We start from the raw sequence: 57,671 nt of genomic DNA, 5'->3' as shown, positions 1-57,671 counted from the left end.
GACCGAAATCTGCTGCGGCTCGGTCTCTTCCTCGGCCGTGCGCTCCTCCTCTTCGAGTACGATGTTGTCCTCGATCTCCCGCTTGATGCGCTGTTCGAGCTGCACGGTGGGCAGCTCCAGCAGCTTGATCATCTGGATCTGCTGCGGAGAGAGTTTCTGCTGAAGCGAAAGCACCTGCTTCTGGTTGATAGCCATACGTCTTTCGAAATTAAGAATTAAGAACGAAAACTTACCGGTTTCTTCGTGTACCGCAGCCCGAGAAAGCGGAATCCGTCGCGGGGAACACCCCTCCCGAACCCTGGCTCCCGGCCGGAGAGACGCCGAACCCTGATTTTCGATTCTTAACCTTTAATTTTAAAAGTCGGCGTGCTGCGGCGTACGCGGGAAAGGCTGCACATCGCGGATGTTGGTCAGGCCCGTGACGAAGATCAACAGCCGGTCGAAGCCCAGACCGAATCCGGAGTGCGGAGCCGAACCCCAACGGCGCGTATCCAGATACCACCAGAGTTCCCGCTCGTTCATTCCGAGTTCCTTTACCCTTGCACAGAGTTTGCCATAATCGGCCTCGCGCTCCGAACCGCCGATAATCTCGCCTATTCCGGGGAACAAGACGTCCATTCCGCGCACGGTCTTGCCGTCGTCGTTCTGCTTCATGTAGAAAGCCTTGATCTCCTTGGGATAGTCGATCAAGATCACGGGACGCTTGAAATGCTCCTCCACCAGGTAGCGTTCGTGCTCCGACTGCAAGTCGCAGCCCCAGTCGCACGGGAACTCGAACTTGCGGCCCGAAGCCTTGAGGATGTCGACAGCCTCGGTGTAGGTCAGCCGCTTGAAGTCGTTGGCGACCACGAACTCCAGGCGCTCCAGCAACTTGGGGTCCCACATCTTGTTCATGAATTCGAGGTCTTCGCGGCAGTTATCCAACGCATAGCGGATCAGATACTTGAGGAAATCCTCGGCCAGCTCCATGTTGTCCTCCAGCTCGAAGAACGCCGCTTCGGGTTCGATCATCCAGAACTCCGAAGCATGGCGCGGCGTATTGGAATTCTCGGCGCGGAACGTGGGGCCGAACGTGTAGATGCGGCCCAGCGCCAGAGCGCCCAGTTCCCCCTCCAGCTGCCCGGAAACCGTGAGGTTGCAAGGCTTGCCGAAGAAATCCTGCGCATAGTCGATCTTGCCCTCCTCCGTGCGGGGCGGATTGGCCATGTCGAGCGTCGTGACCTGGAACATGGCGCCGGCACCCTCGCAGTCCGAGGCGGTGATGATGGGAGTATGGAAGTAGTAGAAACCGTTCTTGTTGAAATACTCGTGGATGGCGTAGGCCATGGCGTGACGGATGCGCAGCACGGCGCCGAACGTGTTGGTACGCGGACGCAGGTAGGCGATATCGCGCAGGAACTCCAGCGAATGGCCCTTCTTCTGCAAGGGGTAGGTCTCGGGATCGGCCGTGCCGTAGACTTCGATGCGCTCGGCCTGCACCTCGATGCCCTGGCCCGAACCGGGCGAGGCGACCAGACGACCGTCGACCCGCAGGCAGGCGCCCGTAGTAACGGGCTTAAGCTCCTCCTCGGCGATCTTCGCAAGATCGACCACCACCTGGATGTTGGCCGCGCAAGACCCGTCGTTCAAGGCGATGAACGCCACGTTCTTGTTGCCGCGCTTGGTGCGCACCCAACCCTTGACGACAATATCGGCGTCGACGACGCCCGACTTCAGAATCTCAGCTATTCTCTGCGTTTTCATGACGATGTGTTATGCTTTTCCGAATTCACAAAGATAGTCGTTATTTGCGATTTGTCAAAAAAAAAGTACCTTTGTCCGACCTATTATAGAAAGTGTACGATGAAACGGACGACACTCTTTTTGCTGGCGCTGACGGGAGTCTGGAATCTTGCGGGACAACCCTCCGCACGCATCCATCGCACTGAAATACTCCCTTACGCCACGCGCCACGACGCCGAAGCCCGCAACCGCGCCGCTTCGGGCCATGCGATCGACTTCCGGCCCGAGGCCGGACGCGGGACCGAAAGCCCAGCCTTACTGAAACAACGGATCGAAATCCCCTATGTCTGGACGGACGGCTGCGTCTATCTCCATATCGAAAACGCCCCGGCAGCCTATACGCTGCGGATCAACGGCCGGCAGGCGGCCGCGATCGACGATGCGCTGACGCCCGCCGAATTCGACATCACGCCCTACATCCGTCAGGGCATCAACGACTTCGAAGTGGCGCTCCGCCCCGACGACGCCAAGCTGGACGCACCCCGTGCGGTGCGTCGTCCCGCGTTCGAGGGCAGCTGCCTCTACTACCAGAACAAGCGGTCGATCTGCGATTTCGAAATCGCGCTCGTGCCCGACACCCTGGGCCGCGACTTCGCCATGCTCGATCTGAAAATCGCCGTACGCAACGGCTTCAACTACGACGAAACGGTCGAGGTGGGCTACGACATCTACTCGCCGCAAGGCAAACTGCTGGATTTCGACATCCGGCCCATTGCCGTCGCCGGCCGGTCGACCGACACGATCCGCTTCACGCCTTTCATCTACCATGCGTTCGACAACAAGTGGGAACCCTCGGGCAAGAACCCGCCGCTCTACAAAGTCATGCTTTTTACGCGCCGCAACGGCACCTACAAGGAGTACATGCCCCTGAAGATCGGCTTCGGCAAAACCGAGTTGGTCGACGGACAGATCATGCGTCTGGGCAGACCCGTCAAGCTCAATGCTTTCCGCTACAATGCCGACGTTGACGCCAAGACGACCTCCGCCCGCCTGCTGGCGATCCGCAAGCAGGGTTACAACACCGTGGCCCCCGACTATCCGCAGCCCGACTGGTTCTACGGTCTCTGCGACGAGCTGGGACTCTACGTCATCGACCGGGCGAACATCCATGCTCCGGAAAAACGCGACGACCGCCGCGTGGGCGGCACGCCGTCGAACGCCCCTGCACTGACCGAGGAATACCTGGAACGCGTCAAGGCCATGTATTACCGCTCGCGCAACCACACCTGCGTGGCGGCCTATGCGCTGGGCGGCGAAGCGGGCAACGGCTACAACATGTACAAGGCCTACCAATGGCTCAAGTCGGCGGAGCCGTCGCGCCCGATAATCTGCGTCGATGCCGACGGCGAGTGGAACACGGACTTATAAAAATGACTTTAGAGCTGATCGTCATAGGCAAAACCGACTCGAAAGAGGTGGCCGCGCTGGTGGAAACATACGCCAAGCGCGTAAACCGCTATTGCAAGTTTTCCATCACGGTGCTGCCCGACGTCAGGGAGACCAGAAAGCTGACGGCCCGCCAACAAGCCACGGCCGAAGGCGCGGCGATCCTGCGCCAGCTCGACGAGAACGACTACGTGGCCCTGCTCGACGAACGGGGCGAGGAGATGCGCTCGGTGGAGTTCGCATGCTGGGTGCAGAAACGCATGAACAGCGGCGTGAAGCGATTGGCGATGGTAATCGGCGGCCCCTACGGCTTCTCGGACGAGGTATACGCCCGGGCCGACGCCCGGCTGTCGCTCTCGCGCATGACCTTCTCCCACCAGATCGTGCGGGCGATCTTCGCCGAACAGATCTACCGGGCGTTCACGATCCTCAACAACGAACCCTATCATCACGAATAAGATGCGCCGAACGGCTTGCATAACCGCTCTGCTGCTGGCATGGCAGTTCCAGACCCGTGCGGTCGCAGGGAACGCCGATGCCGACACGCTGATCGTGGTCGACAAGGTGCAGGTTACGGCCATCAAGCAGGGGCCGGTGCTGCGCTCGCAGCCCGTAGCGGCGACCACCCTCGGCAGCCGCGCACTGGAACAGGAACACGTCGACGCCGCGAAGCGCCTGTCGCAGCGCGTGCCCAACCTCCACATGCCCGACTACGGGTCGCGCATGACCTCCTCGATCTACGTCCGCGGGCTGGGCGCCCGGATCGACCAGCCGGTCATGGGGATGAACGTGGACAACGTGCCGATAATGAACAAGGATTGCTACGACGGCGAACTGGCCGACGTGGAGCGCATCGAAGTGCTGCGCGGCCCCCAGTCGACGCTCTACGGCCGCAACACGATGGGCGGCGTGATGAACATCTACACGCTCTCGCCCTTGAGCTACCAAGGCACGCGCATACTGGCCGAATACGGCAGCGGCAACACCTGCCGGATGCGCGCATCGACCTATCATCGCTTCGGCGACGGACTGGGCCTCGCCCTCTCGGGCTTCTACACCCGGTCGGACGGGTTCTTCCGCAACCTCGCCTCCGGGCGCAAGTGCGACAACGAAAAACTGGGAGGCGGACGGCTCAAACTCCAATGGCGCGGCGCGGGCGGCCTGCGGATCGACAACACGCTGGCCTTTTCGGCCCTCGACCAAGGGGGCTACCCCTATGCCTATGCAGGCGAGGAGATCGTGCGCAACGGACAGACGCTCATCCGGCCCGGCGAAATCCGCTACAACGACCCGGCAGGCTACCGCCGCACGGCCTTGAGCGACGGGCTGACGATGCACTACGACGCAGCCGGCTGCTCGATAGCCTCGATTACCTCCTATCAATATTCGGACGATGCGATGACGCTCGACCAGGACTTCCTGCCCCTCTCCTACTTCACGCTCCGCCAGGCCCGCACCGAGCACACGGCGACCCAGGAGCTGGTCGTCCGCTCGCGCGGCACGGGACGCTACCGCTGGATCGCAGGAGCGTTCGGCTTCTACCGCCACGCGACGATGGAAGCGCCGGTAAACTTCAAACGCACGGGCATCGAAGAACTGATCCTCAAGAACGCCAATTCCGGCCCGATCTTCCGCTACGACACCGACGCCCAAGAGCTGCTGCTGGCCTCGGATTTCCGCAATCCGGCCTGGGGCGCAGCGCTCTACCACGAATCGAGCGTGAAGCTGGGACGCTGGACGCTGACGGCCGGCATCCGAGCCGACTACGAACGCACACGCCTGGCGTATCGCAGCCGTGCGTCGCTCGACTACTCGCTCAGTATCGAGGGCGGCCCCGCAGGAGAGCACACCGCGACGATCGACGACCGCGACGCCCTGGCGCGCTCCTACCTGGAGCTTCTGCCCAAGGCAGCGGTCATGTATAGCTTCGACGAGGTGCACAACCTCTATTTCTCGGTGGCGAAAGGCTACAAGGCCGGCGGATTCAATACCCAGATGTTCTCCGATATCCTCCAGGAGAAGCTCAAGGGCCGGATGGTCTCGGGCATCGACGACTCCGACCCTGCAACGATGTCGTACGAACCCGAACACAGCTGGAATTTCGAACTGGGCGGCCGCTTCCGCTGTGCGGAGGGGATCGTGCGGGGCGACTTCGCGCTCTTCTGGATCGAATGCCGCGATCAGCAGCTTACCGTATTCCCGCAGGGCGCCTCGACAGGCCGCATGATGACCAACGCGGGGCGCTCGCGCTCGCGGGGCGGAGAAGCATCGCTCCAAATCATCCCTCGCAACGACCTGGTTTTCGACATCGCCTACGGCTACACGGACGCACGCTTCGTCCGTCACGACGACGGCAGGGAGGATTTCAGCGGCCGCCGCATCCCCTACGCCCCGGCCCACACGCTTTGGCTGGGAGCCGAATGGGCGATCCCCACGGGCGTGAGCTGGCTGGGCGACGTGGTGCTGCGGGCCGGCGCACGCGGCGCGGGGCGCATCGAATGGAACGAAGCCAACACGCTGCGGCAACCTTTCTACCTGCTGGCCAGTGCCTCGGTCGCCTTGCGCCACGAACGCTACACGCTCGACTTCTGGGGCCGCAACCTGGGCGGAACCGAGTACGACGTCTTCTATTTCAAGTCCATGGGCAACGAATTCATACAACGGGGACGCCCCCGAACCATAGGGATCACACTATCGATAAACATAGATTAAGATGAAAAAACTGCTTCTGCTCGCCTGCGCGGCCTTTGCTTTCGCCGCGTGCAACGACAACGACGACGAAACCCGATTTGCAACCGAGAACACCAAGATCGTGGACGGTTCCATGACGGGCAGCAACATGCACTTTCTGGGCACCTCGACGGTCGTCGCGGCCGACGGCGGCGTCTACGTCGACCGGCAGGCCGAATTCGAATTCGCCGGGCTGCACGACCTCACGCTCTACATGCACCGCACGCGCTTCGCTGCGACGATGCCCCCTCAGGAGATGCGGCTACATAAAGTAAGCTACACCCCCGGCACGGGCGCTGCGCTCTCGTTCGAAGCGGAGAGCCTCGTTCCCGAAATGCTGCTGCCGAACGAAGCCGGAGGAGGACATGCCTGGAAACCCATGGCGGCCTACACGCTGACCCAGGTCGAAGGTTCTATCGACGGCGTGACGTGCCGCGTGAGCTTTTCGTGCAACGTACCCCGTCTGGGCATCTACCAAGTGACATACGAAGGCCTGCTGAAAGAATAACGCATCGGTCAATCATTCCTACCGCAAAGAGATTTTTTATATTATGAAATCCGAATACAAACCTTTTGTCGAAGAGTTGATCGAACTCTGCATCAAGGAAGACATCGGCGACGGCGACCACACTTCGCTCTGCTGCATCCCTGCCGACGAACAGGGCCGCATGCGCCTGCTGTGCAAGCAGCAGGGAACGATCGCGGGCATCGAAATCGCCGAACTGGTGCTGCGGCGCCTCGATCCCGCTGTGAAATTCGAACAGCTGCTCCGCGACGGCGACCGTGTGAAGCCGGGCGACGTGGCGTTCTACGTCTCGGGGCGCCTGCGCTCGCTGCTGCAAGCCGAGCGCATCCTCCTGAACATCATGCAGCGCATGAGCGGCGTAGCCACGCAGACGGCCGTCTACGTGGCCCGTCTGGAGGGCCTGCACACCCGCGTGCTCGACACCCGCAAGACCACACCGGGCATGCGCGTGCTCGACAAGATGGCCGTGAAGATCGGCGGCGGCGAGAACCACCGCATGGGGCTGTTCGACATGGTGCTGCTCAAGGACAACCACATCGACTTCGCCGGCGGCATCGGCAAGGCGATCCGCGGCGCACGCGAATACCTGGCGGCCAAGGGCAAAACGATCCCCATCGAATGCGAAGTACGCACGCTGGAGGATATCGACGAGGTTTTCGCGGCGGGCGGCGCCGACCGCATCATGTTCGACAACTTTACCCCGGCGATGACGCGCGAAGCGGTGCGCAAGGTCGCCGGACGCTGCGAAACCGAATCGAGCGGCGGCATCACGCTCGACAACCTGCGCGACTACGCCGAATGCGGCGTGGACTTCATCTCCGTCGGGGCGTTGACCCATCAGATCAAGTCGCTCGACATGTCGCTCAAGGCCTGCGAATAAACCGCCCGTCATGCGAAGAATGCTCCATACCCCGCCGGTGCTGCTGCTGCGCCGCATAGCCATGGTCTACCTGGTGCTGTGGATCTGCCGGGCGATCTTCCACCTCTGCAACGGCGCCCAGATCGGTGCCATAGGCCTGCACGAAGCGGGAGCGTTGCTGCGCGGGGCGCTGCTGTTCGACACGGTGTCGGTAATCTATGCCAACGGCATCTTCATCCTGCTGTCGCTGGTGCCGTTCGAATTCCGATGCAGCGCAATCTACCGGAAGATTCTTTTCGGCTACTATGTTGCGGCGAATTTTCTACTCGTCGTCGCCGCGAACCTGGCCGATGCGGTCTACTTCCGCTACACGCTGAAACGCTTCACGGCCGACGAAATCTTCTTTGCCGACAACGACAACTCGCTGCTGCTGGTCGGCAAGTTCATGGTGGAAAACTGGCCCCTGCTGCTGGCGGCGCTGGCCCTGCTGGCCCTGCTCATATGGGGCTACGGACGCAAGACGCCCTGCCGGTCGATCCTGCGCCCGGGCTGGAGCTTCTACACGGCAAATACGGCGATCTTCGCACTGGCGGCCGGGCTGTGCATAGCCGGCATGCGGGGCGGCTTTACCCGCGCCACACGCCCCGTGACGCTCTCCAACGCCACGCTCTACACGGCCGATCCGGCCAAGGCGAACCTCATCTTGAGCAACCCGTTCTGCATCCTGCGCACGGTCGGGCATGCGGGAAAAGTCCGCTACCGCAAGGATTTTTCGGACGACGAACTGCCTCGGCTCTTTACGCCCGAGCACCGGCCTGCCGCCCCGGAAACCACCGGGAACGAACTGCAAACCGACCGAAGCTCCGCCCAGCCGGCCAACACTGCAAACGGCATGTTGCACGGCCGCAACGTGATGATCTTCATCATGGAGAGCATGTCGGCCGAACACTCGGCCCACCTGCGGCCCGACCTCTACGCCGACCGGCCGGAAAAAGGCTTCACGCCCTTCCTCGACTCGCTCATGCGCGAGGGTCTCACGTTCCGCCGCATGTATGCCAACGGCACGCGTTCGATCCAAGCCATGCCCTCGATCCTGGGGAGCATCCCCTCGTTCAAAACGCCGTTCGTGCTGATGCCCCAATCGCTGGGACGAAGCCGCCAGCTGCCGGCCATTCTCGCATCGCAGGGCTACTCGACGCTCTTTTTCTGCGGTTCGGAGCGCGGCTCGATGGGCTTCGGAGCCTATGCCCGGTCGGCGGGCATCGAACGTCTGGTAAGCCGCGAGGAGTACGAGGCGGCCCACGGCACGGAAGATTTCGACGGCTACTGGGGCATCTGGGACGAGGAGTTCCTGCAATTCGCAGGCGAAGAACTGAGCCGAGTGCCCGAACCCTTTTTGGGCGTGCTCTTTACCCTCTCGGCACACCACCCGTTCGTCGTGCCCGAACGCTATGCCGCCACGCTGCCCGCAGGCTACACGCGCATCCACAAGGGCGCGGCCTACGACGACCTGGCGTTCCGCCGTTTCTTCGAACGTTTCGCAGACACGGAGTGGTTCCGCCGCACGCTTTTTGTATTCGTGGCGGATCATGTATCGTCGGAAAAATGGGCGGCCGACACGCACGAATATCCCGGCAGCCATCACATCATCGGCTTTTTCTACACACCCGACGGGACACTGCGCGGACAAGTGGACGACATCGTCCAGCAAATCGACGTGATGCCCACGGTGCTGGGCCTGCTGGGCAACCGCGAACCCTACTTCGCATTCGGGCGCGACGTGCTGAACGAACCCGACCGGCCGCAGTGGGCCGTGAGCTACGACGCAGGATTCCGGGCACTGACCAGCGAGGGCGTGGCGGCGTTCGACGACGCATTGCCGCCGGCTCCCGACACCGACCCGACAGAACTGCGCTTCCGGGCGCTGGTGCAACAATACTACGCCCATATCGAACGCAAAAGCTACGTGATCGATGATTGAATTCAAACCCTTGCGGCTCGAAGACCGGGCGACGATCGAACGCTACACCCTGCCGTCGGACATCCGCAACTGCGACCTGGCGTTCGCCAACATGTATTGCTGGCAGGGGGTTTACCACAGCGCCTGGGCCGAGGTGGAAGGCTTTCTGGTCATCCGTTTCCACATCGACGGCGGCCCCCGAATCGGCTACATGCAGCCGGTCGGGCCGGGCGACTTCGCGAAGATCGTCCCGGCGCTGCACGAAGATGCCCATACCCACGGGCAGCGTCTGCGGCTCATCGGACTGACGGACGAGGGGTGCCGAATGATCCGCGACATGCACCGGGGAGAGTTCGCATTCGCGTCGGATCGTGCGCTGGAGGACTACATATACAATGCGGAGGAGCTGCGTACCCTGCCGGGCCGCCGCTACCAACCCAAACGCAACCACATCAACCGCTTCCGGACGGAATATCCCGACTACCGCTACGAGGAGCTGACGCCCGAGCGCCATGCGGAGTGCATGGCCCTCGAACGCGAATGGCGCCGCACCCACGAGGGACACACCTCGGAGCTGTGCGCCGAACAACGGGCCATGCAACGGGCGTTCGAACACTTCGACGCCCTGGGGCTGCACGGCGGCTGTCTCTATGCAAGCCAACGTCTGGCGGCCTTTACCTACGGCTCGGCCGTGAACGAGACAACCTTCGTGACGCATGTCGAGAAAGCGGACACGGCATTCGAAGGAGCCTTTACGGTCATCAACAAACTTTTTGCGGAACATCTGCCGGCCCGCTTTACCAAGATCAACCGCGAAGAAGACCTGGGAATCGAGGGCCTGCGCCATGCCAAGCTCTCCTACCACCCGGCGGAACTGCTCCGCAAATATACAGCGATCCATCTGCACGACGACGAAGCCGCCTGCAAGGAACTGTGGCGCGAAACGTTCGGCGACGACGAAGCGTTCATCGATGCGTTTCTGATCCGCCACTACGACCGCCGGCGCATGCTCTCGGTCGAACGCGAAGGCCGTCTGGCCGCGATGCTGCACCTGCTGCCGTTCGACAGCGAGGCGGGCCCCGTGGACTACATCTATGGCGTAGCGACCGCGGCGGAATACCGCAACCGGGGACTGGCATCGCAGCTGCTGCGCGAAGCCCTGCGGCAGACCGATGCACGCGGTGCGACGGCGCTGCTCATCCCGACACCGGGCGAACCTTGGCTGCGCGGCTTCTACGGCCGCTTCGGATTCGAGGGCGCTGTACCGGTAACGTTCCGCACGCCGGACGGCTTCGACTTCGGCACAGGCGACCCGGCAACCGACGTGGCAATGGTACGGCTACACAATCCTGCCGCACCCCTGCCGGAAAAATTGGAATGCCGAAAACAAGAAAAATAGAAGATAGGGAAATTCCAAACAAAACTTACGGGCAGGACGGAGTTGTCTATAACATTTCGACCATGATCTTGCGAATTCCTGCCCGACCGAAACATTTCGGGCACACCCTCCCATCCGCAACATTTCGGGTACAGCCTTTCGTCTATAACATTTCCGCCCCTCCATTCGAAACACGTTGGGCATAATCTTTCTGTAACGTTTTAGCCCGGCTTTTGCCGGGCTAAAACGTTTTAAAAAACGATTTAATATCTTTGCGCCGCACCTACGGCAGAATCCGTTTCCCTATTTCCGCTTGCGCAGGAAACACTCGATCGTGTTCTCCATCAGGCAGCAGATCGTCATCGGCCCGACACCGCCAGGCACGGGCGTGATGACGGAGGCTTTGGACTCGATGGCCGCGAAATCGACATCGCCGCACAATTTGCCGCTCTCGGGATCGCGGTTGACCCCGACGTCGATTACCACGGCCCCCTCGGCCACCATGTCGGCCGTGACGAACTTCGGACGTCCGATCGCCACAACGAGGATTTCGGCACGGCGCGTTACCCCGGCCAGATCGCGCGTGCGGCTGTGAGCGACAGTCACGGTAGCGTTTTCATCCATCAGCAGCTTCGCCACCGGCAGGCCCACGATGTTGCTGCGCCCGACAACGACCGCCTCGCGGCCCGCGATGTCGACGCCCGCCGCCTTGAGCATCTTGATTATCCCCTTGGGCGTGCAGGGCAGCGTACAAGGCTGTTTCTGCCACAGGGCCGCCACATTGAGCGGATGGAAGCCGTCGACATCCTTGGACTTGTCGATGGCCGCGATCACACGCTCCTCGTCGATATGCTTCGGCAGGGGCAGCTGCACGAGAATGCCGTCGACCTCCGCGTCGGCGTTCAGCCCGGCCACGATGTCGAGCAACTCCGCCTCGGAAATGGTCGCAGGCTTGCGGATCGTCGTGTTGCGGATGCCCACCTCGGCCGAGGCCTTGGCCTTGCCGGTCACATAGCTGACGCTGCCGGGGTCTTCGCCCACCAGAATCACTGCCAGATGGGGCACGCGTCCATATTTCGCGGGGAAAGCAGCCACCTCCGCCGCCATGTCGGCCTTCAACTTGGCCGAAAGTTCTTTACCGCTGATAATCATATCGTAATCACATAATTAGACAATTCATTCGCTCTATTCATACCCGGCAGCAGCACGCCGTTCCATCCTGTCATGCTGCATTCGCCCGGGCCGGCTTCGGGGGGTCGCATCTCCGATGCGAGCCGGCCCCGGGCGCAAGGTCTTGCGACCTTGCAATCCGAAAGGGAAGCATCCCCCCTCTCTGATCCTTAACGGTGAACCGTAATTTCCTCCAACGCCCAATGCCCTATGTCCGAGCGATGGAAAAGGTTGTCGCACCCGATGAGGGCCACGTCGGCGAGTGCTTTTTCGCGGGCTTCGGCCAGCGTCGCACCATGCCCCACGACGAAAAGCACACGCCCGCCGGCTGTTACCACACGCCCGCCGTCGGCGCGCGTACCCATGTGGTAGACCGTTCCTCGAACGTGCTCCAACCCCTCGATCGGATGCCCTTTTTCGTAGGCGTCGGGATAACCTTTCGAAGCCAGCACGATGCCCAGTGTGACGAAATCGTGCCACTTCAAGGTCGCATCGCACCCGTCGGCCACGGCGCAGAAGATATCGACAATATCGCTTTTCAGACGCGGCAGCACGACCTCGGTTTCGGGATCGCCGAACCGGGCGTTGAACTCGATGACCCGGATGCCCTGCGCGGTCTTCATCAGTCCGCCGTAGAGCACCCCCTGGAACGGACATCCTTCGGCGACCATCGCGTCGGCCACGGGCTGCATGATGTGCTCCAAGGCGTACTTCTCGTCGTCGTCCGTGATGAACGGCAGCGGCGAATAAGCACCCATGCCGCCCGTATTCGGCCCCTTGTCGCCATCGAAAGCCCGCTTGTGATCCTGTGCGAGCACCATCGGCCACACGCGGTGTCCCGAGACGAAGCACATGAACGAGAATTCGGGGCCTTCGAGATAATCCTCCACGACAACCTTGCCCCGACCGAACTTGTCGTCGAGGAGCATGTCGCGCAAAGCGGCATCGGCCTCCTCGGCACTCTGCGCGATGACGACGCCCTTGCCGGCAGCCAACCCGTCGTATTTCAACACGGCGGGAAAGGGGCGCGCCATGACGTATTCCCGCGCCGCGCCATACTCCGTAAAGGCCTTGAAGCCGGCCGTCGGGATGCCGTATTTCGCCATCAACTCCTTGGCGAACTCCTTGGACGACTCGATGCGTGCGGCGGTCTTCGTCGGGCCGAAAATCCGCAACCCTGCGGCCCGGAACGCATCGACGACACCTGCGGCCAACGCCACTTCAGGCCCCACGACCGTGAGACCGATCCCCTCGGCCGCAGCGAAGTCGCGCAGTCTTTCGATCTCGGTCTCCCCGATCGCCACGCACTCGGCCTGCTGCGCGATGCCGGCATTTCCGGGTGCGCAAAATATCTTGTCGACCTGCGGCGAACGGGTCAACGCATCGACGATGGCGTGCTCACGACCGCCGGAACCGATAACAAGAACTTTCATAAAATCAATGTTTGAAGTGACGCTCGCCCACGAACATCATGGCGATACCCTTTTCGTCGGCCTTGCGGATCGAATCCTCGTCGCGCACCGAACCGCCCGGCTGGACGATGGCCGCAACGCCGTACTCGGCCGCGAGGGCCACGCAATCGTCGAAGGGGAAGAACCCGTCCGAAGCGAGCACCAACCCCTCGGTGCAACCGGCGGCCCGGGCCTGCTTCAAGGCGATTTCAGCCGAGCCGATGCGGTTCATCTGACCGGCGCCGACACCCAACGTACGGCCGTCCTTGACGACGACGATGGCATTGGACTTGACATGCTTGACGATCCGCCAACCGAAATTGAGGTCGGCCAACTGCGCATCCGTGGGTTTCTTCGCCGTGACGCACATGTCGGCGGCAACGGGACGCGTGGCGAGATCCAGTTCCTGCACCAGCAGTCCGCCGTTGACGCTCGCATACTGCCGGGGAGCACCCTCGCCGCGCGCCATGTCGACCTCCAGGAGACGCAGATTCTTCTTGGTGCCGAGCACTTCGAGCGCCCCCTCGTCGAACTTGGGCGCCATGATGATCTCCAGGAAAACGGGCTTCATCAACTCGGCGACCTCGCGTGTGACGGTGCGGTTGGTGGCGACGATGCCGCCGAAAATCGACACCTTGTCAGCTTCATAAGCCTTGCGCCATGCGTCGACGACATCCGCACCCACAGCGGCGCCGCAAGGATTCATGTGCTTGAGACCGACGCAGAACGGCGCATCGAACTCGCGGACGATGCACAACGCGGCGTTGGCATCCTGGATGTTGTTGTAGGACAACTCCTTGCCATTGAGCTGGCGGGCGAAAGCGAGCGAAAAAGGCACAGCGCCGCCCTCGCGGTAGAACTTGGCCGACTGGTGGGGATTCTCGCCGTAGCGCAGCGACTGTACAAGGTCGAATTCGAGGAACAATTTCTCATCGAGACCGGCCTGCGCGCGCATGTAAGTCGCAATCATGGCGTCGTACTGCGCGGTATGGGTATAGGCCTTGGCAGAGAGTTTCAGCCGGGTAGCCTTGGCGGTGTTGCCGCCGGCGGATATTTCATCCAGAATCTGCGCATAGTCCGCCGGGTCGCATACGACCGTGACGTCGGCCCAGTTCTTGGCGGCGGAACGCAACATGGAGGGGCCGCCGATGTCGATGTTCTCGATGGCGTCCTCCATCTTGACGTCGGGCTTGGCGATCGTCTCGCGGAACGGATAGAGGTTGACGCACACCAGGTCGATGAAACCGATGCCGTTGTCCTTCAAGGCCTTGACATGTCCGGGATCGTCGCGGCGCGCCAGCAGGCCGCCATGCACCTTGGGATGGAGCGTCTTGACGCGTCCGTCGCAGATTTCGGGGAATCCCGTCACATCGCTGATATTTACCACCTCGACGCCGCTGTCGCGCAGCAGGTTCATCGTACCGCCCGTGGCGATTACCTCCCAGCCTTGCTGACGCAGGCCCCGGGCGAACTCCACGACGCCGGTCTTGTCGCTTACACTGATTAAAGCACGCATATTTATTTATCGTTCAATATTTTACCTATCGTTTCTACATAAAGCGGATACTCCGTGGCATGCACCATGGCTTCCAACTCGGCGAGGTCTCGGCCGTAGTACTCGAAAGCCCGCTGGGCGACGATCGGCCCGCCGTCGAGCGTGGCGTCGACCCGATGGATCGTCACGCCGAAGACCTTGACGCCGTAATCGAGCGCCTGCTCGATGGCATGCGCACCGCGAAAAGCGGGCAACAACGACGGATGGACATTGATGATCCGCCCGCCGTAAGCCTCCAACAAAGTATCGCCCACGATGCGCATGTAACCGGCCAAGCAGACCAACTCCACGCCGGCAGCATCGAGCAATGCCACGATCTCACGCTCGAAATCGGCCTTGGAACCATACGCCTTGGGCGAGAAAACGAAAGTCTCGACCCCATGCGCGGCAGCCCGCTCCACGACCCGGGCGCCGGGCTTGTCGCAGACCATCAACACCACCCGGGCATTCAGCACGCCCTGCTCGCAAGCCTGGACGATGGCCTCGAAATTGGTGCCGCTGCCGCTGGCGAAAACTGCAAGTCTGTGCATGGTCCTACCGGATCGTGACACCCGGGGTGTCGGTAATGCGCCCGATGACCGACGCACGCTCGCCGCAAGCGGCGAGGATGTCGACGGCCTGCTGTGCGGCGCTTTCATCCAACGCGACGACCATGCCGATGCCCATGTTGAAGATGTTGAACATCTCGCGATGAGGAATCTTACCGTATTTTTCGAGAAAGCGGAACACGGGCAGGATTTCCCATGCGCCCTCCTCGATTTCGATGCCCTGGCTGCCACGGAGGATGCGCGGAATGTTCTCGTCGAAACCGCCGCCCGTGATGTGGGCGATGCCGTGGACATCGCACTGGCGGATTACCTCCAACATCTGCTTGACGTAAATCCGGGTAGGCGTGAGCAACACCTCGCCCAACGACTTGCCGGACAGCTCGGGATAACTCCCGTTCAGGCTCAACCCGTTGTCGTCGACGATCTTGCGCACGAGGCTGAACCCGTTGGAATGGACGCCGCTGGAAGCGACGCCGACCAACAAGTCGCCGGCCTTGACCTTCGACCCGTCGATCAACCGCTTCTTCTCGACGACGCCCACGGTAAAGCCTGCGATGTCGTACTCGCCCTCGGCATACATGCCGGGCATCTCGGCCGTTTCGCCGCCGACCAAAGCGCAGCCGGCCTGCCGGCACCCCTCGGCGACACCGGAGACGATAGCCTCGATCTTTTTAGGCTCGTTGTGCCCGACGGCGATGTAATCGAGAAACAACAACGGCTCGGCACCCTGCGCCAGAACGTCGTTGACGCACATGGCCACGGCGTCGATGCCGATCGTATCGTGCTTGTCCATGGCGAAGGCCAACTTCAACTTGGTACCCACGCCGTCGGTGCCGCTGACCAGCACCGGCTCCTCGATCCGGAGCGCCGAGAGATCGAACATACCCCCGAAAGCCCCGATGTTGCCCATCACGCCCAGACGCGCCGTGGATTCGACATGTCTGCGGATGCGCCTTACCGACTCGTAACCGGCTTCGAGGCTGACCCCGGCCTTTTCATAACTTTGTGCCATAAATAATTATATTTCTTATACTTAAACATTCGCTTCCGCCTAAAATTTCCCGTCCTTGTTGGCCTCCTCGCGGGCAGTATAAAGCGCCGTGGGATAACGCCCCGTGAAACAAGCCGTGCACAACTCGCCGCGCCCGCCGGCTGCGAAGAGCGCCTTCTCGGAGAGGAACGCCAACGTATCGGCCCCGATCTCCCGACGCACGCCTTCGACATCGAGACGCGCGGAAATCAACTCGTCGTAAGTCGAAGTGTCGACACCGTAGAAACACGGATCGGTCATGGGCGGCGAAGCGATGCGCACATGCACCTCGGTAGCCCCGGCGTCGCGCAACATGCCGACGATGCGCCGCGAAGTGGTGCCCCGCACGATCGAATCGTCGATCAACACGACGCGCTTGCCGCGGACGATGCTCCGCACGGCCGAGAGCTTCATCCTTACGCCCTTCTCACGCATAGCCTGCGAAGGCTGGATGAAGGTGCGGGCGATGTACTTGTTCTTGATAAGTCCCATTTCGTAGGGCAGGCCGCTGGCCTCGGCATAGCCCATGGCGGCGCTGAGACTCGAATCGGGCACCCCGACGACGATATCGGCCGGAGCGGGGGCCTCGGCGAAGAGCAGCCGTCCCGACTCCTTGCGGAAAGCATGGACGTTGCACCCTTCGATGTCGCTGTCGGGACGGGCGAAGTAGATGTACTCCATGGCGCACATCTGCCGCCGCTTGTACTGCGAATAATCGGTGGAACGAATGCCGTGGGCGTCGATGGTTACCACCTCGCCCGGCTCGACGTCGCGCACGAACCCGGCGCCCAGGACGTCGAACGCACAAGTCTCGCTGGAAAGCACGTAGCCGTCGCCCAGACGCCCGATGGACAAAGGACGCAGACCATACTTGTCGCGACAAGCGTAGATGCGGTTGGCCGTCATGATGAGAAAGGCGAAAGCCCCTTCGAGCATGTTGAGCGCATCGATGATGGAAAAGATGCGCGGCCGGTCGCGGTACTTGGTCTCCTTCTTGATGAGGTGGGCGAGCACCTCGCTGTCGGACGACGACTGGAAAAGGCTGCCCTTGTTTTCGAGGTAATCGCGCAACTGACTGGAGTTGACGATATTGCCATTATGCGCCAAGGCGAAGTCGCCCGAATTGTGACGGAACATGAACGGCTGCACGTTCTCGATGCCGCCGCCGCCCGCCGTAGAATAACGCACGTGGCCGATGGCCATGCTACCGGCGAGCGCGGACAGGGCCGGCTCCTTGAAGACTTCGGTAACCAACCCCTCGCCCTTGATGCGGCGAAGCTTGCCGCCGGTGTCGACGCTGACGATGCCGCACCCCTCCTGCCCCCGGTGCTGCAAGGCATGCAGACCATAGTAGGCGAGCGACGCCGCATCGGGCACGCCGTAGATGCCGAACACGCCGCACTCCTCATGCAACTCCCTGTCGATCATAGGATTGACCATTACCCTACTCCGTGATTTTGCGCAAACGCTCCAGAATCTCCTCGTAAGCCTCGCGCACCTTGCCCAAGTCGCGGCGGAAACGATCCTTGTCGAGCTTCTCGTTGGTCGCGGCGTCCCACAAGCGGCAGGTGTCGGGCGACACCTCGTCGGCCAGGACGATCTGCCCGTCGGAAGTCTTGCCGAACTCGATCTTGAAGTCGATCAACCGAATGTTCATGCGAGCGAACAACTCTTTGAGCACGTCGTTGATCTTGGCGGTCATCTTATAGATGGTGTCCAACTCCTCGTAGGTAGCGGCGCCGAGCGCCACGGCGTGGTGATCGTTGATCAGGGGATCGCCCAACTCGTCCTTCTTATAACAGATGTCGAAGATGACGTTCGAAGGCTCGGTACCCTCCTCGATGCCGAGACGCTGGGCCATCGAACCGGCGATGACGTTGCGCACGATGACCTCCAGGGGAATGATCGAAACTTTGCGGCACACCTGGTCGCGGTCGTTGATGGTCTCGATATAATGCGTCGGAACGCCGGCCTTATGCAACTGATTGAAAATCAATGTGGATATGGCATTATTCAGCACACCCTTATTCTCGATGGTAGCCTTCTTGACGTTGTTGAACGCCGTAGCGGCATCCTTGTAATGGATGATGATCTTGTCGGGATCGTCGGTCAAGAAAACTTGTTTTGCCTTGCCCTCGTAGAGCATTTCGAGCTGTTTCATAAATTTGAAATTTTATATTGTCGTATTGTTCTTTCTGAAATATTTTACCGCATTCTCGAACAAAGCCTGCTCCTTGTTGCCGGCGATGTTCTTGAACAGATGCTCCTCCCAACGCTCAGTATGCCCCATCTTGCCCAGGATGCGGCCGTCGGGCGAGAGAATGCCCTCGATAGCGCAGGACGAACCGTTGGGGTTCCACGGTGCGGCAGCCGCAGGCTCCCCGTCAGGGCCGACATACTGGAAAGCGACCTGCCCGGCGTCGAAAAGCTGGCGCGCCAACTCCTCGCCGACGACGAACTTGCCCTCGCCGTGGCTGACGGCGATGCTGTGCAGCTCGCCCGGGACAAAACCGCTCAACCAAGGCGACGCAACCGACGCGACACGTGTGGTAACGATCTGCGAGATGTGACGGTTGATGTCGTTGCGGAAAAGCGTGGGCGACTCGCGCGTGACCATGCCCAGACGCCCGTAGGGCAACAATCCGGACTTGACCAGCGCCTGGAAGCCGTTGCAGATGCCGAGGATCAGACCGCCGCGGTCGAGAAGCGCATGGATCGCCTCGCGGATCTTCGCATTGTTGAGTACGTTCACGATGAATTTGGCGCTGCCGTCGGGTTCGTCGCCGGCAGAGAAACCGCCGCTGAGCACGAGGATGTGGCAGCGGTCGATGCTTGTCTGCATCCGGTCGATCGAACGCAGGATATCGTCGCCGGCGATGTTGCACAACACGCCGGTCTCCACGCAAGCACCGGCCCGGCGGAACGCCTTGGCGGTGTCGTAGTCGCAATTGGTGCCGGGGAAAACGGGCAGGAAGACGACCGGATGCTCGACGGCGGAGCCGGGATACTCGACCGCATCGGTGCGGGGTTCGCCTGTCATCATGACGGCGCGGTTGTCGCTCTTGTCGGGGTAGATCACGGCGAAACGCTCGGTATTGGCGCGGTAGAGTTCGTCGAGCGGCAGACGCACGCCATTGATGCTCAAGGCGGCGTCCTCGATGGTCTGACCGAGGAATTCGGCATCGGGGAACTCCAGCTCGCCCGTCGCCTCGACGAGGATCGAACCGTAGGCATATGCGTAGAGCCGCTCTTCGTCCATCGTGATGCAGGCACCGACCTCGTTGCCGAAAGCCATTTTGGCGATACCCTCGGCGACGCCGCCGAAGCCGACCGACCAGGCGGCGACGATGCGTCCGGCCTCGATCTGTTCGCTGACGAACGCGAAGTTGCGCTTGAGCTGCTCGGTGTCGGGCATGAAATTCTCGCAGGGCGTATGGCGCACGAGGTAGATCCGGTTGCCGGGACGCTTGAAATCGGTGGAGATGACCTTTGCGGCGTCGACCGTCGTGATGCCGAATGCCATCAACATGGGCGGCACGTCGATGTCCTGGAACGTACCGGACATGGAATCCTTGCCGCCGATGGAAGGCAGGCCCAACTCGATCTGCATGCGCAAGGCCCCCAGCAGGGCGGCCAGCGGCTTGCCCCACGACCGGGGATCCTGGGTCATGCGCTCGAAATACTCCTGGTAGGAATAACGCATCTTGTCATAACGCGCACCGGCGGCCACGACCTTGGCGGCCGCCTCGACCACGGCATAGGCGGCACCATGATAGGGACTCCACGAAGCCACGAACGGATTGTAACCGAAAGCCATGATGCTGGCCGTGCGGGTAAATCCGTCGACGGGGAGCTTCTGCACCGAGACCTGCGTCTCGCTGCGCTGCGTACGTCCGCCGAAAGGCATCAGCACGGTAGAACGGCCGATGGTGGAGTCGAACATCTCGACCAGCCCGCGCTGCGAAAGCACGTTGCTGTCGTTGAGGTTGTTGGCGAAGCGCGCGGCCAAGTCGCCGCCCTCCAGCACACGCGCGAACGGGTTCTTCTCCTCCACAGCCCCGATCTGCGCCTCGGCGAAATGCTTCGCACCGGCCGAATCGATGAACCGGCGGCTGAGGTCGACGACCGGGCGCCCGTTGCAGAACATACGCATGCGGCCCGAATCGGTAACGTCGGCCACCTCGACGGCCTCGATATTCTCCTCGCGGCAGTAACGCATGAACTCCTCGGTGTCCTTGGCCTCGACCACGACGGCCATGCGCTCCTGCGACTCGCTGATGGCCAACTCCGTGGCGTTGAGCCCGCTGTATTTGGTCTTCACGCGGTCGAGATAGATGTCCAGTCCGTCGGCCAACTCGCCGATAGCGACGCTGACACCGCCGGCGCCGAAGTCGTTGGACTTCTTGATGAGCCGCGTTACCTCCGGACGCCGGAACAACCGCTCCAACTTGCGCTCCTCGGGAGCATTGCCCTTCTGCACCTCGCTGCCGCACGTTTCGAGCGAATGCGAATCGTGCTCCTTGGACGACCCCGTGGCCCCGCCGATGCCGTCGCGCCCGGTGCGGCCGCCCAGCATGATGATCCGGTCGCCGGGAGCGGGAGTTTCGCGCCGCACGTTCCCGGCCTTGACGGCACCGACGACGGCACCGACCTCCAAACGCTTGGCCACGTAATTGTCGTGATAGATTTCGCGCACATGGGTGGTAGCCAGACCGATCTGGTTGCCGTAGCTGGAGTAGCCGGCGGCCGCCTTGCGCGAAATGACGCTCTGGGGCAACTTGCCGGGGAGCGTCTCGCCCACCTTGCGGTAGATATCGCCCGCACCGGTCACACGCATGGCCTGGTAGACGTAGCTGCGGCCCGACAACGGGTCGCGGATGGCGCCGCCGAGGCATGTCGAAGCACCTCCGAACGGCTCGATCTCGGTGGGATGGTTGTGCGTCTCGTTTTTGAACTGCAAGAGCCATTGCTCGGTGCAGCCGTCGACATCGACATCGACGAAGACCGAACAAGCGTTGTTCTCGTCGCTGACCTCCAGGTCGTCGAGCAGACCGCGCTGCCGCAGACAACGGGCGCCGATGGTGGCGATATCCATGAGACAAAGGCTCTTATGCTCGCGCCCCAACTCGCGGCGGATATTGAGGTAGAGCGCCAGCGCATCCTCTATCTCGCCCTTGAGGAACGACTCCTCGACGGCGATGCCGGTAAGCTCGGTGGTAAAGGTCGTATGGCGGCAATGGTCGCTCCAATAAGTATCGAGGATGCGCAACTCGGTCTCGAACGGATCGCGCCCCTCCTCGCGGAAGTAACGCACGACCTCGCGCAAGTCGTCGGCGCTCATGGCCAGACCATAGTGCTTACAGCAGGCCCCCAACTCGTCGTCGGCCAACTCGCGAAAACCCTCCAACACCTCGACGGGCTTCACTTCGGCCTGCTCCATGTCGCTCAACACGGCGAGGTTTTTCTCGCGCGACTCGACGGCATTGATGCAATAATGCTTGATCCGGGCCAGGTCGCCGTCGCTGACGTCGCCGTCGAAGATGAGCAGGCGCGACGAACGGATGCGCACCTCGGCGGCGGGGTCGATCAACCGCACGCAATCGACAGCCGAAGCAGCCCGCTGGTCGAACTGACCGGGCAGGAACTCGATGGCGATGAACCGATGACCGCTCAAATCGCACGTGTCGCTCACGGTGTCGGTAACGATCTCGCCGAAGACGGCATACCGGCTCTTTTCGAGCAGCTCCTCGCTGAAGCCGAAGAGATCGTAGACATTCAACAACCGAAGCGACCGCAGGGAAAGCCCCAAATCGGCATTCAACTCGCGCCACAAGCTCTCGGCCTCGACCTGGAAACGGGGAAGTTTTTCGACGAAAATACGATAATCACTCATATCTTGATTTATTCTTATTTCACAAATTCATCGCTCCATCGCCCGGCATACCCGGCGGCATCCGACCCGACGAACGTGATGTGACCCATCTTCCGCTTGGGACGGGACTCGGACTTGCCATAGAGGTGGACGAAGACCCTTTCGTGCCCCTCGGCAGCGATCCGCCGGGCGGCATCGAGATCTTGACCGAGGATGTTTTTCATGACCGTAGGAGCGATCAGCCGCGGCTCCTCCAGCGGCAGGCCCACAAGAAAACGCACCAACTCGCGGAACTGGTTGGTGGAACACCCCTCGATCGTCCAATGGCCCGAATTATGGGGCCGCGGCGCCATCTCGTTGAAGTAGAAGCGGTCGCCCTTGACGAACAACTCCACGGCGAGGATGCCGACATAACCGCACTGCAACATGAAATCCCTGCCCGCGGCCTGCATGCGGGCCGCCAACTCCGGCGAAACGCCTGCGGCCGGCACGAAACAAAGATCGAGGATGCCGTCGCGGTGGATGTTGCGCCCGATGGGGAAGACGACGACCTGACACCCGTCGGAGACCATCACGAGACTGACCTCGAAATCGAAATCGACGAACGCCTCTAAAATGCAGGACACAGCCAACAACGGAAGCGCCCGAGGAATATCCTCCTCCGAACGCAAAACGACTTGCCCATGACCGTCGTAGCCCAAAGTACAGGTTTTCAAAACACATGGGAATCCCAACTCGGCCGACGCGCGCCGCAACGCCTCCTCGCTGTCGACGGGGCGGTACTCGGGCGTATCGAACCCATGCTTGCGGGCGTTGTCTTTCTCACGCAGGCGATCCTGCGAATCGTACAATGGCCGGAATCCCTGGGGAATATTATATTTCTCAACAAGCGGAATCAACACCTCGCCGGGAACGTTCTCGAACTCGTAAGTAACGGCGTCGCACTGCCGGCAAAGCTCCTCCAGCGCCGCAGCATCGTCGTAAGCGGCGACGATCCGTCCGTCGCACGCGGCAAAAGCGGGAGCGTCGGACGCCGGGTCGAGCGCCACGGTGCGCACGCCCAAACCGCGCGCCTGCTGCGCGATCATCAACCCCAGCTGACCGCCTCCTATGATACCGACGGTCTTCACGGCAACTCGGTTTTCAACACGTCGTCGGTCTGCTTGGCGCGGAACGCATCGAGCCGGGCGGCCAAAGCCTCGTCCTGCAAGGCGAGAATCGAAACGGCGAGCAAGGCGGCGTTCTTGGCGCCGTTGATGGCGGTCGTGGCGACGGGCACCCCGGCGGGCATCTGGACGATCGAAAGGAGCGAATCGAGACCGTTCAAAGCCCGGGACTTGACGGGCACCCCGATGACAGGCAACGAAGTCATGGCGGCGACCATACCGGGCAGGTGGGCGGCGCCCCCGGCTCCGGCGATGATGACGCCGAGACCCCGTTCACGCGCCGTGCGGGCGTAATCGCACAACAGTTCGGGCGTGCGGTGGGCGCTGACGATCCGTTTCTCGAAATCGACGCCGAACGATTCGAGCGTCCGCACGGCGTCGGCCATTACCTCATAATCGCTCGCCGATCCCATAATCACACCGACTTTCAAATGTTTTTCCATGCTTGTCAAACTATTCGCCTTACGGTCTCCTTTTCTGCCATAAAAGACGAACCGCCACGGCACGCATGTCCTGGCGGTTCGTATCTATCCGATCATCCGGCACACGGCCGCGCGCCGCTCCCGAGAACGCACGCGCGACGACGGTTGCAGATCCGGCGACAAGGCACCGGCACCCTCGCGGCGCCGCTTGCGCTTACCCAACCCGATATGGTCGAAAAGAATCATTACCCGGATGAAATCAAGAAAATTCCGAAAAAATAACAATGCAAAAATAACGCATTCGGCCCGCACTTTCAACAACTCCGGGCGGATTCTATCGACAATTTATTCACAAAATCGTCTCGCAGTAAGCGCACCGGCATGCGCCGTCGTCCGAACGGCGAGCGAGACGGTCGACATCCTCGGAAACGGAAATGCACCGCGGATTGGAACAAACAGGGCCGTCGACGAGGAACGGCTCGCCGAAGACGGGCGTACGCTCGAAAGGACGGTTCTCGCCGGCCCACCGCAGCAAAGTGAGAATCAAAGCCATGCGCACGAACTTGCCGTTCTCGACCTGGCGGAAGTAAGCGGCGCGGGGATCGTTGTCGACGGCCCGCGCGATCTCGTTGACGCGCGGCAGCGGATGAAGAACGATCATATCCTCGCGTGCGGTCTTCAACTTGTCGGGATCGAGCACGAAGCTGTCTTTCACGCGGTCGAACTCCTCCTGGTCGAGGAAACGCTCCTTCTGGACGCGGGTCATGTAAAGGATATCCAACTCGGGCATCGCCTCCTCCAAAGTATGCACCTCGCGGAACTCCAGACCGGAACCGGCGCTCATTTCCCGGAGCATGTAATCGGGCAGACGCAATTCCTGGGGCGAGATGAGGAAGACCTTGATGCCCTGGTAACGAGACAACGCCTTGATGAGCGAATGGACGGTGCGGCCGAACTTCAAGTCGCCGCAGAAGCCGATCGTGAGGTGGTCGAAACGCCCCTTCTCGCGCTTGATGGTCAACAAGTCGGTAAGCGTCTGGGTGGGATGGGCATGGCTGCCGTCGCCGGCGTTGATGACGGGGATGCCGGCGTACTGCGACGCGACGAGCGGCGCCCCCTCCTTGAAATGACGCATGGCGATGATGTCGGCGAAGCACCGGATGACGCGCACCGTGTCGGCGACGGTTTCCCCTTTGGAGACCGACGACGAAGCGGCATCGGAGAACCCGATGACCTCGCCGCCCAACTCCAACATGGCGGAAGTGAAACTCAAGCGGGTGCGGGTCGACGGCTCGTAAAAGAGCGTAGCGAGCTTCTTGCCCCGGCAAACCTGGCTGTATTTGGCCCGGTCGGCGATGATATCCTCGGCCAGAGCGATGATCTGCCCGGTCTCCTCGACCGTCAGATCGGTAGGATCGATCAAATGACGCATAAATCGAATGATTGGCAATTCGGTTACTTCATCCACCGCTCGTCGGAGGGGTTGTCGCGGAAACGGAGCAAGCGCACCTTGTCCTCGGGACGGATGTAACCCTCGGCGGCGGCGACCTCGACCAAGGCATCGAGGTTGGAGAGGCTATGGTTGACGACGCCGGCAGCCTGCATGCGGTCGATGCCTTTCTGCATGCCGTAGGTAAAGATCGACGCGACGCCCAAGACCTCGGCACCCGCCTCGCGCAAGGCCTCGACGACCTCGATGCACGACCCGCCGGTGGAGATCAGGTCTTCGATGACGACGACCTTCTGCCCCTTTTCGAGCTTGCCCTCGATGCGGTTGCCGCGCCCGTGATCCTTGGCGCCGGAACGCACGTACCCCATCGGCAAGTCGAGCAGCGTGGCGGTAATGGCGGCATGGGCGATGCCGGCCGTGGAAGTACCCATCAACACCTCGGCCTCGGGAAAATACGTGCGGACGATCTCGGCCAGACCGACCTCGACATGCTTGCGCACCTCGACAGCGGTAAGCGTCAACCGGTTGTCGCAATAAATCGGGCTTTTGATGCCGCTGGCCCAGGTAAACGGCTGCCCGGGGCGCAGGAAGACGGCGCCGATGGACAGCAAATCTTTGGCGATAGATTTCTCCATAAAATCAAGTATATTCGGTTTTCGTTCTATTGCAATGCTTTCCGCAAAACCTGCTCCACCTCGTCGGACGTAATATCGCCCTCGTGACACTTTACCTCGCCGACGTAGAACGTGGGGACATAATAATAATCGTAGGAACCGGCCACCTCGGGCTGCTCCGACTCCTCGATCGTCTCGACCTCGACGTCCGCCAGCTCGGGATGAGCAGCCTTGGCATCGGCGACGAACTGCAACGCGCGCTTGCAGAAAGGACAACCGCGCAGATAAAAAAGTTTTACGGACTTCATACTCTCAATGAACAATTAAATGAATAATGGGCAATGATTCCGACAAATCTTATTCCTTATCGACTATTCATTGTTCATTTCCACAAAATTCTTCCACGCAGCGGCGGTAGGCGGCCACGGGATCGGGCGCAGCGGTAACGGGGCGCCCGACGACGATGAAGTCCGACCCGATTTCACGGGCACGGGCGGGCGTGGTGACGCGCACCTGGTCGGCGACGTCGCCGTCGGCGAAACGAATGCCGGGCGTGACGGCGAGGAAACCGGCGCCGCATGCCTCGTGCACCATGCCGGCCTCGAGCGGCGAGCAGACCACGCCGTCGAGACCCGCTTCACGGGTGTTGCGGGCGTAACGCACGATGGTGTCGCCCATCGAAGCGCCGATCAATAACTCCTGCTGCATGCGCTCCTCGCTGGTGGACGTGAGCTGCGTCACGGCGATGAGCAGGGGCCGCGTACCGTCCTCGCGCGTGAGTCCCTCGCGGGCGGCGCGCATCATCTCGATGGTGCCGGCGGCGTGGACGTTGCACATGTCGACGTCGAGCCGCGACAAAACGGCCATCGCCTTGCGGACGGTATTGGGAATGTCGTGGAGCTTCAGATCGAGGAAAATGCGGTGGCCCCGGCGCTTGATTTCGCGCACGATGGCCGGCCCCTCGGCATAGAAAAGCTCCATGCCGATTTTCAGAAAGGGTTTGCGCGTCTCGTCCTTGAAAAGATCGAGGAAGCGGAAAGTATCCTCGGCCGACTTGAAGTCGCAAGCGATGATTACGTCTTTGTTATTCATATCGAAAAGAATTTTATCTTATTATTCGTCCGTGCCGGCTGCGGAGATCGCATCTTTGACGCGAGCCGTCCCCGGGCGCAAGGCTTTCAGCCTTGCAAAACGCAGTGCGGAGACAGCGGCGCCCGCCGCCTTTCGCATTTCAGTTTTCGCTTTGCACGATTCCTATGATGTCGCTCAGGCGTTCGATCCCCAGCCGCTCCATCTCGGCGGGCAGGGTCTCGACAATCTTCTTGCAGGCATAGGGATCGACCAGGTTGGCAGCGCCCACCTCGACAGCCGTAGCACCGGCCATCATCATCTCGATCACGTCGCGGGCCGTCGAGACGCCGCCGCACCCGATGACGGGCACCCGGCACGCCCGGGCCACCTGAAAGACCATACGCACGGCCACGGGGAAGACCGCCGGGCCGGAAAAACCGCCCATCGTATTGGCGATGACGGGTCTGCGGCGCTCGATGTCGATGCGCATGCCCAGCAAGGTGTTTATCAGGCACAGCCCGTCGGCCCCGGCCTCCTCGCACGCCTTGGCGATGGCCACGATGTCGGTAACGTTGGGACTCAGCTTGATGTAGACCGGCTTGGTCGTCACAGCCTTGACGGCGCGCGTGACCTCGGCGGCGGCTTCGGGCGAAGTGCCGAACGACATGCCGCCGTGCCGCACGTTGGGACACGAGACATTGACCTCGATCAACCCGACCTGCTCCTCCTTATCGATGCGCTCGCAACAATAGGCGTACTCCTCGACCGAAAAACCCGAGATGTTGGCGATGACGGGCTTGTGGAAGAACTCGCGCAAGCGCGGCAGCTCCTCGGCGATGACATGGTCGATGCCGGGATTCTGAAGACCCACAGCATTGATCATCCCCTCGCGGCACTCGGCGATACGGGGCGTGGGGTTGCCGAAGCGGGGTTCGCGCGTAGTGCCCTTGAACGAGAAGGAACCCAACATGTCGAGGTCGTAGAAATCGCGGAACTCCTGGCCGTAGCCGAACGTGCCGCTGGCCGGAATGATAGGGTTGTCCAACCTCAACCCGGAAAGTATGACGGAAGTATCTAACATAAATCAAATCTGTTCGCATATCGTGCGGCCGCAACTTGCGGAGCACGCTGGCGGGCCTCCGCGCCGGGAAACTGCGACCCGCACGGCCCAAAGGGCCGCATCGTCCACGTTATCCATTTACCAAAGTATCTCGCCCTTGTTCATTACCGGCCCCTCCTTGCAGATGCGCTTGCTGCCCGTGAGGGTCTTGCACGAACAGCCCATGCAGGCGCCGAAGCCGCACCCCATGCGCTCCTCGAACGAAAGCTGGCCGTCGCACACCGTGGCCTGCGACAGCGCCCGAAGCATCGGCAGCGGGCCGCAGGCATAGAAGTAGTCGAAATCGAGAGCGGAGAGAGCATCGGTAACGAATCCTCCGACCCCCTCGGAACCGTCGGCCGTAGCGACCGTGACGGAACAACCCAGCGCGCGGAACTCCCCGGCATAGAAGACCTCGGCCGCCGTATTGAAGCCCAGCACGACCTGCACGGGCTTGCCGGCGGCAAGGAGCACCTTGGCCAGGTTGTAGAGCGGCGGCACGCCCACCCCGCCTCCGACCAACAGCGGCCGCCGGGCATCGTTGTCGGTCGAAAAACCGTTGCCCAGCCCCGTGAGCAGGTCGAGCTGCCCGCCGGGCTGGATGCGGGCCATCTGCGCGGTGCCCTCGCCCACGACCTTGTAGATGAGCGTGAGCGTCGTGGCGTCGTAGTCGCACACCGAGATGGGGCGCCGCAGATAACGGCCCTCCAACGCGATGTTGACGAACTGCCCGGGCCGCACGATCCACTGCGTGTCGCCCTCCAGACGCATGCGGCGAACCGACGCCGTAAGCGGCTCGTTGGAAAGAACGGTATAAATTCCCTGCTTGTACATTAGCTTGCTATTCTGCGTCGATTGTCGACACCCGGAGCGTGATCTCTTCGAGCACGTCCAGCAGCACGGCCACGGTTTCGAGCGCCGTGAAGACCGTGACGTTGTTCTCGACGGCCGTACGGCGGATTTCGTAGCCGTCGAGCCGCGTGTCGTGCTGGTTGATGTCGATGGTGTTGATGACATAGCTGACATGTCCCTGCCGCAGGGCGTCGATGATCTCGGAACTGCCCTCGCTCAACTTGCGCCGCGTGCGGGTGCGGATGCCGTGGTCGCGCAAGAACGCGGCGGTGCCGGTCGTGGCCTCGACATTGAAACCCAGCTCGTAGAAGCGCTTTACCAGAGGGAGCGCTTTCTCCTTGTCGGGGTCGGCGATGGTAACGAAGATGGTGCCGTAGTTCGAGACGTTCATGCCCGTGGCCTGCAACGCCTTGTAAAGGGCGCGGGTCAGCTTGTCGTCGTAACCGATCGCCTCGCCGGTAGACTTCATCTCGGGCGAGAGGTAGGAATCCATGCCGCGGATCTTGGCGAAGGAAAAAGCGGGTGCCTTGACATACCATCGGGCTTTCTCACGGCCGCAGACCTCCGTAATGCCCAGCTCGCGCAGGCTCTTGCCCAAGATGACCTGCGTGGCGATGTGGGCCATGCCGACTCCCGTGGACTTGGAGAGAAACGGCACGGTGCGCGACGAACGGGGATTGACCTCGATGACGTACACCTCGTTGTTGCTGTCGAGGATGAACTGGATGTTGTAGAGACCCACGATGCCGATGCGCAGACCCAACCGCACGGTATAATCGATGATCTTCTGCTTGGCGGACTCCGGTACGCTGAACGTCGGATAGACGCTGATCGAGTCGCCCGAGTGGATGCCCGTGCGCTCGACGTGCTCCATGATGCCGGGGATGAAGACCTCGCGGCCGTCGCAGATGGCGTCGACCTCCAACTCCTTGCCCATGATGTAGCGGTCGACCAGGACGGGCTGGTCGACGTTGACCTCGACGGCTGTCTGGAGGTAATGCCGCAGGCGCTCCTCGTTCGAGACGATCTGCATGGCGCGGCCGCCCAACACGTAGCTCGGGCGCACCAAGACGGGATAACCGATTCGCGCGGCGGCGCGAACGCCGGCCTCGATGTCGGTAACAGCTTCGGCCTCGGGCTGGGGGATGCCCAGCTCCTCCATGATCTTCTCGAAGCAGCCGCGGTCCTCGGCGTTGCGGATGGCCTGGCAGTCGGTGCCGATGATGGGCACGCCGAGGGCGGCGAGCGGCTCGGCAAGGTTGATGGCCGTCTGTCCGCCGAGCGAGACGACGATGGCCTTGGGCTTCTCGAAGTGGATGACGTTCATGACGTCCTCCACGGTCAGCGGCTCGAAGTAGAGCTTGTCGCTGGTGGTGTAGTCGGTGGAGACGGTCTCGGGGTTATTGTTGATGATGATCGCCTCGTAGCCCGCCTCGCGGATCGACCAGATGGCGTGGACGGTCGAATAGTCGAACTCGACGCCCTGACCGATGCGGATGGGGCCGGAACCGAGGACGACGATCTTCTCCTTGCCGCTGACGACCGACTCGTTTTCCAACTCGTAGGTGGAGTAGAAATAAGGCACGTAAGACGAGAACTCGCTGGCGCAGGTGTCGATCATCTTATAGACGGGGAAGAGACCGTGCTGCTCGCGCAGGCGGAACATCTCCTGCTCGGAGAGGCCCCACAACTGCCCGATATATTTGTCGCTGAAGCCCACGCGTTTGGCGTCGCGCAGCGTCTCGATGTCGTGCGGACGAGCGCGGACAACGCTCTCGAACTCGACGATGTTCTTGAACTTTTCGAGGAAGAACATGTCGATCTTGGTATTGTTGTAAATCAACACCAGGTCGATGCCGCAGCGGATGAGCTGCGCGATGGCATAAAGGCGGTCGTCGGTGCCGGTGCGGATATACTCCAGAAGCCGGTCGGTCGTCCAATCGTCGAACTTCTTGTGGTAGATGTGGCAGACGCCTGTTTCGAGCGACCGCACGGCCTTCAAAAGCGACTCCTCGACCGTACGGCCGACGGCCATCACTTCGCCCGTGGCCTTCATCTGGGTGCCGAGAGCATTGGACGCGTCGGAGAACTTATCGAAGGGGAAACGGGCGATCTTAGTGACGACGTAATCGAGCGTCGGCTCGAACGACGCGGGGGTGTTGGCAATGCGGATCTCGTCGAGCGTGAGGCCTACGGCGATCTTGGCGCTGACGCGGGCGATGGGATAACCCGACGCCTTGGAAGCGAGGGCCGACGAACGCGAGACGCGGGGGTTGACCTCGATCAGGTAATATTCGAACGACAAGGGGTCGAGCGCGAACTGGACGTTGCAGCCGCCCTCGATCTTCAACTCGCGAATGATCTTCAACGCCGAATCGCGCAGCATCTGGTACTCGCGGTTGGTCAGGGTCTGGCTGGGAGCGACGACGATCGAATCGCCCGTATGGACACCCACGGGGTCGATGTTCTCCATATTGCAGATGGCGATGGCCGTGTCGTTGGAGTCGCGGATGACCTCGTACTCGATCTCCTTGTAACCCTTGATGCTCTTCTCGACGAGCACCTGGTGGACAGGCGAGAGGAAGAGCGCGTTGCGCATCATCCCGCGCAGCTGCGCTTCGTCGTCGGCAAAGCCGCCGCCCGTGCCGCCCAACGTGAAAGCGGGGCGCAGCACGACGGGATAGCCTATCTTGCGCGCGATGTCGGCCGCTTCATCGATGGAAGTGGCGACCTCCGAGGGCAGCACCGGCTCGCCCAGCGACTGGCACAGCTCCTTGAACAACTCGCGGTCTTCGGCCCGCTCGATCGACTCGAACGACGTGCCGAGAATCTCGACCTGGCACTCGGCCAGAATGCCTTTCTTGGCCAGCTGCACGGCCAGATTCAAACCGGTCTGTCCGCCCAGGCCCGGCACGATGGCGTCGGGGCGCTCGTAGCGGATGATCTTGGCGACGTATTCGAGCGTGAGCGGCTCCATGTAAACCTTGTCGGCGATATGGGTGTCGGTCATGATGGTGGCCGGATTGGAATTGACGAGCACCACCTCGTAACCCTCCTCGCGGAGCGCCAGGCACGCCTGCGTACCGGCATAGTCGAACTCGGCGGCCTGGCCGATGACGATCGGGCCGGAACCGATGACCAAAACTTTATGGATATCTTTTCTTTTAGGCATTTTTGTGCTCCTCCATCATTTTAATGAACTTGTCGAACAAATAGATGCTGTCCTGCGGCCCCGGAGCGCTCTCGGGATGGTACTGCACCGAGAAAACCTGTTCCTCGGGGCACTCGATGCCCTCGGCGGTGTTGTCGAGCAGGTTGACGTGGGTCAGGCGCAGGGGCGTACCCTTCAACGACTCGATGTCGACGGCGAAACTATGGTTCTGGCTGGTAATCTCGATCTTGCCGGTGTCGAGGCACTTGACGGGATGGTTGCCGCCGCGGTGGCCGAACTTCATCTTGAAAGTCTTGGCGCCGTAGGCCAGGGCGACCATCTGGTGGCCCATGCAGATGCCGAAGATAGGCAGGCGCCCCTTCAATGCCCGCACCTTCTCGATGACAGGCTCGACGTCGACCGGATCGCCGGGGCCGTTGGAAAGGAAGATGCCGTCAGGCCGGAAAGCGAGTATCTCCTCGACCGAAGCATCGTAGGGCACGACCGTGACGTTGCACCCCTTGGCGTTGAGACAGCGAATGATGTTGTACTTGATGCCGCAGTCGATAGCCACGACGTCGTACCGGTGGTTGGGCGTGCGGGAAAACCAACGTTTTTTGCAACTCACGCGAGCCACCATGTCGTGCGGCAGCTCGTAGGCGCGAAGCCGCTCCATAGCCTCCTCGTGCGGCGTCGCGGCATCGGCGATCATCACCTTCTGGCTCCCCTCGTCGCGGATGATGCGGGTGAGCGCACGGGTGTCGATGCCCCACACGCCCGGGATGCCCATCTCCTCGAAAACCTCGTTGAGTGTACGCGTATAACGGAAGTTGGAGGGGATGTCGTTGTACTCGCGGACGATCATGCCGCCGATGGTGGGGAATTTGGTCTCGTAATCCTCCTCGGCGGTGCCGTAATTGCCGATCAAGGGATAGGTCATGACGACCGTCTGGTCGGTGTACGACGGATCGGAGACGATCTCCTGATAACCGACCATCGAGGTATTGAACACGATCTCGTTGATCGACTCCCGATCGGCACCGAACCCGTAGCCGAAAAACTCACGGCCGTTTTCGAGCACGATTTTTTTAGTGTAAGGTTTCATCGAAAAACTATTCTCTTATAATATTCATTCTTCTTCGTTCGCACCGCAGACGCACTTCCCGCCCACGACCGTCATAACCGCCCTCCCCTGCACGGGCCACCCGGCGAAAGGCGTCGCACGCCCCTTGGAACGGAACGCCGCAGGGTCGATCTTATACTGCGCATCGAGGTCGAAAACCGTGAAATCGGCCGCATCGCCCGGCTCCAACCCGCCGCCGAGACCGAAGATGCGCCGCGGGTTGACCGACATCAACTCCACGAGCCGCTCCAGCGAAATGGCCCCGGGCAGCACCATGTATTTATAAAGCAGCGGGAAAGCGCACTCCAGCCCCACGATGCCCATCGCGCTCCCGGCCAGGCCGCGGCTCTTCTCCTCGGCCGTGTGGGGCGCATGGTCGGTGGCGATGACCTCGATCGTGCCGTCGGCGACACCCTCCAACAACGCCGCGCGGTCGGCCCGGCTGCGCAGCGGCGGATTCATCTTGAAACGCCCCTCCTCCCGCAAGTCTTCGTCGCAGAGCAGCAGATAGTGCGGCGCCGTCTCGCAACTCACGCGCAGGCCGCGGGCCTTGGCCTGCCGCACCAGCTCGACGCTCTCGCGCGTAGAGACATGGCAGACATGATATTGGCAGCCGGTCTTTTCGGCCAGCGCGATGTCGCGCTCCACCTGCCGCCATTCGCTTTCGGAGCAGATGCCCTTGTGGCCGTGCTGGCGGCAATAATCGCCGTCGTGGATGTAACCGCCGCGCAACAATTCGTCGACCTCGCAATGGGCGACGATCGGTTTGCCGACGGCCGCGGCCCGCCGCATGGCCTCTTCCATAAGCTCCGCCGACTGCACGCCGCGGCCGTCGTCGGAGAACCCGACGACGTAAGGAGCCAGCGCCGCGAAATCGACCAACTCGCCGCTGCCCCGCTGCCCGACCGTGATCGAAGCGTAGGGCACAACCCGCACCACGGCATCGCGGCGAATCAAGTCGGTCTGCACCCGCAAGTGTTCGGGCGTATCGGGCGCGGGATCGAGGTTAGGCATCGAAGAAACGGTCGTATAACCGCCGCGCGCGGCGGCGGAGGTACCTGTGGCGATGGTCTCCTTATGCGGGAAGCCCGGTTCGCGCAGATGGACATGCACATCGACCAATCCGGGCACGACGTGCAATCCCTTCAGATCGACGGTGCGGTCGGCCGTGCCGGCGGCGGAAGCATCGGCAACGAAACGGCCGCTCTCCCGGTCGACGAGCAACACTCCCTCCGCGAACTTTCCGTCGCGGAACACCTGCGCATTCACATACCTTGTTCTCATTGGCACCGAATCAAAAAATCATCTGTCTGCAACACCCTGCGCGGGCAAACATCAAAAAAATAGGGCAACCGTACCGGTTACCCTATTAAAGCCAACAATGCCGCCCCGTCGACAGACCCGAAGCCCGACCGGCAGTCCCGCTTTCGGGACACAACGTTCGGCGCTATGTGAGGTTTGCGATTCATCGGGGCTTGCAATCGGGTACAAAGGTACGACTTTAAGGACGAATACGCAACCTTTCGAGACGAAAAAATCGATGTTCCTCCGCAAAACGCTTCCGCAAGCCGATTTTCCAGCCGTTTCTGCAATAATCCCCTGCGGATGCAGCCTGCCGAACCACGTTTGCGGACCTGCGCGGGGCGAAGCCCGGCCCGCAGAGGCCTATCCTCCGTCGCACCGCCTGCGATCCTCCGCCGCGATCAACGCCGGAAAAGCGCCGTAATCTCCACCATCGTGCCGTCGGGCGCCACGCGGTAGAAACGCTGGTTGGTCGAGGGCGACGAGAGCGGCCCTCGGGCCTCGATCCAAGGCCCCAGCTTGATGTAGTCGAACGTCCGCACCGCCAGGCCGGCCGGGAACTCCGCCCGGCCCGAATACCACCCCACACGCAGCTGCGGCACCGTCCGCCGCACGACGCCGGCCAGCCGGGCGACCTCGGCGGGTTCGCCGTCGCCACCCATGAAGCAGACGCATGTAACCGAACGCCCGTAACGGTCGAGCAGTCTCCGCAGCGCATCGTCGTCGAGCACCTCGCCCCCGCTGCCCTGCAAATGGGGGCTGTGGCAGCCGGGACAGCGATTGGGGCACCCGGTAAGATTGACCGCCAACGTCGTCTCGCCGGGGATCTCGGCGAAAACGACGTCGAAATTATGGAACCTCAACATGGCGCCTACTCGGCCTTGGCGTAGAACCTGCGTGCGGCCTCCTGCTGACGCGGCACGGAGAAGTTCGACACGCGCTTCATGTAGCCGATCACACGAGTCAGATAGTCGAGGTCGCTGCCGTGGCACTCGGGACACTCCTTCAGATAGCGTTTGTCGATATGGCCGCACTTGTTGCAGACCGTGTTGGGAATGTTGAACGTGAAATAGTTGCATCCCTCGGCCGCAGCCACGCGCAACAGGTGGCGGTACTGCTCCTGCGAAAGGTGCTCTTCGAGGTTCATGTGGAGCGCCGACCCGCCGGTCAGATGCTCGATGTAACGGCGTCCGTGGAGACGGAACTTGTCGATGATATTCAACGACTCGTCCTCGACAACGTAGAAATAGGAGTTGTAGCAGTCGCGCGGCACGGCGTACCCGTCCTCGCGATCCCACTTGGCGTGCTTGACGCCGACATTTTCGGCGGGGATCATCTCGCAATTGAACATCAACTCCTTGGAACGATACTTCTTGTTGTAGCGCTCGACGAGACCCAGCACCTCCTGGACGAAGGCGGCATAATCGTCGTTGTCGTCGATGCGCAGCCCGAGGAACTCGGCCGCCTCGACCAACCCGTTGACGCCGATGGTAAGATACTGCCGCGAAAGATTGATGTAACCGGCATCGAAGAGCGGCAGCATGCCCTTGGACTGCAACCCCTTGAGATTTTCGTTGTAGGCCGTCTGCACCTTGTGCACCAGATCGACGACCTCTTCGAGAAAGGCGAGGTAGTGCATGCCGTTCTTGACAGCGTGCTGGATGCAGCGGTTGAGGTTGAGCGTCAAGACGCTTTTCGATCCGGTGGAGACGCCGCCGGCCCCGAGCGTATAGCTGAAGCCATTGTCCTGAATCTCGTTGCGCAGGCGGCAGCACGACGAAAGGGAATCGGCGTTGTCGCTGATGTAGGTAAAGAACGAATGCCCCTCGGAGTACATCTTGGCCGTGAAGTCGCCCCACTCCTTGTCCATCGCGTCGCCGTCCTTGGTCAGCAAAGCCATGGTCTCGACGGGGAAGGTCAGGACGGTCTTGGTGCGCTCGCGGTTGAACCAGGTCATGAAGCGCTTCTGCAACCACGACAACGACTCCCAATGGGGCTTCGACCCGTCGGGGAAGACGAACTCGCCGAACAACGATTCGAAATAATAACGATCATAATAAGCGACGTTCCAGAACACGGCCTGGAAGTTGCGCGCACCGGTAGGCTGGTTGATCGAGTAGACGATCTGCTCGAAACAATCGGTAATGATCTTGTCGATGGTGCGGCGCTTCTTCGAAAGGTCGACCACCTCGTCGGCATGCAGATAGTAGTCCTCGCCGTACTCCTGCTGGATGAAGTAGTTCATGTACATGAGGAACTCGGGCGTGGCGCAGGCCCCGGAAAGCATCGACGAGACGATGAAGACCATGTTGACGAAGCCGCCGCAGAACGACTTGAGGTTGGTCGGCCGCGTGGAATTGCCGCCCACGGAGAGGGTGCCGTTCAAAAGCCACGGATACATCGTGATCGAAGCGCAGTAGTTGGCCATCGACGTTTCGTCGTTCTTGTAGATGAAGTGGTTGTTCAACAAATGCAGGTACTTGTCGGCCAACTCCTTGCCGTACATCTCCTTGATGCGGTCGGTCAACAGACGCCGGTTGAGCCGGATGAAGTTCTGCTTGGGAAGCTCGCCGATGAGGGTGGCGATGTTCTTGTTCTCGACGTTGGCATTGGCGTCGTACTTCGATCCGGTGGCGGGATTCGAAGCATCGCAGTAAGAAGTGAGGAAATCGAGCTTCTCGCGCGTCTCCCGATCCTCGGTATGCTTCTGCCGGTAGAGGATGTAGCTCTTGGCCACGGCGAAACAGCGCTCGGCCATCAAAGCCACCTCCACCTGGTTCTGGATCTCCTCGACGGACATGCCGTCGGAAACATGGACGCGGCTCAAGACAGCCGTCAGATCGTCGTCGGTGGCATAACCGCCGACGGCGAGGAAAGCCTTGCGCACGGCTCGTTTGATCTTCTCGACCGAAAACGCCTCGCGTTTCCCGTCGCGCTTGATGATAGTGAGTTCGGAAATTCCCATAACTATATAATTTATATTCTCCTTTTTCTGCGCAAACGCGGCCTGCGACCCGATCAAGAACCGGATGCCTCCTCAAAGCGGATCGCCGCGAGAGGAACTGCGGCCCGCGCGCGTGGCCGATGGCGCATCGCACCCTGCAAAGGCATCACGCCTCCCCGGCAGGCGTTCTCGCCCGGCACAGTTCAAGCGAACGCGACCTCATGTCCGGCTTATCGAAAACGCCCGGTATGTTTCAGTAAAATCACGTCCGGCCCGCCTCCTTTATCCCGAGGACGGCGGCGCCAGCCGGCAAGGCAGGTCTTCTGACTCGTTCTGACTGCACGCCTTCCCGTCCCCGCAGAGACAGTGGCCAAAGAATGTGCAGCACACAAGAGAACTCACAGCTACGGGAATAGTCCCTGATTCGCACAGGCGTTCCCTTTTGATCTCGTACCGGCAGCCGCCGGCGGAGAACCTTGCCGGAAACAAAAGTAGCAAAAGTCGACGGGAAAGCCGCGGCCGAAGGACGAAATTTAATGAACAAGTTTTGAACAACGGGAAAGGGTACGGTTCGGGGATTCTCCAAAATTTACACTATCTTGCAGCCGAACAACAACACAATGACACACGACCTGCAACTCCGACCTTTCCGCTCGCCGGCCGACGAAGGCTGGGCCGAGGCGATGACGATCTACCGCGAAGCCTTTCCCCGCAGGGAACGGCGCGACGACGCGACCCAGGCGGCCGCGCTGGCCGACCCGGCATTCCGGGCCGAAGGAATCTGGCTGAACGACAAGATCGCGGGCCTTGTTTTCTATTGGGAACACCCCGAATTCCATTACATAGAACACCTGGCCCTTTCGCCGGCAATGCGCGCACGGAACATCGGCTCGGAAGTGCTGGAAACATTTTGCCGCAACCGGCGGGTCATTCTGGAGATCGAACCGCCCGAAGACACCCTGACCGTACGGCGGCTGCGCTTCTACGAACGGGCCGGCTTCGTAGCCAACCCCCACTCCTACATTCATCCCTCCTACGGCGAACCTGCGGAACCCCACCGGCTGGTACTGATGAGCAGTCCGAAAGCGCTCGGAGACGACGAAGTCCGCGTATTCGCGGACTTCGTGAGGGAACGGGTAATGGGCTATTCGCAACTGAAGACTCCGCCTACGCAACCCAGATTACGGCAAGCGAAAGCACCGAAATGACGGCCCAAAGCAACACGCCCAACACCAATGGCTTGACCCCGACCTGACGGATCACTCCGAGCGACAAACCGCCGCCGATGAGGAACAGCGTGGCGGAAAGACCGGCATGCGACAACCACGAAATGCTGCGGGTCAACGCCTGCGGCAAGTCGACATAGGTGTTGATGAGCATGGCGGCGATGAACCAGCCGATGAACCAGGGAATACGAATCTTGACGCCTTTCTGCCGGAAGACGACCATCGAAAAGAGCGACAACGGGATGATCCACAAGGCGCGCGTGAGCTTCACGGTCGTGGCGACCTGCAAGGCCTCCTGCCCGTAGGCGGCACCGGCGCCGACGACCGACGAAGTGTCGTGGATGGCGATGGCGGCCCAAGTGCCGAAATCGGTCTGCGACAAGCCGATCCAACGCCCCACTGCCGGAAAAAGGAACAACGCCAAGGCATTCAAGACGAAGATCGTAGCCAGAGAAAGGGAGGTTTCGTTCTCGTCGGCATCGATGACGGGCGCCACGGCGGCGATGGCGCTGCCGCCGCAAATGGCCGTGCCGGCCGAAATCAGATAAGCGCTTTTCTGTCCGACCCGCAAAACCCGGCCCAACAAAACCCCGGCGAACATGACGACGACGACCGAGACGATCGTGAAAAGCATGCCATCGCGCCCGGCAGCCAAGGAATCGTGGAAATTCATACCGAATCCCAGTCCGACGACGCAATACTGCAACATCTGCCGGGACAAGGTTTTGCTGAACTGCGGAAAGGGGTTGCCGAGCGTCAAAGCGAAAAAGATGCCGACGAAAAGCGCCACGGCGGGCGACAAGAAAAAGGAAGCTCCGAAAAGCAATCCGAAACCGGCCCGAAGCCAAAAAACATTGAGTCTGAAATCCACGAAAACCAAAAAATTAAAATCCGAGCGGAACTGCGCGCCCCTCGCCTCTATGCTCCCAAACCGCCCTCCTCGGCGAACTCGCGCACGGAACGGATATAATGGTCGATGGTCTCCTGCATGGAGAGAAACGACTTGCCGCCGGCGGCGTTCTTATGGCCGCCGCCGTTGAAATATTTGCGGGCGAAGAGATTGACGTCGACGTCGCCGCGAGAACGCAACGAAACGCGGATGAACTTGCGGTGGGCCAGGAACATGGCCGACATCTTCATCTTCTTGATGGTCAAGGCATAGTTGACGAATCCTTCGCTGTCGCCCTGCTGAAACTGGAAACGCCGCATCTCGTGCTCCATCAACGACATGTAAGCCACCGTGCCGTTCTCGATGAGCTGCATCTTGCGGTCGATGGCATAGCCGAACAGACGGGCGCGCCCCTCGGTATAGGCATTGTAGACGTTGTTGTGGATGGTCGGGATGTGGATTCCGCGCTCGACGAGCGCCGCGACGGCCCGGAACAACCCGGGCGTGAGCGACGAAAAGGCGAAGTTGCCCGTGTCGGTCATCATGCCCACGTAGAGCACCTCGGCCATCGGAAGCGAAATGGACCCGACACCGAAAAGCGTCTCGATGAGACAGAAGACGATGTAACACGTACTCGACGCGTCGGGATAGGAAAACGACAAGTCGAAACCCTCGTCGGGCGACAGATGGTGGTCGATCAGGATGCGGCGTGCCGTAGTGTTGGCAGCGATGGTGTCGCGGAGTATCTCCAGGCGCGAAACGGCGTTGAAATCGAGACAGAAGATGGCGTCGGCCTGCCCGATGGCCCGCGCGGCCGCACCCTCGGCGTCGTTCTTGAAGACGATGATCCGCTCGATGCCCGGCATCCAGTCGAGAAAATAGGGATATTTATTGGGCACGATGCACGTTACCTCGTGCCCCATGCCGCGCAACACCTCGGCCCAGGCCAGCGACGAACCCACGGCGTCGCCGTCGGGATTGGTATGGGCGACGATCACGAACCGCTGCCGGGGCTGCGCCAGCAACTCCCGCAAACGTCCGACATGCTCGGCGGAAAGTGTCATCGGCTCTCCTCGGGAAGTTCGAACTTAGTGAACCCGGCGGCGACGAGCGTATTGAACCACGCGAAGCACTTTTTGATGTCGGAAGCGTGCACGCGTTCGCGGTCGAACTCGGGAATCGCCTCGGCGAAAGCGGCCCGGAGCTTCTCGGGACTCTCCTTATGGCTGATGGCCTCCTTGCCGCCGGTGTGGGCATAGATGCGGGTAAAGACATCGGCCAAGGGGATGTCGTCGCCCTCGGTATACATCGAAATCTCGGTCAGGGCGCTTACCTTGGACGAAGCCGAAGCGTTGATCCGCCGTCCGTCGACGAGCGACTCGACGATCACGCCGCGCGTAGACTGCGCGACATACTTGTACAAACCGGGCTGGCCCGAGATGGCCAGAATTTCCTTGAGTTCCATAATAAGCTATACTTTTATATAGTAAGTACTACTCTTTTTTCATGTGCACGTCCATCTGCGGGAACGGGAACGAGATACCGTGCTCGGGCAGGCGGTTGTAGAAAAGCTCGTTGTTCTGGAAGAAGACGTCCCAATAGTCGGCGTTGCGCACCCAGGCGCGGATGGTGAGGTTGACCGACGAATCGGCCAGCGCGGCGACCCACACCACGGGAGCCGGCTCGCGGAGCACGCGGCTGTCGGCGGCGAGGATTTCGAGCAGCGCCTTGCGGGCGGTCTCGACGCTGTCGCCGTAGGAGATGCCGACGGTCCAGTCGACGCGCCGCAAGTCGGCGGTAGAATAATTGTCGATAATGGCCGTGGCAATCGAATTGTTGGGAATGTAGATGGTCTGGTTGTCGCCGGTGGTAATGACCGTGGAGAAGAGCTTGATCTCGCGCACAGTGCCCGACTGGCCCTGGGCCGAGATGAAGTCGCCGACGCGATAAGGCTTCATCAGCAGGATCATCACGCCGCCGGCGAAGTTCTGAGCCGTACCGCTCAACGCCATACCGATGGCCAGCGTGGCAGCCGAGAAGAGGGCAATGACCGAAGTGACGTTGACGCCCAGCGTCTGCACGACGATGAGCACCAGAACGAGCGAAAAGACGACCTTGACGGCGTTGCGCACGAACATGCGCAACGAAACGTCGACCCGGCGACGCTCGAACGCCATGTCGAGCAAATGCACGATGCGTTTCACGATCCACCGTCCGACCAGATAGATGGCCAGGGCGAGCAACAACTTGAGAAGAATCCACACTCCGTCGTTGAGCATGTCGGTAAAGAACGCCCGATAATCCATGTTCATTACCTTGTCGATAGTCTGTACAAGATTCGCTTTCTGCACGCTGTCGGGAACCAACAACGGCTCATCGACAGGGAGAGCCTGGGCAAAAAAAGTCCACATAGAAATCCTTCCGTTTAAAAGTTAGCTGTTCTGTCCGCAAAAATAACCAAAATCCGCAGAAACGGAAAATAATCGACCGACATATCGCACGCACCAGCTTCGCACCACCGCACGAACGGCAGCCGCAAAGCCGCAGAAACAACCCCGGACATCGCCGCAACTCGTGTTGCAGCCGCACACCCCGACCCTCGGCCGCCAAAACGACGGTCAAACATTGCAGCCGGAAGAGTTTCAAGAACGGAACTTCGGACTTCTATGATTTACACAGAAAGCCGCCGGACAAAAACCAGCAAATAATTTGCAAGAGCAAGAAGAAAACAAAGAAATTCCTTAACTTTGTAAAAGATTAAACTTCGCCTTGGCAATTCTGAATGAGTTCGGGGTTGCTTTCGGCTCGATTACCTTTGTAGGAAACCGAATCTTTCTGAAAACTGCGGAAACACCATGCAGAACGACATCGAAATCATACAAATCAACATTTCGGGAGCCGACAAACCGGGCATGACCTCGTCGCTGACGGCCATCCTGGCGCGCTACGACGCCTGCATCCTGGACATCGGCCAGGCCAACATCCACCAGTCGCTGACGCTGGGCATCCTGATCATGACAACGCCCGACAAGTCGGGCAACATCATGAAAGAACTGCTGTTCAAGGCATCGGAGCTGGGCGTGATGATCCGCTTCACGCCCATCCCGGAAGAAGACTACAACGCCTGGGTGGGCCGCCAGGGCAAGAACCGCTACATCATCACGCTGCTGGGCCGCACGGTCTCGGCACGCCACATTGCCGAAGTGACGGCCGTGGTGGCGGAACACGGACTGAACATCGACGCCATCCGCCGCCTGACGGGCCGCATGCCGCTGCACGAAGACGACCGCGCGGCCAAGGCCTGCATCGAACTTTCGGTGCGCGGCTCGCTGACCGACGAAACGCGCAGCGCCATGCAGGAGCGATTCATGAACCTCTCGGAAATGGGTCTCGACGTCTCGTTCCAACGCGATGACATCTACCGCCGCAGCCGCCGCCTGATCTGCTTCGACATGGATTCGACGCTCATCGAAACCGAAGTGATCGACGAACTGGCCGACCGCGCGGGCGTGGGCGAAGAAGTGCGCGCCATCACGGAGAGCGCCATGCGCGGCGAGATCGACTTCCGCGAGAGCTTCACGCGCCGCGTGGCCCTGCTGAAAGGACTGGATGTGAGCGTGATGGACGAAATAGCCCGCAACCTGCCCATTACCGAGGGGCTGGAACGCATGATGACGATCCTCAAGCGCGTGGGTTACAAGACAGCGATCCTCTCGGGCGGCTTTACCTACTTCGGCAACTACCTGCGCCAGAAATACGGCTTCGACTACGTATATGCCAACGAACTGGAGATCGAAAACGGCAAGCTGACGGGCCGCTACGCGGGCGAAGTGGTGGACGGACGCCGCAAGGCCGAACTGCTGCGGCTGCTCTGCCAGTTCGAATCGATCAACATCGCGCAGTCGGTGGCCGTGGGCGACGGCGCCAACGACCTGCCGATGCTCAACCTGGCAGGTCTGGGCATCGCGTTCCATGCCAAACCCAAGGTCAAGGCGGGAGCACGGCAGTCGATCTCGACGATCGGTCTGGACGGCATCCTCTACTTCCTGGGATTGAAAGATTCGCGCATCGAGGGATAGACCGGCGAAAAAGTAGGGAGAGTGCGAAGCATATCGGGAATACGCACGATATTGGCAGGCCTGGCCGCAATATGGGCCGGGTGCTGCGATTCGTCGTTCGACGACAAATTCCCAGAGACGGAGATGCCGCCGGTCACGACGACGATCGGCGAACTGCGCGACCGTTTCGAAGGGACGACGCTCCGGATCACGAACGAAGTCACGGTCGAGGGACGGGTAACAACCCACGACGGCAGCGCCAACTTCTACCGCACGCTCTGCATCGAAGCGGACGGCGCCGCGCTGGAAATCATGGCGGGGCTGGATCATCTGCACAACGACTATCCTCCGGGCTGCCGGGTGGCGGTGCGGCTGCAAGGCTGGGCCTTGGGCGAAAGCCGCGGCGTACTGCAAGTCGGGCGCATGCCTTCGACCGGCAGCGGATATGCGACGGAGTACATCGCCTCGCGGGCGGCTCTCGACCGCATGATCGTTCGCGACGGCACCCTGCCGCAACCGCCTGAACCGACCCTACGGAAACTTGACGAACTGACACCCCGGATGTGCGGCACGCTGATCCGCATCGAGGGATTGCACTATGCACCCGAATCGTTGTCGCCCAGCGGCTGGGGCGGCTACAAACGATTCGCCGACGACCGGGGCGCCAGCATCTGCACCTATGTCCGCGAATATGCCGACTTTGCGGAAGCCGACGTGCCGGCCGGCCGCTGCTCGCTGACGGGCATCCTGCAACGCGACGGAGACCGCTACATACTGAAAATCAGGGATACGAACGACTGCGCCCAATCTCCCCGCTAAATTTTTCCGGAGACAAAAAAGAGCGCATTGTATTTTATATTGTAATAAATGCAATATCAAATACGGATTTCGAGCGATTTTTGCGGGGCGGAAAGAAAAAAATTCTTTCCGTTTTTTGCGGATTCGCATTGAGGATGCCCCCATCATAGTATGCAGAACAGCATGGAATTAAGACTAACCGAGTTGAAGAGAAGTTTCCAAACAGGGTTGTCGATCATCGCTCTTTTGTTCAGCGCCTGCGACCGAGCCTCGACGCTCGGTTTCGAGGACGGGGAACTACCCGAAGCTACGCGTTCGATTGCCGGGCTGAAGTCGCTTTGCGACGGAGAACGCCTGACCATCGCCGACCAGACGATCATCCGCGGCACGGTAACGGGCAACAACCGCTACGGCGAATTCGGGCGCACGCTGGTAATCCAGGATGCCAGCGGCGGCATAGCGATCGCGGCCGACTACCCTGCTGCCGGCAATCCCTATCCGCTGGGCACGGAAGCGATCGTCTACTGCAACGGATTGACGCTCTACGATTATGGCGGAAAAATCCGGCTGGGAAAGATCGCCGGCGGCGACCTCTGCATTCCGCACGAAGAACTGAACCGCCACATCCGGATAAGCGGACGGTCTCCGCAGCGGATCGCTGCGCTGCCCATGCGCATCGACGAACTGACGCCGGCGCATGCGGACACCTATGTAAGGATCGACAACGTACGCTTCGTCGAAACGGGTGCGTGGTGCGACCGCGACCCGCAGACGGGCCGCTACACAACCACCGAACGAACGCTCGAAGACCCGGCGGGACACCGGCTGAACGTCCGCACGTCGGGCGGCTGCACCTATGCAGGCGAGCCGCTGCCCGAAGGCAGCGGCTCGCTGTACGGAATCGTCGACCGGTTCGGCGGCAGCTACTCGCTCCGCATCACCGGATTCGAAACGGCATTCGTCACTCCTCCTGCAACGCCTGCCAAAGCATATCCTTGAGCTGCTGGATATTAAGACCCGAGACCGAAGAGATGAACACCGCCGGCACACCCTGCGGAAGCTGAGGCCTCATCTGGGCGATCAACTCGTCGTCGAGCATGTCGCACTTGGTAATAGCGAGCAGGCGCCGCTTGTCCAACAACTCGGGGTTGTACTGTGTCAACTCGCCCAGAAGCACCTCGTAATCACGCTGCACGTCGTCGCTGTCGGCCGGAACCATGAAAAGCAACACCGAATTGCGCTCGATATGCCGCAGGAAACGCGTGCCGAGACCCTTGCCCTCGTGCGCCCCCTCAATGATGCCCGGAATGTCGGCCATGACGAACGACTTGTGATCGCGCACCTCGACGATGCCCAGGTTGGGTTCGAGCGTAGTGAAAGCATAGTTGGCGATCTTGGGTTTGGCAGCCGAAACGACCGACAGCAAAGTGGACTTGCCGGCATTGGGAAACCCGACCAGCCCGACGTCGGCCAAGACTTTCAACTCCAAGATGAACGCCCCCTCGTCGCCCTCCTCGCCGGGTTGGGCATAACGCGGCGTCTGGTTGGTGGCACTCTTGAAATGCCAGTTGCCCAAGCCGCCGCGGCCCCCCTTGAGCAGCACAAGCTGCTCGCCATGCTCGGTCACTTCGCCCACGGATTCGATGGCAGTCGTGCCGTCTTCCTGCTCCACAAGCCGTTTAGCCACGGTGCCGAGGGGCACGGGAATGACAATATTGGGCGCATCCTTGCCCGACGAACGGGCACCCGAGCCGCACTGCCCGTCTTCGGCGAACTGGTGGCGCTGGTACTTGAGGTGGATCAGCGTCCAATATTGCCGGTCGCCCTGCAACACGATGCTGCCGCCCTTGCCGCCGTCGCCGCCGTCGGGACCGCCGAAAGCCACGAACTTCTCGCGCCGGAAGTGCGCCGAGCCGGCGCCTCCATGCCCCGAACGGGCGAAAATCTTGACGTAATCAACGAAATTGGAACCTGCCATAGGGATTATTTTGCACAAAGATAGTGCAAGGCGAGGGCAAAAACAAACGAAGTTTGAGTTTTGCCGAGCCGCAGCCTATCTAAACCGAAGTGCAGCTTCGGTAAAGTGCAAGGCGAGGGCAATGCCAAATTTATTTGAGCATGGCCGAGCCGCAGCCTAATTATTATTTTTCGGCAAAAAGAATGTGTCCGCCCTCCTCGTCGACCGATACGGAGACTTCACGGCCCAGGTAGAGCGCCTCGTTTACCTTGTCATGCCCGGCCGGAAGTCCGAACAGCAGGGGGATGCCCAGCATCCGCAGATTCGCCGCGACTACTTCGCATACGTCGTCGACACCGAATTGCTCGGCACCCGACATACGTGTGAAATCCCCGACGACCACAGCCTGCACATTGTAGAGCACACCGCTCCGCAAAAGTTGCTGCAACATGCGGTCGACACGATAGACGTGTTCGCCGACCTCCTCGATGAATAGCACGGTCGGCTCCTCGAAGTCCAGCCCCTCGGGCGTGCCGCAGGCGGCGCACAATACGGTAAGGTTGCCGCCCGTGAGCCGCCCGCGCCCCTGCCCCGGACAGTTGAGCGGATGGGCCGGCACGTCGATGCGCCGGGTCAGCCCGAAAAGCGCACGGCGAAGCGACTCGGCGGAGACATCCTCCTCGCGGAAAAGAAACGACCCGGGCATGGTGCCGTGGATGCTCTCGATTCCCAGATGGGAGAGCGACAAATGAAGGGTGGTAATGTCGCTGAAGCCGACGACCCATTTGGGATTTCCGCGCAACCCCTCCAGCCGCAGCCAAGGCAACAGCCGCACCGACCCGTAGCCGCCGCGACAGGCGATGACGGCCTTGATCGAAGGATCGTCGAGCATGGCTTGCAGATCGGCGGCGCGCTGCACATCGGGGGCTGAAAAATAAGACTCGGAATCGTCGCAGCAATGCGGGCCATATTTCACGTAAAGACCCCACGAAGCGAACCGCTCACGGATGCGCGCCGTGTCGGTGCGGGCAGGAAGACGTCCTGCGGGAGCAACCAGCCCCACCGTATCGCCGAGCTGCAAATAAGGCGGACAGATCGAACCGATCTCCCCCTCTTTTTGCGCGAAAGCGGCGCATGGCAGAAAAAACGCAAAAGATAAAAGTATCGAACGAATCATCATGCTACAAAATCATTTACGGCGTACCAGCGCCTCGGGAAGCGGCAGCGGCAACCGTGCGAAACTGACCGCACAGCCGACAGCCGACGCGAGGGCTGCGCACCACAAAGCCATGCGGGTGGCATGGGTCGGCACGAGGTGGAAAAACAAGGCCATCAAGGCGGCCCCGGACGTCTGACCGATCAACCGCGCCGTGGCGAGCATGCCGCTGGCCGAACCGCTGCGTTCGGCGGGCGCCGAGGCGATGAGCATGCTGTTGTTGGGCGACTGGAAAAGCGCGAAGCCCGCTCCGCCGAGCACCAGCCGCCACACAATATCCCACTTGTCGGGCTGCGCGGGCAGCAAGGCCAGGGCCGCCAGTCCCGCAGTCATGGCCGCAAGACCCGTGCCGGCGAGCGTTCCGGGGTGGAAGCGCCCGACGAGCACTCCGGCCGCAGGCGCCACGATCATGATGACGGCAGGCCATGCCGTAAGCAACAACCCGACGGTCGTCTGGTCGAAACCGAACGCGTGCAGCAAGTAAAAAGGCAGAGCCACCATGGAGAGCATTTGGGCCAGGTAAGAGCAGACCGATGTAAGCAACGAAACGGAAAAAACCGGAATCCGCAGCAAATCGAACGGCAACAACGGGTGCGCGGCCCTCGACTGCCTGCGCACGAAAAAGAACCCGACGACCAACACCGCAGCCATCCCAAGCATCGCCAGCCGCCGATCGAGACCGTGGGAGAACCCCTCGACCGAAGCCATCAGCAATCCGAACACCAAAGCATTCAAGGCCATGTCGCTCCACCGGGGCCTCGGCGCGGCGGCCGGCACGGGATTGCGGGGCAGGAACCGGACACAAAGCCACAAAGCGATCGCCCCGATGGGAAGATTGACGGCGAAAAGCCAGGGCCACGGCCCGACGGATAGCAAGCCGGCGGCGACGGCAGGGCTGGCCACCGAAGAAACGGCGACGACCGTAGCGTTGACGCCCATGCCGCGCCCGAGCTGCGCGCGGGGATAGATGAAACGGATCAAGGTGGTGTTGACCGACGTGACGGCCGCCGCGCCGAACCCCTGCAACACGCGGGCGGCGACCAGAGCGGCGAACGACCCGGCGAAAGCGCAGCAGGCCGAGGCGAATGTAAAAAGCGCCAGCCCCCAAAGGTAGACCCGGCGGTAACCGACCGTCTCGCCCAATGCAGAAAAAGGAAGGATGGCGACGACGACGGCCAACTGGTAGGCATTGACGATCCAGATCGAATCGGCCGACGAAACGCCCAGCTGCGCCCCGATGGCGGGCAGAGCAACGTTGGCCACAGCGCTGTCCAACACCGAAAGCCCGACACCGAACGCTACGGCCAGAATGGCACCCAGCCGGCGCGGCATGGGAAGACCGTCGCACACAATCTCTGCACAGGAAAAAGAATCGTTCATCTCTGCTGCACGGAAAACAACGGCCCGAACCGCCGAACCGAAATGCAAACATACACTATAAAAAGCAAAGTTGAAAGGCAAAAAAAGAAATGCGCGCGAATTGTCATATAAAATTGCTAATTTTGCCCTCCGAATGAAGAACTTGCTGAAAAAGACAAGGCTCCGGCTCTCGGCCGACGGCATGGCAGCGCTGTGGCTGGGCATCTGGTGGCTGTGCAATCTGGTGCAGGCGGCCGCCACCGAATTGGCCAACGACGAAGCCTACTACCACCTTTTCGCCGAACGGCTGGCCTGGGGCTATTTCGACCATCCGCCCCTGACGGCGCTGCTGGTGCGGCTGGGCGAGAGCCTGCTGCCCGCAGAGGCGGGCGTAAGATTCTTTTTCACGCTGCTGCAACCCCTCTATCTTTACATATTGTGGCGCCTGATCCGCCCGGTAAATGCCACGCCACGCGACGGCGCACTTTTCGGCATGCTGACGGCGGCCACGCTGATGCTTCAGCTCTACGGCTTCCTGGCCGTGCCCGATGGGCCGCTGATGATGACCTCGGCGCTCTTTCTGCTGACGCTCAAATGGTTTTCCGAACGTCGGCGCGGCGCCTGGCTCTGGATGGGGTTGGCGATGGCGGCGATGGCTTACAGCAAATACCACGGGGTACTGGTGCTGATCTTCGCGCTGGCGGCCAATCCGCGGCTCCTGCGCCGGCCCGACCTCTACTTGGGCGGTGCGGTGGCAGCCCTGCTGCTGGTGCCGCACCTGCTGTGGCAATATCATCATGACTGGGCCTCGCTGGCCTACCATCTATCGGGCCGCAACGCACAGTTCCGGCTGAGCTACGTCACCGATTTCGCAGCCAACATGCTGGCGGTGTTCAACCCGCTCTACGTGCCGCTCTACATCCAAGCATGGCGCAAGACGCACCCCGAAAACGCCGCAGGCCGGGCGCTGAAACTTTTCCCGCCGGCGTTCATCGGCTTCTTCCTGCTTTCGTCCTGCCGGGGCTACGTACAGCCGCAATGGGTAATCGTGGCCGTGTTCGGACTGGTCTACGTACTCTTCGATTATACCCGCCGCCATCCCCGCACCCGCCGCTACGTGATGCGGGCGGGCACAGCAACCCTGGTGCTGGTAACGCTCGTGCGGCTGGAAATGATCTTCAACCCGCTGGGCATCCGCTTCGAAATCTTCGACAATCCCGAAAGCTACGAAGCGATCGCCCGGGAAGCTGCCGGACGTCCCGTCGTATTCTGCGGCAACTACTCCCAAGCGGCAAAATATCGGTTCTACACGGGCGGCGAAGCCTACTGCCAGCCGGACATCCGCTACCGCACCCACCAATGGCAGTTCCGCGACGACGATTCGCATTTCGCAGGGCGGGAGACGCTCATCGAAACCCTGCGCCGCGCGCCGGGCGACACCGTGCGGCACACGCGAAGCATCGCCCTGGCCAACGGCCGCGAATTCACGTGGTTCGTCGATCCGGCATGGCGGCCGGTACGTTTAGTGGAAGTCGCATTCGAAGGATTGCCCCCTCAAGTGACGCCGGGCGAAGAACTGCGGCTGCACCTGCGGCTGACGAACCCCTACGACTACCCGATCGCAATCGGCGACAGCTGCCGCTTGGTCATGTTGTGGAAAAGCGGCCGCTACGAGGTTGCGGAATTCCCGACGCAGATGCGACAAAATTTGGCGCCCCGAAGCGAGACGACAGCGGAAGTCGCATTCCGAGTGCCGGAGACGCTGGCGGGCCTGCGCTGCAAAGCGGGCTTCGCGCTACGGCAGGAGGGGTATGCGAACTGGTTCAACGGGAAACCGCAACGCACGAAAGTAGAAAAACCATGATACAACAACTCATCAAATTTTGCGTCGTAGGCGGCTCGGGAGTCTTCGTCGACTTCGGCGTGACCTACCTCTGCAAAGAATGGCTGCGCATGAACAAATACGCAGCCAACTCACTGGGATTTCTCTGCGCCGCAACGACCAACTATGCTCTCAACCGCGTGTGGACGTTCCAAAACAACGACCCCGACATCGCAGGCCAATATCTGCGCTTCCTGGGCATCGCACTGATCGGACTGGGAATCAACACGCTGACGATCTGGCTGCTGCACCGCCTGCTGCGGATGAATTTCTATGCGGCGAAACTGATCGCCACGGGCGTAGTGACGTTCTGGAACTTCTTCATGAACTACTTCTTCAACTTCTGAACGGCAGAAAAAGACAACCGGCCCAAAGCATGGCCGGACTCAAAAAAAGCCGATGCGCAACCCGGATACGCATCGGCTTTTCATTCAGTACTCTTGTTTCGGCCGCCGGTTCATTTACCAGGAATACGGACGAAAGTCGACCAGACCATCCTCGACCACATAGCGAGCAACAGCCAAAGGTTGAGCTTCACGGAATAGAAAACCTTCATCACGGCAGGCGGACACAACACGTCGACGGGCATGACGACGACCACGACGAAGATGGCCCAAAACAACACTTTGTCGGCCATGACGAGCGCCCCGGCACGCCGCATGGTCCAATACCACATCAGGTAGCCGATGAGCGAAATGACATAGGTGTGGGTTTCGCTCGAATTGCTGAACAGAATCACATAACCCATCAGACAAGCCAAGGCCCCGATGCGGAAATATTCGTCGTGCCACTGCCGCCACCGGGCGAAAAGTCCGACGGCCAAAGCGGCGAGCACGCCGAGCTGCACCTGCATGCGCCAAGCCAGCAGTCCGAACGGAGCCGGGAGATAGAAAACATTCTGCCACGTGCGGGTATCCTTATGCGAAACCAGCGCCCCGATCCACTCGCCGTACCACTCCGGCAACCGCTCGAACGAAGTGCCGAGGGCAGGCAGAAGCAGCAGTACGGCGGCGATCAAGAGGGCGTAGCCCATGTTGCGCCAGAAACGGGGGTAGCAGACGAGCAGCCCCAACTGGAAGATGCCGTAGATCTTCGTGAAACCGGAAATCATGATGAGCAGCACGGCCCAGAACCCCTTGTCGCGTTCGAGCAACGAATAGGCGAAAAGGAACATGTAACCGACGGCGACGTTGTACTGGAACGACAACTGCGTGCAGGCGAGGATCAAGAAAGTATAGAGGAACGATTTGCACTTCTCCTCGCGGGTAAAGCGTCCTGGAAGCGTAAAGATCGCCGCGAACCACATGGTAAAGTTGAAGAGGTTCCAAGCAAACGGCCCCACGAGACCGGGCAGGTAGGCGAAAGGCGCGAACAAGACATTGAACAACGGCCCGTAGAGGAAGTAATCCAATCCAGGTGCGGCGGCCGTCCAACTCTCGCCGTAGGGCACGATCTGCTGCCAGAAAAGACGGGTCGACTCGGCGAAGATCATGAAATTGCGATGACGCCCCCGGGCCGCCTCGGCGAACGTCAGGGCGAACACCAACAAAAAACCCAGCATGTAGAGGTTGCGGGGATTGAGAAAAAACGCCCCCGCGCGCCGGCAGAACGATCGAGCCGCCGATCCGCTCCGCACATCGGACAACGACGCCATGTCCCTTAAGCGCGTTTGCGGATTCTGCGCCACGGCAAACCCAAGACGCCGAAGAACGCTTCGCCGAAGATGCCGCCGCTCATCTTGGAGGTGCCCTCCTGGCGGTCGACGAAGACGATCGGCACCTCGGCGAGCTTCATGCCCAGGCGCCAGGCCGTATACTTCATCTCGATCTGGAATCCGTAGCCTTTCATCTTGATGCGATCCAAGTCGATGGTCTCCAACGCCCGACGCGAATAACAAACGAACCCGGCAGTAGCGTCGTGCAACGGCATACGGGTAACGACACGGACATATTTCGAAGCGAAGAACGACATCAACAACCGCGACATGGGCCAGTTGACCACGTTGACACCCTTGACGTAACGCGACCCGACCACGACATCGTTGCCCTCGGCCGCAGCGGCGAACAACCGCACCAGGTCGTCGGGGTTGTGGGAGAAGTCGCAGTCCATCTCGCACATGAATTCGAAACCGTGCTCCAATCCCCAGCGGAAACCGGTAAGGTAAGCTGTGCCGAGACCCAGCTTGCCGCTGCGCTCCAACAGATGCAGCCGCTCGGGAAACTCCTGCTGCCGCTGCTTGACGATTGCGGCGGTGCCGTCGGGAGAACCGTCGTCGATGATGAGCAGGTCGAACGTATCGGACAGCGAGAACACCTTGTCGATCATGGCCGAAACATTCTCCTTTTCATTGTATGTGGGAATGATAACGAGCTTACGTGTCATGGCAAAAAACATTTAGGGTAATCGTCCGGACGTCCCGCCCCAGCGACTGCTGAGGAACAGTGCATCCGACATGTTGTTAAACAGTTTACAAATATAACATTTTTTTCTCAAGATGATCTGCCGAAGCGGTTATTTTATACGCACCGCATGCCGCCGCTTCATAGCCCGCACGGCGGCCTTGTCGGCATCGCTCACGCGAAGCGACTCGACGATCTTCTGCAACGCCTTGTTGAACGTCCAGTCGTCGAGCGGGCAAGCTCCGCGGAGCCACTCGCCGGTAAGGTCGGGAAACTTGACGTAGCAGACCGACACGGCCCACGCCACGCCCATGCGGACGTAATACCCCGGGTGGCGCACCCGTCCGAACAACTCCAACAACCGACCGATGTGCTCGGCATCGATGAAATTCGAAAGCGCCATAACCACGGCGAAACGCACCTCGTATTCGGCGGCAGAGTCGAAATAAGGCAGGATGAAGCGCCACATCGGCTCGCGCTCGGCCGGCCGCAGACGCCAACAACAGCAATCGCACACGGCCCAATTGTCGATCGTGGAGACGAAGCGCGCCGTATAACGCAACTTCTCCTCGGGCGGACACTTCGCATACCCGATGACCAACCCCTGCAACATGCGCTCCTCGAAATAATCGCCGGGAGCCTCGTCGAACCAAGCACGCCAGTCGCCGCGGGCGATCTCGCGGGCGATGGCCCGGAGCTGCGGCAGCCGCACGCCGATCATGGGCGGTGCGCCGGGCGTGAGCGAAGCGTTGAAATCGCGGTAACGCGGGTCGGCAAGTTCGAAAAGCTGTTCGCGCAAAGTCATGGCGGGAAAAATCAAGATTACGGCATCAAAGATAATGCACGGAAAGCGCAATGCCAAAATCCGACGAAGAAAGCCGCCCCCTCCGGGCCGGAGCGGCAAGCCGGGACCATTCGGATTCCGAATTGCCGTACCTTGCACTTTACCGAAGCAGCACTTCGGTTTAGATAGGCAGCGCCTCGGCAAAACGCAAACAAGTTTGCTTTCGTTCTCGGCTTGCACTATCTTTTCAGAAAATCGGCTGCGGCTCGGCAAAAGCAAACAAGTTTGCTTTTGCACTCGCCTTGCACTATCTTTGCAACAAACAATCTTCGTTTCAGCCATGCTCGAACGCACACGGCCGGCACCGTCCCTGCACCATGTTTCGCAATGACTTCGAATGTTCTCATACCCTTTCTTCTGACCTGCGGGGCCGGTCTGGCAACCGGCATCGGCAGTGCCATCGCCTTTTTCGCCCGCAGCACCAACAAACGGCTGCTGTCGTTCTCGCTGGGGCTGTCCGGCGGCGTGATGATCTATGTCTCGTTCGTCGAACTGTTCCGCCAGGCCGGCATCGCACTTGCGTCGGCGTGGGGCGAACGGCTGGGCATGACCTTTACGGCGGTCTGCTTTTTTGCCGGCATCCTGCTCATCGGCATCATCGACCGGCTGGTGCCGTCGGTCGAAAACCCCCACGAAGCACACAGAGTCGAAGAGATGAAAGCCCGGCCCCACAATCCCAAGCTCATGCGCATGGGACTGCTGACCGCCCTGGCCATCGGCATACACAATTTTCCGGAAGGCATCGCCACGTTCGCCACAGCCGTCGACGACCGTACGCTGGGCATAGCCATCGCGGTGGCGATCGCCATACACAACATACCGGAGGGTATCGCCGTCTCGGTGCCGATCTTCTATGCCACGGGCGACCGGAAACGGGCGTTCCGTCTCTCGGTGCTCTCGGGACTGGCCGAGCCGGTCGGGGCGCTGCTGGCCTGGGCGGTGCTGATGCCGTTCATGTCGCCGACCCTGATGGGGTGCCTGCTCGCCGGAGTGGCGGGGATCATGGTCTTCATCTCCATCGACGAACTGCTCCCCGCGGCCCGCGAATACGGCCATGCCCACGTGTCGATCTACGGCGTAGTGTCCGGCATGGCGTTGATGGCCGTCAGCTTATTGATGCTTGCAAAATAAACCGCTTGATCAGGAATGAATATCTTATTGCTTCTTGCCGGCCTCGGGCTGATTCTCGCCGGGGCCAACTTGCTGACCGACGGCGCCGCGGCACTGGCCCAACGCTTCCGGGTTCCGGAGTTCATCGTCGGCCTGACGGTAATCGCCATCGGCACCTCGACGCCCGAACTGGTCGTCTCCGTGCTCTCGGCCATAGCGCACAACAGCGACATCGCCGTGGGCAACGTGGTGGGATCGAATCTTTTCAACGTCTTCGTGATCCTGGGAATCTGCGCCCTGATCCGCCCGCTGGCGCTCTCCGACGGCAACATCCGGCGCGACATTCCGTTCGGGCTGGGGGCATCGGTGCTGCTCTTCGTCCTCGCATCGGACAAACTGCTGCACCTGGGCGCGGCGGATCGCATCGGCCGCGGCGACGGAATCGCAATGCTCCTGCTGTACGCAGCCTTGATGGGGTACACGATCCGCACAGCCGGCCGCGACAAAGAGACACCGACGCATGCCGGCCACGACTCGGAAACATCGGCAGACACGGGCACTCGCAAATCGATCTGGCTGACCGCCGCGATGATCGTCGGAGGGCTGGCCGGTCTGGTATTCGGCGGCGAACTATTCTTACATCATGCCACGGTCATCGCCCGCAAGCTGGGCGTGAGCGAATCGGTCATCGCCATCACGCTGGTGGCGGGCGGCACGTCGCTGCCGGAACTGGCATCGTCGGTCGTATCGATGGCGAAAGGCAAAGCCGGCATGGCCCTGGGCAATGTACTGGGATCGAACGTAGCCAACATCCTGCTGATCCTGGGTGTCAGCGCCACGATCCATCCGCTCGCCATGGGCGGCATCACAACGCTCGACCTGGGTATGGTGGTGCTCAGCTCGCTGCTGCTTTTCATCGCAGCGTTCACGTTCCGCCGGCGCAGCATCGACCGCTGGGAAGGGGCGATCTTCCTGGCGCTCTACATCGCCTACATCTGGTACTTGGTCAAATAACGCTCCAGCAACCGCGGTACAGCATGATCGCCCAGAGCGGCGGTCTCGACAGCCAGAGATTCGGCGGCAGGCGTCAGCCGAGGCGTTTCGATGCGGTGGATCGCGGCATGGATCGTCCGGTGCGACAGCTGGTGGCGCGGCATGTCGACGCTTCGCACGAGGTGCCACGGCGCATCGCCGGTCAACATACGGAAACGGGGCGCGGCCGCGAGGGTCGCGAAATCGGTCGGGCCGTCGGTCTCGATCATCGGAAATTCGTACAAACCCTGCCAGATGTCATGCGTCTCGCGCCGGCACAACAACGTACGGTCGCCGCAGACGATATGCAGATAATTGAACCAACGGTCGCTCACGTGCGTCTTGCCCTGCTTGACAGGACGCCGGGCCACCGTACCTGCGGCCAGCGCCAGGCAACGCTCCGCAAAGGGGCATTCGCTGCAACGGGGACTCTTGGGCGTACACTGCAAGGCACCGAAGTCCATGATCGCCTGGTTGTAACGCCCGGGCTGCGCACGATCGAGCTGTATTTGCGCCAACGAAGCGAACGCCTTGCGGCCCGCCGCCGTATCGATAGGCGTATCCAAGTCGAAAAGACGCGACAGCACCCGGTAGACATTGCCGTCGACCGCAGCGCAAGGGGCATCGTAGGCCGCCGAACAGATCGCCGCAGCCGTATAGTCGCCCACGCCGGGCAAGGCCCGCACCTCGGCGAACCGCTCCGGGAAATGCCCGTCGAACCGTTCTGCAACGATCTTGGCCGCCGCATGGAGGTTGCGCGCCCGGCTGTAATAGCCCAGCCCCTGCCAGAGTTTGAGCACCTCGTCTTCCTCCGCTGCGGCCAAAGCCCCGACATCCGGAAAGCGGGCCAGGAAGCGCAGATAATATTCCGTGCCCTGCGCCACGCGGGTCTGCTGCAAGATGACCTCGGAGAGCCAGATGCAATAAGGATCGCGCGTACGGCGCCACGGCAGATCGCGGCCGTGGCGGGCATACCATTCCAGCAAGACGGGAGCCATCCCTTACTTTCCGGCAGTAAGTTTTTCGATCTGTCTGTCGGCTTCGGCCGCGAGGTTGGCAGCCTGCTTCTCAGCCTCCTCGACCAACTTGTCGCCGGCCTTCTGGGCGGCCAACTTGGCCAAAGCCCCCTTCTTGGCCGCTTCCTCGACCAGGCGGTCGCGCTGCGTCTGTGCCGCGGCGACCAACTTCTGGCCCGCACGCTGCGCCTCGGCGCGCAAATTTTCGGCCTGCTTCTCGATTTCGGCCGAAAGCGACTCGCTGCCCGTGAGCTTTTCGATCTGCCCGTCGACGATGTTCTTGACCGCCTGCTCGACGGCCTCCCTGACGCCCAAAGTAATTTTAGGCGAGGAGAACGTACCGCCGATCTTCACATCGAGCGTTTCCACGACGCCGCCCGTTACCGAAGAAGGCATGGCCACGCGCGCTGTATAGTCGATGGTCTGATCGAGACCCGTCGTACC

Annotated in this window: 51 protein-coding genes and 1 riboswitch (2 of these 52 running past the window's edge); of the genes, 15 read left to right on the top strand and 36 right to left on the bottom strand. The window is 61.0% G+C overall.

What is annotated here, in order from left to right; all coding sequences use genetic code 11:
- Positions 1–195, bottom strand: the beginning of a protein-coding gene (rpoN, locus tag QZ298_RS03105; RefSeq protein ID WP_296005273.1) for an RNA polymerase factor sigma-54. The gene continues 1,227 nt to the left of window position 1, outside the view; only the first 195 of its 1,422 coding nucleotides appear in the window; it begins with the start codon at positions 193–195; its stop codon lies beyond the left edge, outside the window.
- A gap of 159 nt (positions 196–354) precedes the next feature.
- Complete coding sequence (gene asnS / locus QZ298_RS03100; protein ID WP_296005272.1) at positions 355–1,743, bottom strand: asparagine--tRNA ligase; 1,389 nt, start codon at positions 1,741–1,743, stop codon at positions 355–357.
- A 99-nt stretch (positions 1,744–1,842) separates the two neighbouring features.
- Between asnS and QZ298_RS03095 the strand changes: the two genes are divergently transcribed.
- Genes QZ298_RS03095 through QZ298_RS03065 form a run of 7 tightly spaced genes read left to right on the top strand, consistent with a single transcriptional unit; the run spans position 1,843 to position 10,642 of the window.
- Positions 1,843–3,150: a glycoside hydrolase family 2 TIM barrel-domain containing protein gene (locus QZ298_RS03095; protein WP_296005271.1), complete on the top strand. Its 1,308-nt coding sequence runs from the start codon at positions 1,843–1,845 to the stop codon at positions 3,148–3,150.
- 2 nt (positions 3,151–3,152) lie between these two features.
- Positions 3,153–3,626 (top strand): 23S rRNA (pseudouridine(1915)-N(3))-methyltransferase RlmH, encoded by a 474-nt coding sequence (gene rlmH, locus QZ298_RS03090; RefSeq protein WP_296005270.1) that lies wholly within the window; start codon positions 3,153–3,155, stop codon positions 3,624–3,626.
- A 1-nt stretch (position 3,627) separates the two neighbouring features.
- Positions 3,628–5,880: a TonB-dependent receptor gene (locus QZ298_RS03085; RefSeq protein ID WP_296005269.1), complete on the top strand. Its 2,253-nt coding sequence runs from the start codon at positions 3,628–3,630 to the stop codon at positions 5,878–5,880.
- A gap of 1 nt (position 5,881) precedes the next feature.
- Positions 5,882–6,406 (top strand): hypothetical protein, encoded by a 525-nt coding sequence (locus QZ298_RS03080; protein WP_296005268.1) that lies wholly within the window; start codon positions 5,882–5,884, stop codon positions 6,404–6,406.
- 43 nt (positions 6,407–6,449) lie between these two features.
- Positions 6,450–7,304 (top strand): carboxylating nicotinate-nucleotide diphosphorylase, encoded by an 855-nt coding sequence (gene nadC / locus QZ298_RS03075; protein WP_296005267.1) that lies wholly within the window; start codon positions 6,450–6,452, stop codon positions 7,302–7,304.
- Between the two features lie 10 nt (positions 7,305–7,314).
- Complete coding sequence (locus QZ298_RS03070) at positions 7,315–9,264, top strand: LTA synthase family protein (protein ID WP_296005266.1); 1,950 nt, start codon at positions 7,315–7,317, stop codon at positions 9,262–9,264.
- Entirely contained in the window at positions 9,257–10,642 is a 1,386-nt protein-coding gene (locus QZ298_RS03065; protein ID WP_296005265.1) for a GNAT family N-acetyltransferase, read from the top strand. Before QZ298_RS03070 ends, QZ298_RS03065 begins: the two co-directional genes overlap by 8 nt.
- Positions 10,643–10,924: 282 nt before the next feature.
- Here the strand turns inward: QZ298_RS03065 and folD are convergent, their stop codons facing one another.
- The 22 genes from folD to nrdD all read right to left on the bottom strand — a co-directional run bounded on the left by folD (position 10,925) and on the right by nrdD (position 37,462).
- Complete coding sequence (folD, locus tag QZ298_RS03060) at positions 10,925–11,773, bottom strand: bifunctional methylenetetrahydrofolate dehydrogenase/methenyltetrahydrofolate cyclohydrolase FolD (RefSeq protein ID WP_296005264.1); 849 nt, start codon at positions 11,771–11,773, stop codon at positions 10,925–10,927.
- 188 nt (positions 11,774–11,961) lie between these two features.
- The gene (gene purD / locus QZ298_RS03055; protein ID WP_296005263.1) at positions 11,962–13,224 is read right to left on the bottom strand and encodes a phosphoribosylamine--glycine ligase; all 1,263 of its coding nucleotides are present in this window, start codon (positions 13,222–13,224) and stop codon (positions 11,962–11,964) included.
- Between the two features lie 4 nt (positions 13,225–13,228).
- Positions 13,229–14,758: a bifunctional phosphoribosylaminoimidazolecarboxamide formyltransferase/IMP cyclohydrolase gene (purH, locus tag QZ298_RS03050; RefSeq protein WP_296005262.1), complete on the bottom strand. Its 1,530-nt coding sequence runs from the start codon at positions 14,756–14,758 to the stop codon at positions 13,229–13,231.
- Between the two features lie 2 nt (positions 14,759–14,760).
- On the bottom strand, positions 14,761–15,327 hold the full coding sequence (gene purN, locus QZ298_RS03045; RefSeq protein WP_296005261.1) for a phosphoribosylglycinamide formyltransferase: 567 nt from the start codon (positions 15,325–15,327) through the stop codon (positions 14,761–14,763).
- 4 nt (positions 15,328–15,331) lie between these two features.
- The gene (purM, locus tag QZ298_RS03040; RefSeq protein ID WP_296005260.1) at positions 15,332–16,357 is read right to left on the bottom strand and encodes a phosphoribosylformylglycinamidine cyclo-ligase; all 1,026 of its coding nucleotides are present in this window, start codon (positions 16,355–16,357) and stop codon (positions 15,332–15,334) included.
- Positions 16,358–16,396: 39 nt separating this feature from the next.
- The gene (gene purF / locus QZ298_RS03035) at positions 16,397–17,815 is read right to left on the bottom strand and encodes an amidophosphoribosyltransferase (RefSeq protein ID WP_296005259.1); all 1,419 of its coding nucleotides are present in this window, start codon (positions 17,813–17,815) and stop codon (positions 16,397–16,399) included.
- A gap of 4 nt (positions 17,816–17,819) precedes the next feature.
- Entirely contained in the window at positions 17,820–18,536 is a 717-nt protein-coding gene (gene purC / locus QZ298_RS03030; RefSeq protein WP_296005258.1) for a phosphoribosylaminoimidazolesuccinocarboxamide synthase, read from the bottom strand.
- Positions 18,537–18,548: 12 nt separating this feature from the next.
- Positions 18,549–22,268: a phosphoribosylformylglycinamidine synthase gene (locus QZ298_RS03025; protein ID WP_296005257.1), complete on the bottom strand. Its 3,720-nt coding sequence runs from the start codon at positions 22,266–22,268 to the stop codon at positions 18,549–18,551.
- 14 nt (positions 22,269–22,282) lie between these two features.
- A complete protein-coding gene (purK, locus tag QZ298_RS03020) occupies positions 22,283–23,377 on the bottom strand; it encodes a 5-(carboxyamino)imidazole ribonucleotide synthase (RefSeq protein WP_296005256.1) in 1,095 nt (364 codons plus the stop codon).
- Positions 23,374–23,856 carry a 5-(carboxyamino)imidazole ribonucleotide mutase gene (gene purE, locus QZ298_RS03015; RefSeq protein ID WP_363323894.1) on the bottom strand — a complete coding sequence of 161 codons (483 nt, stop codon included), beginning with the start codon at positions 23,854–23,856 and terminating at the stop codon, positions 23,374–23,376. The genes purK and purE overlap by 4 nt, the downstream gene beginning before the upstream one ends.
- A gap of 84 nt (positions 23,857–23,940) precedes the next feature.
- On the bottom strand, positions 23,941–24,081 hold the full coding sequence (locus QZ298_RS03010) for a hypothetical protein (RefSeq protein ID WP_296005255.1): 141 nt from the start codon (positions 24,079–24,081) through the stop codon (positions 23,941–23,943).
- A gap of 103 nt (positions 24,082–24,184) precedes the next feature.
- A complete protein-coding gene (pyrB, locus tag QZ298_RS03005; RefSeq protein WP_296005254.1) occupies positions 24,185–25,267 on the bottom strand; it encodes an aspartate carbamoyltransferase in 1,083 nt (360 codons plus the stop codon).
- 23 nt (positions 25,268–25,290) lie between these two features.
- Entirely contained in the window at positions 25,291–25,920 is a 630-nt protein-coding gene (pyrE, locus tag QZ298_RS03000) for an orotate phosphoribosyltransferase (RefSeq protein ID WP_296005253.1), read from the bottom strand.
- A 26-nt stretch (positions 25,921–25,946) separates the two neighbouring features.
- Positions 25,947–26,207 (bottom strand): thioredoxin, encoded by a 261-nt coding sequence (locus tag QZ298_RS02995; RefSeq protein ID WP_296005252.1) that lies wholly within the window; start codon positions 26,205–26,207, stop codon positions 25,947–25,949.
- A 67-nt stretch (positions 26,208–26,274) separates the two neighbouring features.
- Positions 26,275–26,991 carry an orotidine-5'-phosphate decarboxylase gene (gene pyrF, locus QZ298_RS02990; RefSeq protein WP_296005251.1) on the bottom strand — a complete coding sequence of 239 codons (717 nt, stop codon included), beginning with the start codon at positions 26,989–26,991 and terminating at the stop codon, positions 26,275–26,277.
- 139 nt (positions 26,992–27,130) lie between these two features.
- Complete coding sequence (locus QZ298_RS02985) at positions 27,131–28,051, bottom strand: dihydroorotate dehydrogenase (protein ID WP_296005250.1); 921 nt, start codon at positions 28,049–28,051, stop codon at positions 27,131–27,133.
- Positions 28,052–28,168: 117 nt separating this feature from the next.
- Positions 28,169–28,903 (bottom strand): dihydroorotate dehydrogenase electron transfer subunit, encoded by a 735-nt coding sequence (locus tag QZ298_RS02980; RefSeq protein ID WP_296005249.1) that lies wholly within the window; start codon positions 28,901–28,903, stop codon positions 28,169–28,171.
- A 7-nt stretch (positions 28,904–28,910) separates the two neighbouring features.
- On the bottom strand, positions 28,911–32,093 hold the full coding sequence (carB, locus tag QZ298_RS02975) for a carbamoyl-phosphate synthase large subunit (RefSeq protein ID WP_296005248.1): 3,183 nt from the start codon (positions 32,091–32,093) through the stop codon (positions 28,911–28,913).
- Entirely contained in the window at positions 32,086–33,177 is a 1,092-nt protein-coding gene (gene carA, locus QZ298_RS02970) for a glutamine-hydrolyzing carbamoyl-phosphate synthase small subunit (protein WP_296005247.1), read from the bottom strand. Before carA ends, carB begins: the two co-directional genes overlap by 8 nt.
- Positions 33,178–33,201: 24 nt before the next feature.
- Positions 33,202–34,479 (bottom strand): dihydroorotase, encoded by a 1,278-nt coding sequence (locus tag QZ298_RS02965; RefSeq protein ID WP_296005246.1) that lies wholly within the window; start codon positions 34,477–34,479, stop codon positions 33,202–33,204.
- 419 nt (positions 34,480–34,898) lie between these two features.
- Positions 34,899–35,363 carry an anaerobic ribonucleoside-triphosphate reductase activating protein gene (gene nrdG / locus QZ298_RS02960; RefSeq protein WP_296005245.1) on the bottom strand — a complete coding sequence of 155 codons (465 nt, stop codon included), beginning with the start codon at positions 35,361–35,363 and terminating at the stop codon, positions 34,899–34,901.
- A 5-nt stretch (positions 35,364–35,368) separates the two neighbouring features.
- Positions 35,369–37,462 carry an anaerobic ribonucleoside-triphosphate reductase gene (gene nrdD / locus QZ298_RS02955; RefSeq protein WP_296005244.1) on the bottom strand — a complete coding sequence of 698 codons (2,094 nt, stop codon included), beginning with the start codon at positions 37,460–37,462 and terminating at the stop codon, positions 35,369–35,371.
- Between the two features lie 274 nt (positions 37,463–37,736).
- Positions 37,737–37,935: riboswitch (cobalamin riboswitch) on the bottom strand.
- 126 nt (positions 37,936–38,061) lie between these two features.
- Here nrdD and QZ298_RS02950 point away from each other — a divergent pair.
- The gene (locus QZ298_RS02950) at positions 38,062–38,649 is read left to right on the top strand and encodes a GNAT family N-acetyltransferase (RefSeq protein WP_296005243.1); all 588 of its coding nucleotides are present in this window, start codon (positions 38,062–38,064) and stop codon (positions 38,647–38,649) included.
- Here QZ298_RS02950 and QZ298_RS02945 read toward each other — a convergent pair.
- From QZ298_RS02945 to QZ298_RS02930, 4 genes are read right to left on the bottom strand one after another with little or no spacing between them, the layout of a single operon-like run.
- On the bottom strand, positions 38,609–39,538 hold the full coding sequence (locus tag QZ298_RS02945; RefSeq protein WP_296005242.1) for a putative sulfate exporter family transporter: 930 nt from the start codon (positions 39,536–39,538) through the stop codon (positions 38,609–38,611). The two genes, QZ298_RS02950 and QZ298_RS02945, sit on opposite strands and share 41 nt — an antisense overlap.
- A gap of 47 nt (positions 39,539–39,585) precedes the next feature.
- Positions 39,586–40,620 (bottom strand): DHH family phosphoesterase, encoded by a 1,035-nt coding sequence (locus tag QZ298_RS02940; protein WP_296005241.1) that lies wholly within the window; start codon positions 40,618–40,620, stop codon positions 39,586–39,588.
- On the bottom strand, positions 40,617–41,021 hold the full coding sequence (locus QZ298_RS02935) for a DUF5606 domain-containing protein (protein ID WP_296005240.1): 405 nt from the start codon (positions 41,019–41,021) through the stop codon (positions 40,617–40,619). The genes QZ298_RS02940 and QZ298_RS02935 overlap by 4 nt, the downstream gene beginning before the upstream one ends.
- Before the next feature lie 28 nt (positions 41,022–41,049).
- Positions 41,050–41,967 (bottom strand): mechanosensitive ion channel family protein, encoded by a 918-nt coding sequence (locus QZ298_RS02930; RefSeq protein WP_296005239.1) that lies wholly within the window; start codon positions 41,965–41,967, stop codon positions 41,050–41,052.
- Positions 41,968–42,411: 444 nt separating this feature from the next.
- Between QZ298_RS02930 and serB the strand changes: the two genes are divergently transcribed.
- The 3 genes from serB (at position 42,412) to QZ298_RS02915 (ending at position 45,411) form a co-directional block, all read left to right on the top strand.
- On the top strand, positions 42,412–43,635 hold the full coding sequence (gene serB, locus QZ298_RS02925; protein ID WP_296005238.1) for a phosphoserine phosphatase SerB: 1,224 nt from the start codon (positions 42,412–42,414) through the stop codon (positions 43,633–43,635).
- Positions 43,636–43,656: 21 nt separating this feature from the next.
- Positions 43,657–44,433: a DUF5689 domain-containing protein gene (locus QZ298_RS02920; RefSeq protein ID WP_296005237.1), complete on the top strand. Its 777-nt coding sequence runs from the start codon at positions 43,657–43,659 to the stop codon at positions 44,431–44,433.
- Between the two features lie 162 nt (positions 44,434–44,595).
- Entirely contained in the window at positions 44,596–45,411 is an 816-nt protein-coding gene (locus QZ298_RS02915; RefSeq protein ID WP_296005236.1) for a DUF5689 domain-containing protein, read from the top strand.
- On the opposite strand, the gene obgE is transcribed toward QZ298_RS02915, so the two are convergent.
- From obgE to QZ298_RS02900, 3 genes are all read right to left on the bottom strand, one after another.
- Positions 45,374–46,390, bottom strand: coding sequence for a GTPase ObgE (obgE, locus tag QZ298_RS02910; protein ID WP_296005235.1), 1,017 nt, complete (start codon positions 46,388–46,390; stop codon positions 45,374–45,376). The genes QZ298_RS02915 and obgE overlap by 38 nt on opposite strands.
- Before the next feature lie 163 nt (positions 46,391–46,553).
- The gene (locus QZ298_RS02905; RefSeq protein ID WP_296005234.1) at positions 46,554–47,549 is read right to left on the bottom strand and encodes an LD-carboxypeptidase; all 996 of its coding nucleotides are present in this window, start codon (positions 47,547–47,549) and stop codon (positions 46,554–46,556) included.
- A 9-nt stretch (positions 47,550–47,558) separates the two neighbouring features.
- Positions 47,559–48,917: an MFS transporter gene (locus QZ298_RS02900; protein WP_296005734.1), complete on the bottom strand. Its 1,359-nt coding sequence runs from the start codon at positions 48,915–48,917 to the stop codon at positions 47,559–47,561.
- Between the two features lie 181 nt (positions 48,918–49,098).
- On the opposite strand from QZ298_RS02900, the gene QZ298_RS02895 reads away from it, so the two are divergent.
- Together QZ298_RS02895 and QZ298_RS02890 are read left to right on the top strand one after the other, a co-directional pair.
- Entirely contained in the window at positions 49,099–50,808 is a 1,710-nt protein-coding gene (locus tag QZ298_RS02895) for a glycosyltransferase family 39 protein (protein ID WP_296005233.1), read from the top strand.
- Complete coding sequence (locus QZ298_RS02890; RefSeq protein ID WP_296005232.1) at positions 50,805–51,173, top strand: GtrA family protein; 369 nt, start codon at positions 50,805–50,807, stop codon at positions 51,171–51,173. The genes QZ298_RS02895 and QZ298_RS02890 overlap by 4 nt, the downstream gene beginning before the upstream one ends.
- A gap of 110 nt (positions 51,174–51,283) precedes the next feature.
- On the opposite strand, the gene QZ298_RS02885 is transcribed toward QZ298_RS02890, so the two are convergent.
- The 3 genes from QZ298_RS02885 to QZ298_RS02875 form a co-directional block, all read right to left on the bottom strand.
- Positions 51,284–52,480, bottom strand: a complete 1,197-nt coding sequence (locus QZ298_RS02885) for a glycosyltransferase family 87 protein (RefSeq protein WP_296005231.1) — start codon at positions 52,478–52,480, stop codon at positions 51,284–51,286.
- 5 nt (positions 52,481–52,485) lie between these two features.
- Positions 52,486–53,208, bottom strand: a complete 723-nt coding sequence (locus QZ298_RS02880; RefSeq protein ID WP_296005230.1) for a polyprenol monophosphomannose synthase — start codon at positions 53,206–53,208, stop codon at positions 52,486–52,488.
- 129 nt (positions 53,209–53,337) lie between these two features.
- Positions 53,338–54,030: a DNA alkylation repair protein gene (locus QZ298_RS02875; RefSeq protein WP_296005229.1), complete on the bottom strand. Its 693-nt coding sequence runs from the start codon at positions 54,028–54,030 to the stop codon at positions 53,338–53,340.
- A 366-nt stretch (positions 54,031–54,396) separates the two neighbouring features.
- On the opposite strand from QZ298_RS02875, the gene zupT reads away from it, so the two are divergent.
- Both zupT and QZ298_RS02865 read left to right on the top strand, forming a co-directional pair.
- Positions 54,397–55,200, top strand: a complete 804-nt coding sequence (zupT, locus tag QZ298_RS02870) for a zinc transporter ZupT (protein WP_296005228.1) — start codon at positions 54,397–54,399, stop codon at positions 55,198–55,200.
- Positions 55,201–55,215: 15 nt separating this feature from the next.
- Positions 55,216–56,193, top strand: a complete 978-nt coding sequence (locus QZ298_RS02865) for a calcium/sodium antiporter (RefSeq protein WP_296005227.1) — start codon at positions 55,216–55,218, stop codon at positions 56,191–56,193.
- Here QZ298_RS02865 and mutY read toward each other — a convergent pair.
- Both mutY and QZ298_RS02855 read right to left on the bottom strand, forming a co-directional pair.
- Positions 56,169–57,209 (bottom strand): A/G-specific adenine glycosylase, encoded by a 1,041-nt coding sequence (gene mutY, locus QZ298_RS02860; protein ID WP_296005226.1) that lies wholly within the window; start codon positions 57,207–57,209, stop codon positions 56,169–56,171. The two genes, QZ298_RS02865 and mutY, sit on opposite strands and share 25 nt — an antisense overlap.
- 3 nt (positions 57,210–57,212) lie before the next feature.
- A protein-coding gene (locus QZ298_RS02855) for an AsmA-like C-terminal region-containing protein (protein ID WP_296005225.1) crosses the window boundary here: on the bottom strand, positions 57,213–57,671 show its 3' portion. It continues 2,217 nt past the right edge of the window; 459 of the gene's 2,676 nt are visible here — the last part of the coding sequence; its start codon lies beyond the right edge, outside the window; the stop codon is at positions 57,213–57,215.

It is taken from the genome of uncultured Alistipes sp., from assembly GCF_910580175.1.
Classification (GTDB): domain Bacteria; phylum Bacteroidota; class Bacteroidia; order Bacteroidales; family Rikenellaceae; genus Alistipes.
The sequence above is the reverse complement of the archived record's forward strand: the minus strand, read 5'-3'. Positions and strand labels throughout refer to the sequence as shown.

Coding starts and splice junctions, on each gene's coding strand:
- asnS (WP_296005272.1), bottom strand. CDS start 1,743: ATGAAAACGCAGAGAATAGCTGAGATTCTGAAGTCGGGCGTCGTCGAC.
- QZ298_RS03095 (WP_296005271.1), top strand. CDS start 1,843: ATGAAACGGACGACACTCTTTTTGCTGGCGCTGACGGGAGTCTGGAAT.
- rlmH (WP_296005270.1), top strand. CDS start 3,153: ATGACTTTAGAGCTGATCGTCATAGGCAAAACCGACTCGAAAGAGGTG.
- QZ298_RS03085 (WP_296005269.1), top strand. CDS start 3,628: ATGCGCCGAACGGCTTGCATAACCGCTCTGCTGCTGGCATGGCAGTTC.
- QZ298_RS03080 (WP_296005268.1), top strand. CDS start 5,882: ATGAAAAAACTGCTTCTGCTCGCCTGCGCGGCCTTTGCTTTCGCCGCG.
- nadC (WP_296005267.1), top strand. CDS start 6,450: ATGAAATCCGAATACAAACCTTTTGTCGAAGAGTTGATCGAACTCTGC.
- QZ298_RS03070 (WP_296005266.1), top strand. CDS start 7,315: ATGCGAAGAATGCTCCATACCCCGCCGGTGCTGCTGCTGCGCCGCATA.
- QZ298_RS03065 (WP_296005265.1), top strand. CDS start 9,257: ATGATTGAATTCAAACCCTTGCGGCTCGAAGACCGGGCGACGATCGAA.
- folD (WP_296005264.1), bottom strand. CDS start 11,773: ATGATTATCAGCGGTAAAGAACTTTCGGCCAAGTTGAAGGCCGACATG.
- purD (WP_296005263.1), bottom strand. CDS start 13,224: ATGAAAGTTCTTGTTATCGGTTCCGGCGGTCGTGAGCACGCCATCGTC.
- purH (WP_296005262.1), bottom strand. CDS start 14,758: ATGCGTGCTTTAATCAGTGTAAGCGACAAGACCGGCGTCGTGGAGTTC.
- purN (WP_296005261.1), bottom strand. CDS start 15,327: ATGCACAGACTTGCAGTTTTCGCCAGCGGCAGCGGCACCAATTTCGAG.
- purM (WP_296005260.1), bottom strand. CDS start 16,357: ATGGCACAAAGTTATGAAAAGGCCGGGGTCAGCCTCGAAGCCGGTTAC.
- purF (WP_296005259.1), bottom strand. CDS start 17,815: ATGGTCAATCCTATGATCGACAGGGAGTTGCATGAGGAGTGCGGCGTG.
- purC (WP_296005258.1), bottom strand. CDS start 18,536: ATGAAACAGCTCGAAATGCTCTACGAGGGCAAGGCAAAACAAGTTTTC.
- QZ298_RS03025 (WP_296005257.1), bottom strand. CDS start 22,268: ATGAGTGATTATCGTATTTTCGTCGAAAAACTTCCCCGTTTCCAGGTC.
- purE (WP_363323894.1), bottom strand. CDS start 23,856: ATGGAAAAACATTTGAAAGTCGGTGTGATTATGGGATCGGCGAGCGAT.
- QZ298_RS03010 (WP_296005255.1), bottom strand. CDS start 24,081: ATGATTCTTTTCGACCATATCGGGTTGGGTAAGCGCAAGCGGCGCCGC.
- pyrB (WP_296005254.1), bottom strand. CDS start 25,267: ATGCGTCATTTGATCGATCCTACCGATCTGACGGTCGAGGAGACCGGG.
- pyrE (WP_296005253.1), bottom strand. CDS start 25,920: ATGGAGAAATCTATCGCCAAAGATTTGCTGTCCATCGGCGCCGTCTTC.
- QZ298_RS02995 (WP_296005252.1), bottom strand. CDS start 26,207: ATGAAGTCCGTAAAACTTTTTTATCTGCGCGGTTGTCCTTTCTGCAAG.
- pyrF (WP_296005251.1), bottom strand. CDS start 26,991: ATGAATAACAAAGACGTAATCATCGCTTGCGACTTCAAGTCGGCCGAG.
- QZ298_RS02985 (WP_296005250.1), bottom strand. CDS start 28,051: ATGTTAGATACTTCCGTCATACTTTCCGGGTTGAGGTTGGACAACCCT.
- QZ298_RS02980 (WP_296005249.1), bottom strand. CDS start 28,903: ATGTACAAGCAGGGAATTTATACCGTTCTTTCCAACGAGCCGCTTACG.
- carB (WP_296005248.1), bottom strand. CDS start 32,093: ATGCCTAAAAGAAAAGATATCCATAAAGTTTTGGTCATCGGTTCCGGC.
- carA (WP_296005247.1), bottom strand. CDS start 33,177: ATGAAACCTTACACTAAAAAAATCGTGCTCGAAAACGGCCGTGAGTTT.
- QZ298_RS02965 (WP_296005246.1), bottom strand. CDS start 34,479: ATGAGAACAAGGTATGTGAATGCGCAGGTGTTCCGCGACGGAAAGTTC.
- nrdG (WP_296005245.1), bottom strand. CDS start 35,363: ATGTTGAGGTTCCATAATTTCGACGTCGTTTTCGCCGAGATCCCCGGC.
- nrdD (WP_296005244.1), bottom strand. CDS start 37,462: ATGGGAATTTCCGAACTCACTATCATCAAGCGCGACGGGAAACGCGAG.
- QZ298_RS02950 (WP_296005243.1), top strand. CDS start 38,062: ATGACACACGACCTGCAACTCCGACCTTTCCGCTCGCCGGCCGACGAA.
- QZ298_RS02940 (WP_296005241.1), bottom strand. CDS start 40,620: ATGACACTTTCCGCCGAGCATGTCGGACGTTTGCGGGAGTTGCTGGCG.
- QZ298_RS02935 (WP_296005240.1), bottom strand. CDS start 41,021: ATGGAACTCAAGGAAATTCTGGCCATCTCGGGCCAGCCCGGTTTGTAC.
- QZ298_RS02930 (WP_296005239.1), bottom strand. CDS start 41,967: ATGTGGACTTTTTTTGCCCAGGCTCTCCCTGTCGATGAGCCGTTGTTG.
- serB (WP_296005238.1), top strand. CDS start 42,412: ATGCAGAACGACATCGAAATCATACAAATCAACATTTCGGGAGCCGAC.
- QZ298_RS02915 (WP_296005236.1), top strand. CDS start 44,596: ATGGAATTAAGACTAACCGAGTTGAAGAGAAGTTTCCAAACAGGGTTG.
- obgE (WP_296005235.1), bottom strand. CDS start 46,390: ATGGCAGGTTCCAATTTCGTTGATTACGTCAAGATTTTCGCCCGTTCG.
- QZ298_RS02905 (WP_296005234.1), bottom strand. CDS start 47,549: ATGATGATTCGTTCGATACTTTTATCTTTTGCGTTTTTTCTGCCATGC.
- QZ298_RS02900 (WP_296005734.1), bottom strand. CDS start 48,917: ATGCCGCGCCGGCTGGGTGCCATTCTGGCCGTAGCGTTCGGTGTCGGG.
- QZ298_RS02895 (WP_296005233.1), top strand. CDS start 49,099: ATGAAGAACTTGCTGAAAAAGACAAGGCTCCGGCTCTCGGCCGACGGC.
- QZ298_RS02890 (WP_296005232.1), top strand. CDS start 50,805: ATGATACAACAACTCATCAAATTTTGCGTCGTAGGCGGCTCGGGAGTC.
- QZ298_RS02885 (WP_296005231.1), bottom strand. CDS start 52,480: ATGGCGTCGTTGTCCGATGTGCGGAGCGGATCGGCGGCTCGATCGTTC.
- QZ298_RS02880 (WP_296005230.1), bottom strand. CDS start 53,208: ATGACACGTAAGCTCGTTATCATTCCCACATACAATGAAAAGGAGAAT.
- QZ298_RS02875 (WP_296005229.1), bottom strand. CDS start 54,030: ATGACTTTGCGCGAACAGCTTTTCGAACTTGCCGACCCGCGTTACCGC.
- zupT (WP_296005228.1), top strand. CDS start 54,397: ATGACTTCGAATGTTCTCATACCCTTTCTTCTGACCTGCGGGGCCGGT.
- QZ298_RS02865 (WP_296005227.1), top strand. CDS start 55,216: ATGAATATCTTATTGCTTCTTGCCGGCCTCGGGCTGATTCTCGCCGGG.
- mutY (WP_296005226.1), bottom strand. CDS start 57,209: ATGGCTCCCGTCTTGCTGGAATGGTATGCCCGCCACGGCCGCGATCTG.